This is a genomic window from Pararcticibacter amylolyticus, from assembly GCF_003130405.1.
Taxonomy (GTDB): domain Bacteria; phylum Bacteroidota; class Bacteroidia; order Sphingobacteriales; family Sphingobacteriaceae; genus Arcticibacter; species Arcticibacter amylolyticus.
Genome location: NZ_QEAS01000010.1, coordinates 206484 through 256947 on the forward strand (window position 1 = coordinate 206484; position 50464 = coordinate 256947).

Sequence of the window (50464 nt, forward strand, 5' to 3'; positions counted from 1 at the left end):
TATTTCTCCCTTAAGGGAGAAATACTGTAAAGATGGTATTCCCCTGGAGCGAGCGTTGCGGTATAAGTTCCTCCGCTTACGCTGATGGTCTGATTGCTGAAGTTGTCTCTCCAGGTACCGGAGGCGGGGAATGGAATAGTTGCCTGCTGCTGTACAACATCAAAATTACCCGCCACTACTACATTTTCAGAGGCGCTCTTCAGCACGATGTATTTTACGGCACCGCTTAATTGATATTGAAAATCGGTTGTTGAGAATACCGGATTATAGCGCTTGAACTTAATGATTTTGGAGAACAGGTTATACAAAGCTTTCCGGGCTGTGTTGGTTCTGTATTCCCAATGCAGAGGTTTCTCTCCTGTGCGGCCGCTTTGTTCGATCGAAATATCATAGCCGGTTTCACCGAACTGCCACAGCATTTTAGGGCCGGGGATGGAGAACAGGAAAACCGATGCAAGCTCCTGCCGCTTTAAGGCCGTGGTCAGATCCTTGACATTATAAGTACCGGAGGAGTTGCCATACTGAAGATTTTTGAACATCAGCCGCTCTTCGTCATGACTTTCCATGTAGGTTACCAGGTTGTAAGGAGTTGTAAAATTATGACGGTCATAGAAAGCCCTGGAGAAATCTGAATTGCCGACATAGCCCATCGTCGCTTCGTTGAAATTATAATTGAGGTTGTTCCAAAGCATCATGCCCTCATCCGACAGTTCCTTCTCCTCCCTGTCATCGGCAAAATGTTCGAGGATAACGTAGAAATTGGGATCGAGAGAATGCATGAAGCTGTTATATTCTTTCCATATCGCGATGCGGCCCGCATCGTAGGCACTCCAGGCTCCGACAGCCGACTCGGCCGTGCCGCTGTTCTTTTGTGTAAATCCTTTGGACAGGTCAAACCTGAAGCCGTCTGCCTTATATTCCTTCATCCAGAACTCCAGCACCTTCTTCACGAAATATTTCGTCGCCGGGCTCTCGTGATTGAAGTCGTACCCCACATTGTAGGGATGCGTAGGCGTGGCATTGAACCAGGGGCTGCTGGCCGCTGGTTTCCCTGCCGGCTGATCAAAATAAAGCTGTACCATGGGCGATTGTCCGAATGAATGGTTTAACACCATATCAAAGATGACGGCAATTCCGCGCGCATGGCATTCGTCAATCAGTTGTTTCAGTGCGTTCTTCGTCCCGTAGTACTTGTCGGGGGCAAAATAAAATGAAGGATTATAGCCCCAGCTGGAATTCCCTTCGAACTCGGTTACCGGCATGAGTTCGATCGCATTCACTCCCAGGTTAGAAAGATAGTTTAAGGTATCCTTCAGGGTGGTATAGTTCCGGGCAGCAAGAAAATCGCGCAGGTGCAGCTCATAGATCACCAGGTCCTTTTTCTCCGGCCTCGTGAACTGAGATGTTTTCCATGAATATGCGGGCTGATTGCCCTGCATAATACTGACGATGCCATTGGTCTTTCCGGAAGGATAAGCTTTCAAAGAAGGATACGTACCGGCGGGGATAAAAGAATCGTTCTGAGGGTCCAGTACCTTCTCCGAATATGGATCTGCAATTTTCAGGCTCCCGTCTACCCAAAACTGATAGGCATATTCCTTGTCAGCATCAAGGTTGTCTGCCTGAACCCACCAGCGGTTGCCGTCAGGCGTGCGGTTCATAAAATAAGCGGCTTCCGCCTTCCAGTCATTGAAATCCCCCAGAAGATAGACATACTGTTTTCCCGGTGCGTAGAGGCTGACAATAGCGGAGCGGCCGTTGTTGATGAACGTAACTCCATCTTTTGCCCCCGCAGGGAGTTCAGCTTCGCGAACAGTGCTATTGACAGTAAAGGAGAATGAGGCTTCAGCCGTAGTCCCCCCACCGGAAGCGGTCACTTTTACCTCCTGCGTTCCCGAACCGGAAACAGTGATTTTCCCTGCTATTTTCGCAGCATTGGATACCCGGGCAAAGCTGTTTCCATTGAGACTGAGTGTGAGGTCCGCGCTTTGGGAAGCTGCTGCTGTAACAATGAGCTCCGAACCGGCTAGACGTACCTGTACGGCAGGTGCCGCAGTGTACAGAGGTTCAAATTCAGGGGTGAGAAAACGAACGGCCAGCTTGTTACTCTCCGTAACCGGCAGATAAATATCACTGTTATCTTTATTTCGTGCAACCTTGCTCCCATCCGCATTCTTAAAAAGCATCACAAGCTTCAGGATCTTTTCGCCGGCAGGAACATTGAAAAAGCTCCTCGGACTAATGCCTATTTTATAGAGGTTATCCCCCACGGGGGTCATTTCCGAAGCAGGATCTGCACTGTTAAAAGATGGGCTCTTCACATATTTCCAGTCACCGGGCCCTGTGCTTTTATCCGTTATAACGCCAGCATAGAGGTACACTTTAGCGGAGGTCCCCTTCAATTCTCCATTCCCTTTCGAAGCGTCGAATGTGATCGTCACGGCATCCTCGCCATTCGGAAAATAAGGAGCCCAGGTAAGAAGTCCGGACTCTGCTTCCTCTATGCCTGTATCCGGATCACTTGTATCAACGGCATCTTTCTTCCGGCAGGAAGTAACTAAAAACAAAGGGAGCAGAAAGAAAACAAATATCTTTTTCATAGCGATCGGAATAAGTGAGCAAGCCGCAGCCAATGCCTGCAAGCAAGCTCAGGGGGTTTTGTGAATCAGAAAATTACAGACCTTGTTTATTGCCGCTGCAAGAAATTCAGCCTTCCTTCTTTATATGATCTTTTACATTCAGCACGGAGATGGCGCCCAGGATCATGAGAACACCGGCCATCACAATCGCATAGATCGCCTGACCTGCAAACAGATGCTTGACGATCATTCCACCAAAAAATCCGTTGACGATTTGAGGAAACGTAATAAAGAAATTAAAGATCCCCATATACACCCCCATTTTTCTTGCGGGAATAGAGCCGGATAAAATCGCATACGGCATAGCCAGGATACTTCCCCAGGCCAGCCCAATCCCAATCATCGAAAAGATGAGCAATTGAGGATTGCTGATGAAATAGATGGAAAGCAGGCCCATTCCACCTGCAACTAAAGAAAATGCATGGGCCATTTTACGGCTGGTAAGCCTTGCTATAGACGGAAGCATCAAAGCGTACAGGGCCGACACTCCGTTGTAAATACCAAACAGGATTCCCACCCAGTTTCCGGCGTCTGCGAAGCGGACCGACGAGGTATCACCGGGAGCAACATGATAAATATGCTGTGCAATAGCAGGGGTAGAAAACACCCACATGGAAAACAAGGCAAACCAGGAAAAGAACTGCACCAGTCCCAGTTGCTTCATGGTAAGAGGCATCTTCGAAAAATCCGTAAAGATCGAAAGCAGGCCTTTCGCTTCTTCATCAGGCTGCTCCTCGTCTGCATGAAACTTCGCCCGTTCTTCTGGAGAATATTCTTTCGTGGTGACCACTGTCCACAGCAGGGCAGATGCAAGTACTACAGCTCCCGCATAAAATGAATAGATGACATTATCCGGAACATGTCCGGGCGCCGCCGTTTTGGATACGCCGAAGTACTCAGAAAAGATATAAGGCAGCCAGGAACCCAGTACAGCACCGGCACCGATCAGGAAAGTCTGAACAGAAAAGCCAACGCTTCTCTGGCTTTCAGGAAGATTATCCGCCACAAGGGCCCGGAAGGGTTCCATGGCCACATTAAATGACGCGTCCATAATCATCAGCAGCCCTGCACCCACCATGATGGGGGGAAGCAGACTGGCGAGCACAGCAGAATTCGGCATAAAAATGAGGGCCAGCGCTGCCAGCAATGCGCCGGTAAGAAAGTAGGGTCGTCGTCTTCCGAGGCGGGTCCAGGTACGGTCGCTGTAATGTCCGATGATCGGCTGCACGATCATTCCTGTAATAGGAGCCGCAAGCCAGAAAAGAGACAGATGTTCTACATCTGCACCAAATGTCTGAAGGATGCGGGAAGCATTGCCATTTTGAAGTGCAAAACCAAACTGGATGCCGAAAAAGCCAAAACTCATATTCCATATCTGCCAGAATGAAAGCCTGGGTTTTTCAATAGTACTGTTCATATAATCGGTGTTTACTGGTTATCGTATTAAAATTTGTAAATCGCGGCACCGCTGGCGGAGACCGCGACCGGAATGCCTGTCGTGAAATCCTCTACCGTAAAAGAACTGCCGGACAATACTTCCTTTACCTTCAGCGCTTTACCATCCGACCGCTTTATGCCGGAGAGAATCGTATCCGGAAGAACGATGTGGGTTTTCAATACTTTCGCCCTGTCGAAATTCGCCACGACCAGCACCCGTTCCTTTGCAGTGTAACGAAGATAAACATACATTCTTCTGTTCAGATCTTTCCCTCCTGAAAGTTCAAGAAACTTACCTTTCGCAAGGGCTTCATCTGTGGCACAGAAAGTAAGAAGGGTTGAATAAAATGCTCTCAGCTTTCGCTGATCTGCCGACAGCCGGCCACCATCGAATGCTCCTCCGTTCACCCATTTCTGGTGTTCGGGCACTCCCCAGTAGTCAAATATCGTCGTCCGGTTGTCCTCTCCTCCAAACCCTTCTTTTCCCTTACCCGGTTCGCCCGACTCCTGACCGAAATACACCATGACGGGCCCTCCGGATAAAGTAGCCGAAACGACCATTCCGGGCACTGCATACCATGGATTTCCTGCAAAGCCCGCAGAAGCAATCCTTTCTTCATCATGGTTTTCCAGAAAACGCAGCATTCGGGAAGGAAAGTCCCTGCTCTCCACCTGAGAGACATAGCTGATGTCTTTCACATCCGCTTTCGCCTCATTCCGGATCAGCCTCTTTAAACCATCATAAAGACCCACCTTGTCGTAGAGGTAATCAAACCTGCCTTTTGTCAGATAGGTCTTGTATTCCTTCGGATTATAAGCCTCTGCAATAAAGACCAGTTCCGGCTTTCGCTTCTTTACCTGCGGGATTACCCAGTTCCAAAACTCCACAGGAACCATCTCCGCTACATCGCACCTGAAGCCATCCACATTTTTCGATGCCCAGAACACCAGGATATCCCTCATCTTATTCCATACCGGAGGAACCGGGTTAAAGTGCTTTTTCTCCCCGTGCTGGTAATCTATACCATAGTTCAGCTTAATAGTCTCCGACCAGTCACCCAGCCCGGGCTGATCAGAGAACACATTGTTACCGGTCGCCCTGGCAGGATTTTCATCGAACTTGCCATCCTTCAGCGGACTTTTAAAGTTATCTCCTCCTGCGTTAGTGCCTTTGGGCACGACAAACGGCTTTCCGGGGATATAGTAAAAGTCATTCTTTGGATCAAAAGCCTTCGACTGATCGTCATCTGCTCCAAAATCATGAACACCGGCAGGTTTAGCATCCGAGTGATAGGTACGGGCAACATGGTTGGGAACAAAGTCTATGATCACCTTCAGCCCCTTTTCATGGGTCCTTTTAACCAGTGATTCGAATTCGCCCATCCGGTTCTTTACATCAACTGCCAGATCAGGATCAACATCGTAGTAATCCTTTATGGCGTAAGGAGAGCCCGCCCGGCCTTTTACAATATCCGGATCATCGGGGCGGATACCTGAGGCCGAATAATCGGTCATGGTAGCATGCTCAATCACGCCGGTATACCAGACATGCGAAATCCCCATCTTTTTCAGTTCATCCAGGGCTTTATCCGATATGTCGTTGAACTTACCCACCCCATTCTCTTCCTTCGAACCATAGTATTTGTTCGTTTCGTTCTGGTTGCCGAACAATCGTACCATCATCTGGTAGATGACGATCTTGCCGCTATGTCCCGGAGCTGATGATTTCATATTCTTTCTTCCTGAGCCTGCGCCTCCGCAGGCACTCAAAAATAGTGCAACGACGGCCAAAACGAGCGGATATTTTTTTACTGCCATACCTAATACTTGCTGGTTTATACCTGGTATTTTCCGTATTCAGCGAACACCTCTTTTCCCCCGGCCACTTCAAAGGCATTTCCAAAAACGTATACTGTAACATTTTTTTTGGACTGGTTACTTAAAACAACCGAGTCCCTGTTGATCTTCACATTCAGGATACTTTCCCGGAACAGGATGTTAAAGGAGAACGACGTCCATTGTCCCGGCAGGAAGGGTCTGAAATGAAGAGCATCGTTCTTTACTCTCATCCCTGCGAAACCCTCTACTACGCTCATCCAGGTGCCGGCCATGGATGTAATATGCAGCCCGTCTTCGGTGTCATTGTTATAATCATCCAGGTCGAGCCTTGAGGTGCGAAGGTAAAAGTCATACGCACGCTTCTCGTCCCCAAGCTTTGCCGCTAATATCGAGTGCACGCAGGGGGAGAGAGAGCTTTCATGAACGGTACGAGGTTCATAGAAGTCGAAATTTCTCCGGATAGTTGCCTCGTCGTACCGGTCTTCAAAGAAATAGAGTCCCTGTAATACGTCGGCCTGCTTGATAAAGACCGAACGCAGTATCCTGTCCCAGCTCCACTTCTGGTTCAATGGCCTGTCTGCCTGGTCAAGATCTTTCACCAGCACCTGCTCCTTATCCAGGAATCCATCCTGCTGAAGGAAGACGCCGTACTCCGCACTTTCCGGAAAATACATGTTCGCGGTAATATGCCGCCAGGCCGGGATTTCTTCTGACTCATCGAAAGCCATTTTCGAAATAAGCTCTTCATACCGTTCAGGAGAGGCCCGCTTCACATATTCCAGGGCTTCTACCGCATAATCCATACACCAGCTGGCGATAGTGTTGGTGTACCAGTTGTTGTTTACATTATTTTCATACTCATTGGGGCCGGTAACTCCCAGCATCACATACTTATGCTTCTCTTCGCTCCAGTTTACCCTCTGGCTCCAGAAACGTGCAATTCCCACCAGCACTTCCAATCCGTAAGCCGCCAGATAGTCTTTATCTCCTGTATACCGGATGTAATTCCAGATCGCATAGGCGATTGCCCCGTTACGATGAATCTCTTCAAAAGTGATCTCCCATTCATTATGACACTCCTCCCCATTCATCGTCACCATAGGATACAGGGCCGCTCCGTTCTTAAATCCCAGTTTAGCCGCATTTTCAATCGCTTTTTCCAGGTGCTTATACCGGTATATCAGGAGGTTACGGGTAACCTCAGGCGGAGCTGTTGCCAGGTAAAAGGGCACACAGTAGGCTTCAGTATCCCAGTAGGTAGAACCTCCGTATTTCTCGCCTGTGAATCCCTTCGGACCGATATTCAGCCGGGCATCCTCTCCTGTATACGTCTGGTTCAGCTGGAAAATATTAAAACGGATACCCTGCTGTGCAGCAGCATCCCCCTCTATCACAATATCACTTTCCTGCCATTTCAGTTCCCAGGCTGCAGCCTGTTCCTGCAGCATCTTATCAAAACCTTTGGAATATATCCGGTCCAGTGTTTTCTTACATTCGGATACCAGCACTTCCGAAGGATAATTCTCTGAAGAAAGGTTTGCCGCGTACTTGCAGACCGTTATGGTCTCTCCCTCACTGACGTGGACCGTTACTTCACTTGCTGCATATTTCTCTCCTGTAAGAGGACGGATTTGATATTCCGGTTCGCCCCTATCGGAGCTGATGCTGAATTTCATTCCGGTACAAACTTCGAAGCCCGTTTTCTTTGTACGCATCAGCACAATTCCCAGGTGGTCATCTGCCTCTTTATGAACTTCATCCCAGAATTTCTCATCGTAGTTGGAGTCCTGGTTTTTCACATCTCCGTTAACAGCGGGGGTAATCTTGATGCCGGCACTGAAATTCATTGGAGTTAGCGAATAGGAGATGGCCCCTGTTTCGTCGTCAACAATACTGCAAAAACGCTTTGATAGCACTTTTAGCTGCTTACCTCCGCTCAGTTCAGCCACAAAAGACCGCTCCAGGTAACCTTCCTTCATGTGCAGCACGCGGCGGAACTCCCTCACGGTGCAGCTATTCAGATCAAGTATCTCCTCCCCTATCCGGATCCCTGTCTCAATCCAGTTGGCTGCATTCAGAACCTTTGCAAAATATTCGGGATAGCCGTTTTTCCACCAGCCCACACGGGTTTTATCGGGATAATAAACGCCGGCTACATAGTTACCCTGCAAGGATTCACCTGTATATGTTTCCTCAAAGTTGGCACGCTGCCCCATTCTTCCGTTACCCAGGCTGAAGATGCTTTCAGATATCTTATTCAGGTGAGGATCAAAACCTTCCTCTATTATCTTCCACTCGTCAACTTTTATATAATTCTTCATCAGACGCAAACTTTTGGATACCGAACAGGACGCACGGTTCTCATGGAACCCATCCCCGCTCTTTATCCTGTTATTAATTCTCTAAACGCTTTATAAATGATATAACAGATCTGTACTCAACTCGTAAAGACCCTTCACTACCAGGTCTGCATCATGAAGTATTTCGGGAGACCCAACCCCTACCACTTTCATGCCTCCTGCTTTTGCAGCCTCAATCCCGGCCACTGCATCTTCAAACACCACACATTGATGAGGCGCGGTATTTAACGCTTCAGCTCCCTTTAAGAATACCTGCGGATCAGGCTTAGAGGCAGTGACACTGTTCCCATCCACAATGGCATCGAAAAGAGACAGCAGCCCTGTTCTCTCCAGGATGAGACCTGAGTTTTTACTAGCCGATCCCAGCGCCGTTTTCATACCTGCCGCCCGCACCTCTTCTAAAAACTCTCTCGCTCCCGGCAATACCTCTTCAGGCTGCATACTGCTGATCATGTCTACATACCAGCTGTTCTTACGGGCAGCCAGTTCGGCTCTCTCTTCTTCTGTTTTTGTTATCCCGGCCCATTCGAGGATCAGCTCAAGTGACCTGACCCGGCTTACTCCCTTTAATTTTTCATTTTCCTCTTCCGTGAAGTCGAAGCCTAGTTCATTTGCAAGACGCTTCCATGCACGGTAATGGTAGACGGCGGTATCAACAATTACACCGTCAAGATCAAATAAACATGCTTTTATATCCGACATACTATTTTTTTAACTCGAGTACCCATGTGGTTTTTGCCGGCACCGTCAACTGGGTGAACGAAGGCAGGCTTTCCCCGGAGACGATGTTTACAGCAGCATTAAAGCCAGCCGTACGCTCGTTGAACCTCGCTATTTTCAGCGTTTCTTCTTTATCACCGGTATTCATGATGACCATTACGGTCTTATCTGTATTGTACCTGAAATACACATATACCCCGTTTTCAGGGACGTACTGCATCAGCTTTCCTGTTTGCAGCACTTCATTATTTTTACGGTAATTGGCCAGCGTGCGGACATAGTTGAATGCATCGTTCTCACGTTCGGTCCTGCCGTCCGGCCTGAACTTATTTACCTTATCTCCCGGCCAGCCTCCTTTGAAATCCTCCCGCACAAGTCCATCCGGATTAGAAAAATTTTTCATCAGGATCTCCGTACCATAATACATCTGCGGAATCCCGCGGGTGGTGAGCAGCCAGGCGATCCCGGACTTATATTTATTCAGGTCTTCTCCAACTACCGAATAAAAACGGCTCAGATCATGGTTGTCAAGGAACATCACATTCCTTGTTGCATCCTGGTACACAAAATCACTGGCCGTAGTGGTATACAAACGGGTTACACCTTCGTCCCAGCCGAACTTCCCGTTGAGGGTCTCATTGATCGCCCAGAGACTTTGAAAGTCAGTCACACCCGGCAGCCCGGTATCAAAGCCCCGGTTAACGGTATTCCCCTGGGTGAAGAACACCTGGTTGGGCACTCCATGCACCCAGGTTTCGGCAAAGAATGTGAAGCGGGGATACTCCCTTTTTATTTCCTTTGCCCACTCAGCCATAAATACAGGATCGTTATAAGCGTAGGTATCCAGCCTGAAGCCGTCAAGCCCGGCAAATTCGATCCACCAGATATGACTTTGTGTGAAATATTTCTTTACATAGGGATTCGCCTGGTTCATATCAGGCATATGGACATCAAACCAGCCATCGGTCATCTGTTTCTTCTCTGATTCTGCAGCATAAGGATCAAAAAGAACCTGGTCGCGGAAAGACGACTTGGTATAGGAAGGCCATTGATGGATCCAGTCTTTTGAGGGCAAATCTTTTATCGTCCAGTGCTCACTTCCAAGGTGGTTATGCACCAGGTCCTTTATCATTTTCATTCCCCTGGCATGGCATTCATCTACCAGCTTCCTGTAAAGCTCGTTAGTGCCGAAGCGGGGATCAATCTGATAGTTCTCCGTATTGGCATAGCCATGATAGGAGGTTTTCGGCTGATCGTTTTCAAGCACAGGATTAAGCCAGAGCGCCGTCACCCCCAGGTCTTTCAGGTAATCGAGATGATCGATGATGCCCTGAATGTCTCCTCCGTGACGGTAATACATCGAATCGCGGTTCAGCGCAGTTTCCTTCATCCCCTTTATCACATCGTTCTTCTTGTCGCCATTGGCAAAGCGGTCGGGCATGATGAGATAGATGAAATCTTTGCTGGTTACGCCCTGGATCCTGTTGGGGGAAGTATCGCGGGCTTTGAGGGTATAATTATAAGAAAGTCTTTTCTGCCCTTTTTTGTTAAAACTGATAGAAAATGTTCCGGGAGCTACGTCAGGTGAAAGCTCTAAATCAAGAAACAGATAATTAGGGTTCTCAACTTTATTGACTCCCTTAAGTGTCACTCCCGGATAGCTGATACTCGCTTCCCTGTCAGCAATATTTTTTCCATGGACGATTAGTTGAAGTTCCGGATTTTTCATCCCTGCCCACCAGAATGCAGGCTCCACCCGTTCAAGAGCAGGAATTTGCCCGGATACAGCGGCACTTATAAAAAGATAAAATACTGCCAGTAAAAATTTAGATCGCATAACAGTTTTAAGTTATAAGTTGTACGTTATAAGTACAGAGTGCAGAATGTTCTTTTCATCCTGAAGATTACGTTTCCATACGTTATAGCTATCCGGTTACTGCACGATATCAACCGGGCAGTAACCGGAAGATCTTATTAAACTTTCTTTAATTTATAGAGATAATAACCGGGGTTACTCAGGTCTAAAGTAATCTGGTAAGATCCCGGCTCTGTAATCTTTAAGTTACCCCCTCCGGCCTTTAAGAGTCCTTCCTCTGCTCCTGCTCCATAATTCAGATCCCAGCTACTGTTGGCTCTGAATTTCATTTCTCCGGCAGAAAGGGTTAGTGTGGCCTTCCATACCCTGGCAGCGGCATCATAAGTAAGCGGTTTATCAACGTCCCAACTTCCGGCAGCATCCCCAATAACTCCCCAGGTCACTTTAAGGGCCGACCATTTAAGGGTGCCGGTATTAGCTTTCAGATAATAATACCCGGCTCCGGAAATCTGCAGGTTGCCGCCATCTGTGCTAAGGGTGCCTGTGGTCGCACCTGCTCCATAATTGGTATGGCTCCAGTCCCGGGCACTTGTGAATTTAAATTCGCTTGAAGCATCGGGGAAATTAATATACCCCTCATACTCAGTATTGCTTTGCGGAGAAGACACTTTAAGGGCAGTCGGAGGATCCCATCCCTGGTAGCTACCTGCCACATACAGGGATGGATACTCAGGTACATCCCGGTACGGCGTGGCTGTAATGTTCAGCACATTTGAATAGGCAGGGGTGGTATTTGAAGCTAAAGTCGATTTTAAGCGAAGTTCGATATTAGCAGGTGTCCCCGGAGCGAGCTCAAGCTTTGTCAGCATTGCATTGAATGCTGATACGGTAAATACTTTGCTTGTGCCGTTTACATCGGTAATTACAGGAGACGCAAAGTTCTGTCCTTTTATATCTGCCTCGATGGTATATTTAACGATGTCCGACTTATACTGATCGGCTGACCAGGTAAGAGCATAAGCGTCCCATGAAAATGTAACTGCATTTTCGGTAGCGTCATCCTGACTTAGTACCAGGGTAGAAACAGAAGATTTTAACGCCGGAGGATCTCCCGCACGGACAGTGATCCTTTCTTCATCCTTTTTACAGGAAGCCAGAATCAGCAATACGGCCCCCAGCAGTACTATTTTGTTATACAGAGTTTTCATACGAAATAGTTTTATCAATATTTTATAGCATTTCCGGTTAAGTTTTCATACACACCTGGATGGAGACACCCGGGCATGCATGAAAAATCAGCTTTACGTTACTCAATAGCCCGGGTTCTGGGTAAGATTGGTGTTAGCAATTACATCACTGACCGGTAAAGGATATAGCGTCTTATAAGCCTCAAGACCTTTTCCCGCAGCTATACCTCCTTTAAACGGCCATAAGTAGGTGTCGGACGTATATTTACTATATCTGATGAGATCTGTGCGTCTGAATCCTTCCCAATACAGTTCTCTTCCTCTTTCATTAAGGATATCGTCAACAGTATAAGAACTGAGATTTCCCGAAGCATCACCGTAAGCCCTCTGACGAAGCAGATTAAGGTAGCCCAATGCAGTAGCCGTGCTTCCGGAACCGCCTCTGGCGACTGCTTCGGCATAGACAAGATACATTTCAGCAAGGCGGAACAAAGGAAAATCGGTTGAACAGTAAGTGCCTCCAACTGATGGAGGAGTAGTGCCAGTTGAAGTCAGGTTGGTAAACTTGGTAACTGCCAATCCCTGTTTGAAAATGGAAATATCTGTGATATTGGGGTTATCTCCCCAGAACATAGCCCTCTTATCTTTGGTGTTCTTGTAGTCGCCAAATAAGTTCGGAAGGTTCGGACGGCTGCGGTTGCCACCCCATCCCCCGTTCGGGATACCGAAACCAACCGGGCCCATGTCTCCGTTTACTGCAGCGTTGATGAGATAAGTAGTTCCTCCGTAATTCTGCGTTTTAACACCATCATAATTAATAGAAAGGATCACTTCAGGATTGTTCTTATCGTTATCGCCTTTAAACAGATTTGCGTAAACAGGGTGCAGGGAATAATGTCCTGAGGAAATCACCTTCCCGGCATATTGTGCAGCCTCGTTATATTTATTTGTCCCGGTATAAACTCCTGCGTTCAGATACAGCCTTGCCAACAATGCCCAGTCAGCAGCTTTCGTCACACGGCCATATTCATTCGTCTCCTTCAGCAAAGGCTCGATGGCCAATAATTCAGATTCTACATATTCGAACAGTTTTGCACGGGTGATCTGTTGAGGCGATTCTTTGCCCACTTTGTTTTCCTCTGTTATAAAAGGAGGATTTCCGAAAAAATCCATCAGCACCCAGTATTGAAATGCCCGGATAAAACGGGCTTCCGCTGCAAAATATTTAATCTCCTGCGCATCATTCCCGGTTATCCCTCTTGATGCAACTTTTGCATCGGTACTTTCCCTTAAGAATTCATTTACCACGGAGATCTGATACATACTGCGTGCATACATTCCGAGGATCAATACATTTGATGGCACATAGCTATTGTAATCTAAGCCCTGAATACCACCACCGGCGTCTCCTATCCAGGCACAGGCAGCTTCATCTGTCGGCAACTCCTGTAAGTTCCAGTATCCTCTGAGAAAATCCGCAAATCCCGGATCCTGACCGGAAACATCACTGGTCCCCGTCCCGATGTTACTGGGGGTAGCGTAACTTCCGTATACTTTAGCAACGCCGCTTTGATATCCGCTGAAATCCGCATAGGCCTTATCGGCTGTAATATCGTTTGTAGGCGTAAGATCCAAATCCTTTTTACAGGAACTGAAGGCCAGCGACAACACAGTTGCCATCGCCAATATTTTATAGTTATAATTGTTCATCTTATTTCCTTTCAATATTTAGAAACCAACATTCAATCCCAGCACATAGGTCCTTGGTCTTGGATAAAACTTGTAATCTATGCCGTTATAATTCTCGGGATCAACACCTTTGTAATCTGAAACCACAAACACGTTCTGCACATTCGCTGATATTGTCAGGTTCATCTTGCTGTTTCTGACGATATTTCCTGCGGCATAAGCCAGACCGAGATTATCCATTTTGAGGAATGAGGCGTTCTTTACATAATAATCTGAATAATACTGATTGGCGGAGAAGCCGGTATTAAGAAAATCTTTTACCACATTATTTACTACCCCCGAAGTGGCGTCCAGAATGACTGTTCTGGAAGAAAGATTTGAGCTCACGTTGTCATAGATGTAATTTCCAATGCTTGACCTTAGTACAGTACTAAGCGTCCATTTGTGGATTGACAGAGACGTCGAAAAACCAAGGGTGAACTTTGGAAGCGGCGACTTATAAAAATATTTATCCGCCTCTGTAATTGTTCCGTCGCCGTCCAGATCAGCATAAACCCCACTTAAAGGTTTTCCACTTTCGTCGTACACCTGCTTCCACACATAATAAGAGAAAGGAGGACGGTCAAGCGCATGCGCCTGGATCTTATTGCCGGTAGAACCGGTGATATCTCCTACAGCAACCATATAGTCGGGATCATAAGAAGCCGTAAGATTGGTGACTTTTGTTTTGTTATAAGTAAAGTTAAAGCCTACATCCCATGTAAGATCATTCTTAAGCACTGGCTTGGCATTGATAGCCAGCTCTATACCGTCCGCTTCCATGTTTCCGACATTCGTCAGCAGCTGGTTGCTGAAGTTAGATCCGATAGGAATAGGAATGACACTGAGCAGATCCTTTGTTTTCTTTCTGTAAACATCGATACTACCATTGATACGCCCGTTAAGGAATCCGTAATCAATACCAGCGTTATAGGTGGTTGTAGTTTCCCACTTAATATCCCCGTCATAAGCAACGGGCGCATTCATGTAGTAAAACGTGTCGCCGATCTGATACATCGCCTCATTATTACTTACTGAATAGTTAGGCAGGTAAGAGTAGTTGGCGATACCTTCCTGCTGCCCGGTCACACCGTAACTGAGGCGTAATTTTAAATCGGATAATGTACTGCTGCCTTTCAGGAAGCTTTCTTCATTCATCCTCCAGGTAAATGCCGCCGAAGGAAATATCCCCCAGCGGTTGTCTTTGCTGAACCGTGAAGAACCGTCGGTACGAACAGTTCCTGATAAAATATACCGGTTATTTAAGGTGTATATTAAACGTCCGTAATAGGATAATAACCTGTTTTCAGGAATATCATATGGGAATTTCGGAGTACTCTTAACTGTCGTGGTATCTGCCTCGTAACTCGGGAAATTATAGTTCTTGGTCCGGTTAGCATAATAGCCATATCCCGCTGTTGCGTTAATATTGCTGTTGATGGACGAGATATCTTTCGTATAATTCAGATATGCTTCCACTACATAGTTGGATATAGTCGACTTATACCGGTTATAATTTCCCCTGGTGCTAAAGCTTATAGCGGCATCAGCCGGGATAAACGTAGAACCCTGTCCTTTCGACACATCATAACCTGCGTTCAGGTTGGCATGCAGTTCGGGCAGAAAATGAAACGAATAATCCAGCTGCAGATTGCCGAAGCTTCGCATGGTGTGAGCATTGTCATCTTTCATCCTTATAGCAGAAACAGGATTGCGCGGAGCATTTGGATTTAAGGTTCCGTCGGGCCTGGTCCATTCAAAGTATCCGCCATAAGGGCTTTGGGGATCAGTTACAGCCTGGGTAGGATTAAACTGTATAGCACCGGAAATTGCATCCTGATTAGCAAATTGTGAAATTGCCAGCGAGTTCTTCATGTTGAAATCTACCTTCAGGTGATTATCCAGTAAACGGGGACTCAGGCTGAGAGCAGCAGTTCCTCTTTCTAATTTGTCGGTAATAAGCGTACCATTCTGATTAAGATATCCAAAGGAAACCCGGTATGGCGTGATCTTCGATGTTCCCGATATACTTAAATTATTGTCGGTTGATACTGCGTTGCGAAAGATCTCATCCTGCCAGTTCGTATTTGCGGTACCCAATAGTTTCTTTAAATCTTCAGAACCATTCGCATTTACGTACTCCCTTACCTGATCCGCTGTTAAAACGTCCACTTTCTTAGCCACCGTAGAAACCGAATTCTGACTGCTGAAGTTTATTGCAGGAGCTCCGCTTTTCCCTTTTTTCGTGGTGATCAAAATCACTCCATTCGAAGCACGTGATCCGTAAATAGCGGTCGCATTCGCATCTTTCAGAACGGTGAAAGTCTCAATATCATTCGGATTGAGCAATGCCAGCGGGTTTCCAATACCAGGTAAGGTATTTTTCCCTGACGCATCTTTGAAATTGGAAAAAGGCACCCCATCTACAACGATCAGGGGATCATTGCTGGCATTCAGTGAAGCGCCTCCCCTGATACGGATTGTGCTGGGACTACCTGGCTGACCACCGTTAGTTGTCACCTGCACGCCTGCTACCTTACCTACTATAAGCTGCTCAGGCGTGGCGATATTACCTTTTTGAAAATCCTTTGAACTTACCGTCGAGATAGATCCGGTAAGATCTTTCTTCTGCTGGGTACCATAACCAATCACGACAACCTCTGTCAGGTTTTGCGTGTTGGGGACCAGCTTTACATTCATTTTTCTTTCGCCGTTCACCGTAACAGGTGTTTCTGAAACCTGGTACCCAATGAAACTGACAGAAAGAACATAACTACCATTCGGAACAGCGTTCAGCTTAAACACCCCGCTGGCATCAGTAGAGGTTCCCCTGTTAATACTCTTAATACTAACGGAAGCCCCAGGCAATGGCTCGCCTTTTTCATCCAGTACCTGCCCGCTGATACTTCCGGTCTGCGAAAACCCGCAAACTGAAAAGAGGACGAGGCTGAGCAAAAGAAGCAAGCTCTTCATGTAATCTTTTTTCATTGAATTTTATTTTAAGTTTAACATCCCGGTTAGTACATAATTGGAATGGGATAAAGATAATCGGGAACGTTCCCGAAGCAAAGCAAAACGAGTAAAAGTTTTCCACATTTTATTGTAAGCGAGGGAGCATTATCTAAGTGTACTTGTTACACATCGAACCAAAACCAATATAAAATATTGATTAACAATGATTTAGTAACGATGCTACACCTAGAACAGTATGTCATCTAAAGGGCGTTAATCTCCGGGAACGATACCGATAATGCCTTGTAAAAATGTTGAAAACTAATAAAATAGTAGTTTTAGCAAACTCCGGATTCTTCCCGGAATGGAGGAATTTGCCTAAGCTGTAATATAAGTGAAGATGAATTTTCAGATCACGATCCCAGGGTAGATTGCCTTATAACAAGCTCCGATTCAAGCACCACATGCTCAATGATATCATCATTATTTTCTGAATTCAACCGGCGGAAAAGGATATTCGCAGCCTCCATTCCCATATCGTAAGCAGGTTGCGTGATAGTAGACAGGGCTGGATTCAAAAGGGAAGCTATTTCAAGGCTTGAAAAACAAATAATCCTGATGTCATTCCCTATTTTAAGGTTCATATTGTGGCAAACATAATAGCTGGCAATTGCGAGCCTTTCTACAGAGGCGAAAACTCCATCAGGCCGGATAGCGCTGAAAACCCTCCCGAGAATATCAAGGTTCTTCCCGAGTTCATTGCTGCAGTCGATCACGAGGTTTTCCACAAACGGGAGGCCTGCAGCTTCAAGAGCGTCTTTATACCCTTGCATACGCATCTTTCCGATCGACAGGTTCTTGTTCACCACCAGGTAAACGATCCTGCTGCATCCCCGGTCAATCAGATGTTTTGTAGCTGAAAAACTACTCTCATAATCGTTTGTTGACACCTTGGAAGCTTTTACATCATCATAGGTCCTGTCGAAGAAAACAAGCGGGATGCTCTTTTTTCTCAGTTTATGCATGTAGCTGTGATCATTGGCTTCACCTGTAACGGACATAATGATCCCCTCTACCCTGCCGTTATGCAGCTGCGACATAAAAGAAACTTCACGCTCAAAGTCATCGTTTGTAAGATAAATCTGCAAATGATATCCATTGTCCCGGGCGACGCGCTCCACGCCGTTGATCGCCCTTGAAAAGAAATTGTTGGCGATCTCCGGTACTATTACTGCTATTGTGCGGCTCTTCTTGTCACGGAGATTGCTGGCCATGTGATTAGGCTGGTAATTCAGCTCACGGGCCATTGCCAGGATCTTCTCTTTAGTCTCCTTGTTAATATCACTATGTCCGCGGAAGGCCCTGGATACTGTAGAAGTCGAAAGATTGAGTCTTTCGGCCAGTTGCTTGATATTAATGGAATCCATATAGAGTAATTATCACGATGACACGAAAACAATTCAAATATAGACGCTTTTCTTAAAGTTCTTGTTACGAAACGTAAAACTCTATTGTTTAGAGAAGCCCCTACTTCACTGCTTTAATGACCTCTTTGATATCTTTCTGGCCGCTCATGTACTTGCTCAGTGCTCCTTTATCAGAGTAAATAAACATGGCCGGGAATTTATCGGGATAAAACTTCTGTACAAACTCGGGGCGGTAGTCATGGAGCACTGTCACATTCGGTTTTCCGTAAAGATTTTTGCCATATGTTGACATAAACTTCATTATAGCAGGCTTGGTATCCATAGATACCAGGTAAATAGCGACGTGCTTAAATTCTTCATACTTCTTTCCGATCCCTTCAATTTCGTGCTGACAGTGATTACAGGTGACGTCGAACAGGATAAAAACAACCTTTCGGTTCTTCACAAGGTCTTTCTTTGAGAAGTCGCGGTTGTCGAGTCTCTGAAAAGTAAACTCGGGGATAAAGGGAGCGGGCTTAGTTTGAGCTCTCGCCCCGGATAGTATGGCTACGAACGCAAGTAACAGGGATATCTTTGAAAAAAGCTGTAGTTTCATCTCTTATTAATCATTAGTGAACACAAAATGTTTAGTATGCAATTTTAAGTAATTTTAATCGGAGTGGTGATGCCCTACCCACAAGAAATGATTAGTGGCAGCAGGACAACAGCTTCCGGTACTGGTGCCCCGGCTTTAAGTCAGAAGCAAAGGAAACTTGTGTTAAGGGCAATACCGGCAGCTATGTACGCTCGGCATTTAGGATAGACAATCTTTTTTGCTATTTTTCCATAAGCACTACCCCAATTTCAATTACTTAACAAAAAACCCGACGACAATTTGCTTATGAAGAAGTAATTTTACTATTACTCTATTAAAATCAGCCTTACTATTACCATATTAGCGTAACAGATTATTATTTATGAAAATTTTTAAGCTTATTTTACAGGGTTTCCTCATTATCCTGTTTCCGGCACATGTTCTTCACGCACAAACCAAACTTACATATCAAAAACCGCCTGCTGAAATTCTTGAGCTGCTGAATGCTCCTGCTACTCCCCTGGTCAGCATCAATGGCAAAGGCGATAAAATATTATTGCTTGAGCGTTCTGATTACCCTTCCATTGCACAAGTTGCCCAACCAATTTTAAGGATAGGAGGCTTAAGGATCAACCCGGCTACCAACGGATCTGCTAACAGCAGCGGATATACGAATATAAAAGTAAAAACGCTGAAAGATGGAAAAGAACTCCAGGTGAAGGGCTTGCCTTCAAATGCGCAAATAGGAAATATCACATGGAGTCCTGACGAATCTTGTATCGCATTTACCCAGGAAACAGAAAACTCCATTGAGTTATGGATAATAGAGCTCAACACACTGACCGCGAAAAGACTAAGCAAAGAATCTTTAAATGATGCGTATGGAAATACCTTCAAATGGGCATCAGACAGCAAAAGCATTGTGGCTCAGTTCGTTCCTTCCTCAAGGGGTGGAAAACCTGCAGAGAACACAGTACCTGAAGGTCCAGTAGTCCAGGAGAACTTAGGTAAAACTGCGGCAGCCAGGACCTATCAGGACCTTCTGAAGAATCCTTATGATGAAAAACTTTTTGACTACTATCTCACCGCTCAATTAAAACGAATTGATCTCCAGGGGAATGCTGCTAATATCAGTTCTCCCGCGATCTTCAGGAGGTTCGATTTTTCGCCTGACGGAACGTATATCCTGACACAAACCATCCAAAAGCCCTACTCTTACCTCGTGCCGGCATCAATGTTTCCTTACAGGATCAGCATTCTCGATGCAAACGGAACTCTGGTAAAAGATCTGTATGACGCGCCCCTGGCCGACAACAGGCCGAGGGGATTTGATGCAGTGGACAAAGGCCCGCGCGGACATTTCTGGCGTGCTGATCAAAATGCCACTTTATACTGGACTGAAGCACAGGATGAAGGAGATCCCAATAAGGATGCCCCTGTAAGGGATATTGTTTATACCCTTTCGGCCCCCTTTACGGCTGCACCTTCTGAACTGGCAAAATGCACCTATCGTTTCCAGGGTATAAACTGGGGAGCTGAAAATATTGCCATTATTAACGAGCGCTGGTGGAAAACCAGGAGAGAAAAAAAGACGCTGATCGATCCGGCAAAGCGGAGCGTGATAAAAGTCATCGCGGACCGCTCTTATGAACAATCCTACACGGATCCGGGAGATTTCATTACAACAAAAAACGCTTCGAGGAGAACGGTCCTTCTGCTGGCAAAAGAAGGCAGCAATCCTGTAGCTTTTACCATTAGTACAGGCGCTTCACCACTTGGCGACCGCCCCTTCCTTCTTCGGTGGAACCTGGTGAGCGGCAAAGCCGATACACTGTTCCGCTCAAAAGCTCCTTACTATGAATTGCCGGTATATTTTAACAATACAGGGAATCTGATCATCAGCCGTGAATCTAAGGACGCCGCTCCGAATTATTTCTTAGTCAACCTTAAAAACCGGTCGGCAAAAGCCATAACTGCTTTTCCCGATCCCTATCCTTCCCTGGGAGGAGTACAGAAACAACAACTCAAATATAAACGCGCAGATGGCATCGACCTGTCGGCCACCCTATACCTGCCTAAAGGATACAAGAAAGCGGATGGCCCTCTCCCGGTGCTCATGTGGGCATACCCGCGGGAGTTTAAAACAGTGGATGCAGCGTCGCAGGTAAAAGGTTCCCCCTACCGGTATACCAGAATAAGCTGGGGATCTCCTGTCTATTGGGTAACAAGAGGGTACGCGGTGCTGGATAATGCCGATATGCCGATCGTGGGAGAAGGCAAAAATGAACCCAATGATACATTTGTACAGCAGGTGCAGGCAAACGCAAAAGCGGCAGTAGACTACCTGGTGAGCACAGGAGTAGCAGACAGGAACAGGATCGGGGTCGGCGGCCATTCCTATGGCGCCTTCATGACTGCCAACCTCCTGGCCCACACCAATCTCTTTGCAGCCGGGATCGCCAGGAGCGGCGCATATAACCGTACACTCACGCCTTTCGGATTCCAGCAGGAAGAAAGGACCTACTGGCAGGCACCGGATGTTTACTTCAAAATGTCGCCCTTCAGTTATGCCGATAAGATCAAAACTCCGATCCTGCTGATCCACGGCGAGGCAGACGACAATTCCGGCACGTTCCCGATCCAGTCTGAACGGCTTTACAATGCATTAAAAGGGCATGGCGCAACCACGAGACTTGTGTTTTTACCGAATGAAGCACATCATTATTATGCAAAGGAGTCGGTAATGCATATGCTTTGGGAGATGGATGAGTGGCTGGAGAAGTATGTAAAGGGAAGGAAATGATACGTTCAGGAGACATAATAAAAAGCGCCGGCAGCTGCCGGCGCTTTTTATTATGTCTTATAGATTAACTCCACTTTGAGACTATTCTGCAAGCGATCCAAACGTCCCTGTGAAATATATTCCGGGACGATCCACACTGGTAAATTGACCTAACAGGCCACCGAGTTCAGGAGCCTCGTAATAATCTATTTTGAACCTGTCAAGACTTACAACATCTGTTATGCTCTTTACATAGCCCTTAATTAAATTTGCATTTGCTCCAGACCCCGTCGTTCCGAGAGGCTGTGCTGCAAACTTGAAGACTCCATCGTCTGTTTTAGAAAACTTATATGGAAACCTGGCTGTATATAATGAATTATTGCTCACGAAATAAATGTCAAGATTCATCGTGCCTGCCGGAATGTTCATACTGAAATCTGCAAAATAAAGAATGAGCCGGTATGGACTCCCTATCATAGCGGCATCAGATGTTGCCCATAATCCCGAAAATGCAGTCGACCAGCCGGGTATAGACGCATATCTGGTCGGAGACGGAACAGATATAACAGACGGAAACTCATTACCAAGCAAATAATGAAGCGGTATTATAGGTAACGCAGCATCATTAACCTCTGTTCTGCTCCCCCCCGTGGAAAAGAAGAACGCCTTTTTTTGTTCATCCCAAATGAACTCATCAATAAGGATATTACCTACTTTCAAAGCGTTCCGGAACCTTATTCCGTTTAAGGTGTAGGAGAATTCAGAGCCGACATTCTCAGCCTTCTTTTTTGCATTTACATATGTTGCAACCAAAGTCCTTGTACCTTCATTAACAGACAGCTGAAGAGCAGAAGACGGATCTGGCTGTAATTGAAGGAACCGGCTGCTGCTGAGGAACTCAGAAATACTTTTCATTGATGCTTCAAGGCTCTTCCCTTCATACTGCTGCCGTTCAGCCGCGGATGCTTTAACAAGGGTCAGTTCGTCTCCAAATCTATTGCCCTGTAACCGGATAGTATCGCCATTTGAATACAAAAATGAATATTGACGATCAGAACCTTTCGAGGGGTCTTCAAACTGGATCAGGTCAAGATGAGAGCCTTCTTCCAGGCTTAAGGTCGCGTTAATCCCTTGTGTTATTTCAAATTTATAACCGCTTTCGGAAGGAACAGATGCTGTGGTCTCATTAATATCTGCATATAAAGACAGCTTTCCGCCAGCTGGATTCAATTTTAAAAACAGAGAATAAAACCCTCCATCCTTTAATTTCAAAATCGCCTTCCATCCGTCCGCAGAAGCACCTGTAGCCTCCTGCAACTCCGCCAGTTTTTCCAGGGGATCCTTGAACGACTTTTCTATTGAATACTCCAGATCATCATCTTTGTTACACGATATCAGAATGAACGGCACGATTAATAAAAATAGTAATGCTTTTTTCATCACAATTTGATTGTTAATTTCTAATCATTGTAAATAAAAGGCAGGTAGCTGCAATTGCTACCTGCTTTAAACGATTTATTCTAAATTGCCCGTGAAATAGAAGCCGGCATTGTCTATGCTTGCAATCTTTCCCAAAATGCGCTTATCCGGGTCACTATAATACTCCATCGAAAATCTATCGTTATTGATATAATTCAGCAGAGGTGCCATGGCATTCTTAATCAGATCTGCATTCCCGTTAGCCCCTGTATACCTGAACTTAAACACTCCGTCACTGGTTTTTGTATAGCTATAGCTAAACCGTGCCAGGTAAGCCTGGTTATTTTGATATATGTAGGCGTCCATATCCATTAACCGCTCCTCCGTATTGAATACAAAATCGATATCGGCCAGAGTTAGTGGCGAGCTAAGAAGAGCATAAACATTTGCTGCTGCCTGCTGGCGCCTGGTAATAAATTCAGGAGACATTCCTGATATCGTACCGGCAGGCACCGCAACTGTTGTGAAGTTTGTTCCCAGCAACAAATGCATCGGGAACACCGGAGTTTCAGAAGCCTGGATTTCCAGTCGCTTATTGTCGTGTGTCAGGATGTAAAGCCCTGGCTTGTCATCATCCCAGTAGACATCGGTAAAAGCATTTCCGCCATATCTCATAGTGTCCTGAAGATGAATCCCGGTAAGAGTAAAACTAAAGAAGGAGCTTGTCGCTTTAATACCGCCTTCCTCAGCGTTCAAAATTGAGAAGGTCTTCATTGCAGCATTGACGGAGGTTTGAACTTTTTTGCCGTCTCCGAATTCGGTAAAAAGAAAAGGCTCCCCGGCAACATACGCAACTGTTTCATCAATGGCTTTTTTAAAATCCCCGGCCTTGTAAGAATCAGCCTGCGCTTTTGATGCCTTTACGAGGATCAGTTTGCTGCCCGACAGATTCCCCTTCAGTTCTATACTATCTCCTTTAACAGATGAAAACGCAAATTCAAAATCCGAAAACACGCCCCATCCTCTTGTTCCTCCATATACACTGGGATCGGGATCCGCAAGAATATGGATGTAGGAATAAGTATCGAAATAAAGGGAAGGAACCATTGCGGCTTTAAGCCTGTAAGTACTCCCATACGCGGCACCAGCTGTTGAGCTTGCAATGTCTGCAAACATGCTTACGCGGTCATTTTCCTCAAAATCTATATAGAAATTATATCCACCGCCACCCGCAGGATAAAGAGTCGCCACCCATCCGTTTTCAGAAGATACAAGCTCGCTCTTATACTGTTGCAGCGCTTTCTCAACGCGCACTTCCGGTTTCTCTCCAAATGCCAGATCAACATCATCCTTTTTGCACGCCGTCAGGCCGAAAGCTATTGCCATACAAAACCACAGCAGTCTTTTCATTATCTTGTGTTTTAAGCTTCCCATAATTATTAATTATTAATAGCAGCAAATACTTTTGCCTGCAAACTATAGAAATCCATATTCCATGATTCTTTATAGTAGCGTACAATCACTTGTTCCTTTTGCTTTATTGCCGCTTTGGCAGATGCAGATTGTATACTGTTAACAATTGCATTAAACCCTTCGCGCCCTTCTGTCAGCATTAAGGAAATCATTTCCACAAAATCTTCATCCACCCCGGCCCTTGAATAAGAGGTAATAAACCCTAGTTCACGCGATTGCGCATCAGTATAACTTGTCCAGGTAGCCGTGTAACCGGATGGTGTTATAGACCGGTAGTCGTCTGAATACCGGATCGTCTGATGAAGAATATGTGCAAACTCATGATGAATGGTATGCAGCATTCTTTTAACTTCAGCTTTATCCGTCTTTTCAAAATCATTCAGAACAAACAAAACGATCTTTCTGCCTCCTTCAGCCTGGCCGAGGGTGATGGTTCCATTGCTGTTCCATTCTGCACTTCCCACCAGTACATATTGCTTCGGACAGTAGGTCTTAATAAAAGCCTCTCCCGCCTCTGCGACATAGGGCTCTATCCAGACCTTTTTAACAGTCTCCATTACAGGGATCACTACGTCTTCCCTGGGAGGCGTCATATTCTTTGTCACCTCCAGTTCATAGGGATCCCAGCGGTATTTTACTTCGATATTGTAGGGGACAGTAAAATTATCATTCAACCATTTATCAAGTTCTCCCTTCACCCATGTATCCCCTTCAAGCCCTTCGGGAGCAGCTACTTTTTCCTCCTTCTGGCATGCAAGGGTGCCTGTCAGTAATAGCAGGAGCATTAATGATTTTATATTCGCAAACTTCATAACGTCAATTATTTACCTTGGATTCAATTCTAAACCAGCAGATTGCGCCTCAGCAGGCAATTGCAAAACCCTTCTTGGATCATTCGGTCCGACCACTATTTCCTCTTCCCCGACAGGACGATGTACTACCGTTAGCTTATGTCTGAGAATATCGAACCACCTGAGCCCCTCGAACAGAAATTCTGCTCTCTTAAGATCGAGTACTGTCTTTATAATCCCTTCTTTTGGATCAATGGTATTGTAATAAGAATAAATGGCATCCAGGTCAATATTATCCGAGGGGATATACCCTACTATCCGGACACTTAAAAATGTATTAATATCATCAACTGCAGATCCATAATTACCACTCGCAGCAAAAGCCTCTGCCCTGTTAAGCAACACTTCTTCTGCTGAAAACAAAGGAACCATATTATAGGGGAAGCCGATATTTGAGTTTATTCCATCTCTCACAAAATGTTCCCGAAACTTCGGAATGAAAATGTTCGATGGGTCTCCCCTGGTATATAAATAAGATGTATACGCAAGCTGCTGACCGGATACGTTACTGCTAAGAATACCAGGATATAACTGCTGCGTTAAACCAAAACGGTAGGTCGGATAAGACCGTCCCCAGATGGAAGGCATTTCTGTCAGGAGCAGATTTGAGCTTTCGGTGGCTTTCGTATACCGTGCTTCGAGCTCATTAAAAGAACCAGATAAATTACGGTATTCCTGTGAATTCAGCTGACGCAGCATTCCGGCCGGATTCGTACCTAAAAATACTTCATTTGCATGAGCGATGACCTTAGGATAGTCTCTCTTAAAAAGATAAAACCGGGATGCGAAGGCATGTGCAGCAGAGGTAGTAAAGTGATATTTCTGAACCTTATAAGATGTATTCACAATTAAAGGAAGTCCTTCGGTCAGATCCTTTTCTATTTGCTCGTAGACGAATGCTACAGTTTTACGTTCATATTTAGCTATTACCACATCTTCCGGCTTCGTTACGTAGGGTATCCCGGGATCAACAGCAGCTGTAGCTGGATCGTACACCTTAGAAAACAGGGTAACCAGCATAAAGTGTGCGTACGCTCTTGCTACCAGGGCCTCTCCCTTTGAAGATTTATAATCCTGGGGCTTATCAGCCTTATCGATAGCTTCCAAAGCATGATTTGCCGCAGCAATAGCCGCATAGCAAGCCCTCCAGTAGAACGCTGGTGAATCCCGGTCATTGTACCGTACGTCCCTGAAAAACCAGGGATCGCTGTTTACAGATTCAGATTGGGAAACAATCCCCTTATCAGCAGCATTATCAGACATTGCTTCCGTAAAAGGAATATAATTTGCCTGAGGATAAGCCGTTGCCAGCAATTCTGCAACCTTTTCCGGGCTGTTTAATTCGGTCCTTTGATCCGGCAATTGTTCCAGATACTTTTTACAGCTGCTAAAACCAGTCGCAGCTATAAGAACCGTTAGTATGATCTTTATATTTTTCATTGTTTAGCTATCTTTTTTAAATGCCCACTTTTAATGACAATGTAAACTGGCGGGGGATCGGCAAAGCGACACCTCCGGAACCAAAAAACTCAGGATCCATTCCATTCAGTTTTTTATCTGAGTAAATCAGCCAGACATTGTTGGCAATGCCGCTCAGGGCAACGCTGTTCAATCCAATAGTTTTCAGCACCTTTGAAGGAAAGTTATATGATAATACCACTTGCTTGAGACGAACATACCCTCCATCTGCAACACGTACAGAAGAGTAGTTGTAACTGTTGTACGGATATATGCCATAAAGACCAGCCATCGTCCGTGTATCTATAATGGAAGGAATATTAGTCCCCCCCTCGTCACCCGGAAGAACCCAGCGGTTTATAAATTCTTTGGGCATAGCATCAAGATCTGTAAAACTGGTATTTACATCCTGATAACTATTATTAAACATTGGAGACAATCTGATCTTATTTCCGGCACTATAGGTAAAAAGAGCAGATAAACTTAAATTTTTCCAGGACAGCGAATTATAAAATCCTCCGCTGATAGTAGGATCTACAGAGCCTTCGTATTTAAGATAAGAAGTTTCATCATCCTGCAGATATACATCGCTGCTTTTCTCCCCGTTCTCATTTATAAATTGAGGCAAGCCGTTTTCAGGATTCAGACCCTGAAAATCCAGAGAGAAAAGCCCCCTGTAGGGATGACCTTCCATTGGACCGCCATCGGGTTCAATTAAAGACCATATGTTCTCTGAAACACGAAGATTGGTAATCTTATTCTTATTATAAGCAAAGGTCAGATTTGTTCTCCATTTCAGATCAGTATTTTGTATCACACCGGCACCCAGTGTAAGCTCAATACCATGAGACCTCATATCCGCGTAATTAGCATTCTTCTGATACTCACCTCCGATCGCTGAAGTTCTGATAGGACTAATCAGATCAAATCCATCCCTGCGGTAACCATCTACAGTCAGCGTGAAGCGTTCATTCAGAAACCCAAGGTCAATACCAACATTCAGGTCATACGATTTTTCCCAGGTTAATTCCGAATTTTCAAGATTATCTATGGTGATCCGTGATTCAACTTCACTGAGATATGGGCGTAAGGTACTTCCGCTTCTCAGCACCAGGCTCGAATTAGTGGCATTACCCATACTGGCTGTTAAACCATAACTGGCCCTAAGTGTGGCTCTGTTTATTACGGATTGTTTCTTCATAAAATCTTCCGTGTCTGCATTCCATGCCCCGCTAACATTCCAGGTTGGAAGCCAGCGTGCTGTCCGGGCCCGGCCCAAAAGATTCGATCCGTCGTATCTCACGGTTCCATTGAAGTTATACTTTCCTTTATATGAATATGCCCCGTTTACAGCATATGCGATAAACCGGTCATAATTCCACTCCATTCCGTAATAATTAAAATTCCCCTCTACATCACGTTTAATTACTCTTGGATCTATATAAGGAACTCCACCTTTGTCGAACTGATAACCATAGCCATTATTAAATTTATTCTGCCTGTCAGCGTATCTGATCTCATGAGTAGCTAAAGCATGAAGAATATGATCTTTACGGATGGTCTTATCCCATTCCAGCTGGTGGCGAAAATTATAGCTGATAAGGTAATCGTCGTTCGTGTTATAAAATCCCCCATAGGGAAGAATTACAACCGGCTCCGCATCAGGATTATCAGGGTCCCTGTATAAAAATCTGTTACGTTCTCTAACTGTTGCATCGCCGGCAGCCCGGTAGGCTTCAGACATATTCGCCTTCTCCTTTACCTTATGTTCGCGATTCGTTTTAGCATACCTGAGAGCTCCCAACGCAGTATATTTCAGCGAGGGTATAATTTTGTAAGTCCCCTCACCCTGAAGCTTCAGATCTATCATGGAAAGATCCAGCGTATTATTGTCAAGCTCATTTATAATATTGAAGGGAGCAAAATTTCTTCTGAAATATTCAAGATCACCATTTCCGTCATAAGCAGTCAGCGTACGGCTGGTGTTAAGCGCATAACTAAACGGATTTATATCAAAATCACGGTCGTAACGGCCTTCTACGGGATTACTGTTCCTTCCTACTGTTCCGGGAGCTTGCTGGTCCCGGATCGATCCTTGCGTTATAAAACCGAGGGAAATTTTCTTTGAAAGATCAAAATTGGCCCTCATGTTTCCCGTATATCTTTTTACATTATCCCCAATCGTCCATCCATTATCATGAAGATAACTTGTAGATACATACAACTGCGATTTCTCACTTCCTGAAGACACACTGAAGGAATGTTCCTGCAGCAAAGAATTCCGAAACAAAACATCAAACCAGTCAGTATTGGCCTGGGCATACCTGGTGAGAAAAGTATTCCTCGCCTCCGCAGTTTTAGGCAAGCCAAACTGCCCGTTACTTTGCTCATACTGATTATACAGATCATTCAGCTTGGTAAAGATCCCTCCATCAGCCTTTCTGGATGTTTCAGATGCCAGCAACCACCCTTTGTTCTCCATCTCCATGTACACCGCCATTTGATCTGCCGAGTTCATGATATTAAAATTGTCATACGAAGGCTTGAGGTAAGTAGAGAAGTTACCGGTATACGCAACCACTGGTTTTCCTATCTTTCCTTTCTTTGTAGTTACTACAATGACACCATTCATGGCTCTGGCACCATAGAGAGAGGTAGCTGAGGCATCTTTTAATATCTGGAAGCTCTCTATATCTTCTGCATTCAACCCCGCCACGGAAGATCCGATCAAAGTTGTTGCATCACCAGTAGAAAGCTGCTCATTGGAGACATTCACCACATCCTCCAAAATCACACCGTCCACAACCCACAGAGGTTTGTTATCGCCGGTAATGGAAGTGGCTCCCCGGATTCGAATTTTGGGCGCAGCACCAAAGGTTCCCGATACGTTCTGAACCGACACACCCGCTGCCCGTCCCTGAAGCATTCTGCTGACATCTGTAATACCTTCCTGCTTTACATCACTTCCTTTTAGGGTGACTGCAGATCCGGTAAAAAGTTTCCTGGGTATAGACTGATATCCATTCACCACTACCTCTTCCAAAGCATTCACATCCTCTTCCAATGTCACGTTAATCGCCGTTCTCCCGTTAACAGGCACTTCCTGGCTTTTAAAGCCTATCATCGAAAAAACAAGAGTAGCTCCTTCTTTAACCCGGAGGGAATATTCGCCGTTCATTCCTGTTGCCGTACCATTCTTTGTGCCTTTTTCAAGCACATAAATACCCGGTGTAGCATCGGTTCCGGCTTTGGTCCTGACATGTACAGTACCTTTTACTACTATATCATCTCCCTGCTTTTTCACGGCCGATGAAGCCACGGCCTTCTTCAGGATCACTTTATTATCAATGATCTTATAAGTTATCCCATTAGATAAAAGTTGATTCAGCGCTTTATCCAGTGGCGCCGTATTTTTATCCGCTTCTATTATGCTTTCCTTATTGATCTGCGCCGCGTCATATACAAAACTCACCTGGTATTGCTTTTCCAGGCTTTTTATAAAATCACCCAGCTTCTGTCCCACCGGAGTGCCATGCTGGCTATTCACTTCAGCTCTTAAGCTGAAAACCGAAAAGACCATGGCTGTTGCCAGCAGCAGAAGCAGCAACATCCGCTTTTTCTTTTTGTAAACGTTTTCGTTCATAGTAATCCTGTTTGTTGAATAGAAAATTATAGAGATTGATTAATTGCTTTGTACTACCAGCACGCTATCTTGCTTGCTGATCTGCAGAGGATAGGTTTCCTGGAGAATCTCCAGTATTTCCTCCAGCTTATTGTCTTTGAAGTTTGCATTAAACTTATTGAAAGAAGACAACGAATCCTTGTATCTGAATTTTACTCCATAGCATTTCTCAAGGATTTTAAAAACCTCGGGAAGAGGAGTATCGACGAATTTCAATTCATGAGTAAGCCAGGCATATTCAGTTCCGGCTTTGTCAGTAAACCGGCTGATCCGGCCTGTTTCTGATGAGTAAATAAGTCCGTCGCCCGCAGTAAGAACCGAAGAACTGTTTCCGTCAGGTGCTTCAAATTTGATTTTCCCGCTTCTTACTGCCAGCTCAATTTGCTTATGCTCGTTTTTTACATTAAAAGAGGTTCCCAGTACTGTGACTTTCGATGATTCCACGGCGACAACAAACTCCTGGTTGGCCTTCTTTACAATATCAAAAAAAGCCGCACCCCTTACCAGGAAAACCGATCTCGTGCCTGCCTTCATTTTTTCCGGGTACCGCACCGTAGTGCCTTTAGACAAATAAATTTTCGAGCCATCGGGCAATAAAACGGAATCAATGGCAGTACCGGTCGTCTTTGTGATATAATGAACTTCGGTAAATGTTGAGTACCCCCAGTAACCGGCAATAAAGAGAACTGCGACAGCAGCAGCTGCGTACCATATTTTCCATCTCCCGCTTCCCCTGTTTTTGCTGCTGTACCCCAGCCGGTTTGACAAGCGTTCAAGAGCATCTTCGGTGTTTAATGCATCCAGATGCTTCACCTCGGGTGAAATATTCCATACTCTCTCGATTTCAAGATAGAACTCGTCATTCTCTATTGAGGCAGATCTGAAACGACTAACCTCTTTCTCCAGTTCCTGATCAGACGGATCGTTTAGGTATTGGACAATATTGATTATAAAAGCCGTATTTTCCCTCATCCTTACATACTTTCCCACAGAGACAAATAACAGCGAGCTTTACCCCTAGTTGTTTTCAAAAAAAAATTAAATTCTTTAAAAACACCCAAAAACAACAGGTTATTTCAATAAAACTGATTTAAAAAAGACAAACAATACAAAAAAACAACTTATCAACACATCTCTCCCAAGCCAAAAGCAGTCAAAACAACAAACACTGAAAGCAACTTAAGTCTATATTCACCACTCCTCTCACCTTTCCCTTCTAAAAGACGAAACCTGAGAATCTTCAAAGCATTTGAAACATGATTTTCAACCGTTCTTTCTGAGATATTCAACAGGGCAGCAATCTCCCGGTATTTAAGACCTTCGAATCTGCTCATCTTAAAAACCCGTTTACATTGCTCGGGCAATTTCTCAATTTCCAGAAAAATAATCTTCTTAATTTCCTGTTCCTCGTGTAAATCATCGAAACTCTCATCCGCCATTGTACCGGCAATTTTTAAATGATGCAACTCGATGTTCTTTTGCCGGTTAACATAATTTATAGACATATTGATAACCGAACGATACAGATAAGGCCTCACCACATTAACTCCTTCCAGCAAAGACGGCTGTTCCCAAATCCTCACAAATACATCCTGAACGATTCCCTCTGCGATAAATGTGTCTTTTACATATTTAACAGATGCAAGAGCCAGGTTCTGAAAATAGCTCGAGTACAATAGTGTAAAGATCCCGTAGTCATAACTACGAAGTCCCGACAAAATTTGCTCGTCTGTAAATCCACTTAGTCCCTGTTTGCTCAATGCGGTTTAGAAAATGTTTTCCAACTACTAATATATGAACACTGGCGGTAAATTCCCTTTTTTTTAACAAAAACTTATCCTGCAGGCAACAACATGATTGAGGCAATACAAAATCCCCACGCGGCCCGTCAAAAACACCAAAGCTCCTCAGCCACAAATTATTTACACCCCTTTCTTGCTATAGTAAACAATGTTGCTTAACATTGCTTCAACCATTCAGGTAAAACTAAACTAATAAATAAACCAGGCAATGAAGATAGGCGTTCCAAAAGAGTCCAAACTTCACGAAAAAAGAGTAGCCCTTACTCCGGACATAGCAAAACAACTTATAGCAAAGGGATTCGAAATAACCATTGAAGCAGGAGCCGGCGAAGGATCATTTTTCTCCGACGAATGCTACCGGCAGGCAGGTGCAAAAACTGCATTGACGGAAGAAGTTTTTGACGCGGATATAGTACTAAAAGTCGATGCCCCCACACAGGAAGAGGCGAACCTGATGAAAGAAGGATCCGCCTGCATATCCATGCTATATGCTTATACCAGGCCGGAGCTGATAGAAACTTTTATTAACAGGAAGATCACTTCTTTTGCCATGGATGCCGTTCCGCGTATATCGCGGGCTCAAAAGATGGATGCACTCAGTTCCCAGGCAAATATTGCAGGCTACAAAGCGGTCATCCTCGCTGCCGACCAGCTCGGCAGAATATTCCCCCTCATGATGACGGCCGCAGGAACAGTAACACCGGCAAAAGTGCTTATTTTCGGAGCCGGAGTTGCGGGCTTACAGGCTGTTGCCACAGCTAAACGCCTTGGCGCTGTAGTGGAAGTGTCAGATGTAAGGCCGGAAACGAAAGAACAGGTGGAATCTCTTGGAGGCAAGTTTCTGACTGTAGACGGCGCAGGCGACGTAAAAATACAGGGAGGATATGCCCGGGATGTTTCTCCCGAATTTCTTCAGAAGCAAAAAGAACTGATCGCTAACAAAATCAAAGAAGCCGACATTGTGATCACTACAGCTTTAGTAATGGGTAAAAAGTCACCGGTACTGGTAACCGCAGAAATGGTCAGGTCAATGAAAAACGGATCTGTCATAGTAGATCTTGCGGTTGAATCCGGCGGAAACTGTGAACTCAGTGAATACAATAAAACAGTCAATAAGCATGGCGTGACTATCATAGGCGAAGCTAACCTCCCTGCACTTGTACCGGTAAACTCCAGCCAGCTTTACGCTGTTAATATTTCAACACTTTTACTTCATCTGGCCACAAGCGAAGGCTTTAATCTCGATCCGGAAGAGGAAATAACAAAAGGCACCCTGATCACCAGGGAAGGAGAGCTCGTCCATGAGTTCACAAAATCCATCCTGGACAAACATACAAATCTGGTGTAGACACAAAGCGGGGCAGCATCGTCGTCCGCCCCGCTTTGCACTTATTCTTCGCAACAACCACCTTTATCCTAAATTTCTTAATCTATATCAAGAGTTTTTCAAAAAGCCTTTTCTTGTTTTGTATAAGCAAAAACGAAGACTCATGTTTAATCTAAAGATCATCAACTCTACCACGAGACCCGGAAGAAAAGGTCCGGTAATTGCCGCATGGATTGCGGAGACCGCTAAAAAACATCCTGAATTTAATATCGAGCTCCTGGACCTTGGAGAGATCAACCTGCCCATGATGGATGAACCCTCGCATCCAAGGCTTCAGAAATATGAACACCAGCATACTAAAGACTGGAGTGCTAAGATTAATGAAGCGGATGCTTTTATAATGGTTACGGCCGAATACAACTTTGCTTTCCCCGCTCCGTTAAAAAATGCACTGGACTACCTTGCACATGAGTGGGCCTACAAACCCGTCGGCATTGTCAGCTATGGAGGAGCCTCCGGAGGTACGCGTTCAGCACAAATGCTAAAGCAGGTGCTGACTACCTTAAAGATGGTTCCCCTGGTTGAAACGGTAGCTCTTCCTTTTTATAATCAGTTCCTGACACAGGACGACCAGTTTAATCCAAATGAGATCACGGCAAAAGCTGCCGAAGACATGCTGAATGAACTTGTACGCTGGGCGGAAGCACTAAAGCCTCTCAGAGGGAAATAATAGAATCTCAGGCGATTAGTTGCAGCAGAAGACGATAATTACATATACCTCATTATAAGAAAAGGGAGACTCGCGCCTCCCTCTCTCTTTTTGATTTAATATTTGTTTTAAAGAATGTAGAATACTTTAGCTCCTTCCAGAGATCCGGATGCCTGTTTATTTTCGTGATGATAGGTTTCCTTCAGCATTTGTTTGATATCCCGTTCGATAGTCTGCGATATTGTACTTGTCGGAGTATCGGTGGGTTTGTTCTCAAACGGATCCTGCAGATGAATTGCCATTTTCTGAATCAGGAAGAAAGAGCAGGAAATCGCAATTACCAGCGGAACTTCGACGATACCAAAGAACTCGATCAGCCCGAAGGGAAGCAGCATGATGAACATAATAAGGGAGAAATGAATATATACACTGTAGGTAGCTGGGAAAATCGTGTTCTTAATCCTCTCACAACCACCCATCTCATTCGAGAAACGAGTCAGGGTTTTATCCATTTCCACCTGCTGATACTCATTGATCCAGCCAAGCTTGAAGGCATTTCTTAAATCTTCTCCATGGAGTTCAAGTAAGGCCATCGGCACATTGCTATAGCGGCTAACATAGTCAAGTTCCTTGCCTGAGATATATTTCTCAAGTCCGTGCAGGGGGTCCTGCTTTCTGAGATGCCTGCTCAAGCTGTAACACCACGCAATCTGCCTTTTGGCCATACGCTCACAAAACGCTCTTTCTTCGGCACTCCCCATGTGGGTATCCACAAATGTGAGCAATTGCCTGGTCAGTGTCCTTGAATCGTTCACAATAGCTCCCCAGATCGTCCGGGCCTCCCACCAGCGATCATAAGCCTGGTTCGACTTAAATGCCAGCAGCAGCGAAATAACGGTACCGAGAATAGTAGGAACTGCAATAGGTATTGAGATCCGCGTAAAATGAAAACTATTATATAAAACGGCTATGGCCACTGCATAGATGGTAACAAATAGGATCTCCTTTTTGATCTTACCTGCTATATAACTAATTGGAATATTCTCTTTTAATAACATATACTTCTTTTTCTTAGGTTAAACTTCTGCGAATACGTTTCCGTTAACAACGGACTTTCTTTCCTGCGCCACTCCTCCTTTTGTAGCTCTCCCTGCTACATCTATTACCGGAACGCCGCTTTTTTGAAGCAGCACAGAGGGATCAATACTGTATTTGTGAATCTTCTTCACAGAGCAGCTCAGAGGATTGAGGATGTAGTTTACATCGTTTCTCTCTATAAAATTCCTTAACATACTAAGGGTACTGCCATAAAAGAATTCGATCTTTATTGATTTCACTGAAGGGCAGATCAATTTAATTTCCCTGCATCTTCTGTAAAAATCATCACTTACGAGTTCAAACTCGCTGCTTCTTCTTGATAAAAGAAGCAATTCAGTCTCCGAATCAGAGAGCTTAAACATGTGAGTGAAAACTACGGTCAGATCTTTACCTTCAAAACGGGCACAAAGTGACGGAATACAATCTAAAGCTGAGACACTAAAATCTGTCGGGATTAATACTGTTTGCATAGTTAAAAATTTAAAAATCCAACTCAATTATCTATATCACAATATTACCGCCGACTTATTAAAAGAATTTAAGACACCTATTAGAATATTATTAGAAGTTATTAAAGAAATTTAAAGAAAAACTCACCAAAAGAACACACAACACCCGATACTTATTAAAAAACAAGCACACTAAAACAAATTACATTAGAAAGTTATTAGAAACAACAAAAAAGCTTCAGAAATTACACGCTACATGGAAGCAAAATCTGCATTTCAGTACCCATCTTTTCTTCCGACCGGATCCCTATAGATCCCTTATGCAGCCTGATAATATTGAGCGTTAGAGGCAGGCCAATTCCATACCCCTCAAACTCGCTGGTATTGGAAGCCCTGAAGAAAGGTTCAAAGACATGCTGCTGCTCTTGTTTAGGAATACCGATACCCTGATCTGTAACAGAGATGATCACCATGTTGCTATCGGCTATAATTTTAATCCTGACAGGCTGATTATTAGAATATTTACAGCCATTCATCACGATATTGCTCACAGCCAGATGAAGCAGGTTCACATTCCCGTCAATACACAGTCGGGATTCATCTTCCGGTAATGCCGAATAATCTATATCAATAATACTGTCGGGCTCTATCTTCTTCACCGAATCAACCACCTGCCAAATCAATTCATCTACCCTGATCTTTTGCCAGTTCTGTTTTTTCCCGTCAAAGCCCGACTGGGCCAGGCCGAGGAGGCTGGTCAGGATATGTTCAAGCTTTCCGGCTTCCGCCAGTACGGCCTGAGCAGATTTTTCAGCTTCCTTTGATAATCCGGGCCGGCTGAGGAGGTATTCTGTCTCACTTGTGATAATAGCCAGGGGCGTTCGCAGTTCGTGAGAGGCATTGCTGACAAAATTATTCTGTGTTTCGAAGGCCGTTTCAAGGCGGGTTAGCATGTTGTTAAAGGTATGTGCCAGTTCTGCTATTTCATCCTTTCCTTTTACCTCATCCAGCCTCGAATGCAGGTTGTTGGCTGTAATAGACTTTACACTGCTGATAATGGCCCCCACAGGCTTAATGGTATAGTGAGAGAAAACCTTTCCGGCAATAAAAGCCAGGATAATAGAAACAAAAAAGCTAATAGCCAGCACCTTCTTCAAATCGGCAAGTTCTTTAAATCCATAAGGATCAGACGCCGCAACAATCACGATGTACTGGCCATAGGCCGTGTTGAAAAGCGCCCCCGCATAAAACCGGTTCCGGTCACTGAACCGGTCCTTTCCCCTGCTCAGGATATTGGAATAAAACTTCTCCGGCAGATCCAGGGGCCTCCTGAACCCTTCCTTCTCAGAAGGATCAAGCTTTATGATGTAATCTTTTTCATCCTCCAGTTTCTCCAGGTAGCGCGTCCGGATCTCATGGTAGGTTTCCGGGCTCGAATTAGGATAAATATTGATCCGGGCAGCGAGATTAACACGCGATTCAAGCCTCTCAAAAAAGTCTTCGAAATTAAACTCCGATACAAAATAAAATATAGAAGCATTCAGAAGGATAAGGCCAATAGTTGAAATGGAGAAAAACAGGAGAGTGATCTTAGTTTGAATTTTCATTCACAGGCTCAGCTTTAAATATATATCCCATCCCGAAAACAGTATGAATTAATTTTACAGGGTAACCGTTATCAATCTTCTTCCTCAGATAGTTCACATAAACGTCTACCACATTGGTCCCCATATTAAAATCAATATCCCAAACGTTTTCCAGGATCTGTATCCGCGACAATACCTTGTCCCGGTTTTGCAGAAAATACTCAAGCAGCCTGTATTCTGTAGCAGTGAGGCTCACCGGCTTATCGTCTCTTTTAACAGTCTTCGAATTCCTGTCGAGCTTAAGATCGGCAATTGAAATAATATGATCAGCAGCAGTAGTGCTGCTCTTGCTCCTCCGAACCAGCGACCGGATCCTCGCTTCGAGCTCTGCAAACTTAAATGGCTTGATCAGGTAGTCATCCGCCCCGCTATCCAGGCCCGTAACAATATTCTCTGTACTGCTGAGCGCCGTCAGCATTAAAACCGGCGTGCTGCCGTCCTTCTTTCTTATCTCCTTGCACACCTGAATACCGTTCATGCCCGGAAGCATAATATCCAGGATCACAAGATCGAAATTATGTTTCACGGCCATTTCCAACCCCGTATCCCCATCCCCGGCGACACTTATTTCCATCCCCGCTTCAGTCAGGCCCCTGACTACTACCGACACCAGTCCCGGTTCATCCTCTATTAACAATATCTTCATACGACTTCTCCGAAAATAAAAGCACAGTCCCTATAACCAAAAAAGTTTATGTTAGTTTACCTTTAAATGACTGAAATCACTCTTTTACCCCTTTCCCCCTCACAATAAAGGACATAGTTGTATTTTATTACATTCTTCCGACACAAAATGAACGATTAAACTTTTTTCAACTAAAATAAAAGATATTTTTGTCTTCTATTAAACATATAAGCGATGAGTACAAGTATATTAGACGTGACGATCCTGGAACCCCGCCTGAAGCACCCGACGATTTTTGAAAAATTTGACTCTCTTAACCCGGGGGAAGATTTTATTATTCATAATGACCATGACCCCAAACCTCTTTACTACCAGCTGCTCGCTGAAAGAGGACAAACATTTGTATGGGAATACGTTGAAAACGGACCGGAATGGTGGAAGGTGAGAATAGGAAAACTGGCCGAAGGAGAGAAAGAAACCACAATCGGCGAACTGGTAGCAAAAGACTACAGAAAAGCGCAGGTATTTAAGAAATTCGGAATTGATTTCTGCTGCGGAGGAAAAAAAACACTCTCCGAAGTATGCAATAAGAAAGGAATCGACATCCACCGGGTGGAAGATGAGCTTAAAAATGTAGATCAGCAAAGCCAGAGGACAGGAGATAACTATCAAAACTGGGAGCTTGACTTCATGTGCGACTATATCATAAACACTCATCACAATTATGTGAGAGAAAGCATTCCTTTCCTTAGTGAGATTTCTCAGAAAGTAGCGAGAGTGCACGGCGAACATCATCCTGAATTGGTGAAAGTAGCAGAGGTCTTTGCAGGAATAGCGGCCGACCTGAGCATGCACCTGATGAAAGAAGAAAATATTCTCTTCCCCTATATAAAGGAAATGGTGCTGGCGAAAAAGACCGGCATGCCTCTTCCCCAGGCACAATTCGGACAGGTAGCCAACCCTATCACTGTGATGGAACAGGAACATGAGGGAGCCGGAGAAGATCTCAGCGAGATCCGTGAACTGACCAATAACTACGATGTACCTGCGGATGCCTGTACCTCTTACCGGATACTATTCAAAAAACTGGAAGAATTCGAAGATGACCTGCACCAGCACGTACACATGGAAAATAACATTCTCTTTCCGAAAGCGATAGAACTGGAAAAACAATTTAAATAATCTCCCGGGGGCCTGAGTGATATGAAGCCTGAGAATTTGATTATCGGCAGAGACACCACTATCAAACAACTTCTTGAAGTAAATCAGGAAGCGGTGATCGAAGCACTCGTGAAACTGAACAAGAACTTCAGTAAACTCAGGAACCCCTTTCTCCGGAAACTGCTTGCCAGGCGGGTGTCGGTTGCCGATGCCTGCAGGATAGCAAACTGCAGTATTTCCGACTTTTTTAAAGCTATGAATGCAATAGGTTTTCAACTTCTGGATAATGACCGGGACAACGGAAAACAGGATGCCGGGGCATTCGTACTTCCGGCGCCCGGGCTGATAGTGGATCTTGATGTCAGGCCAATTCTGGATGGCGGCAAAGACCCGCTAAAACTGATCATGCTGAAGATAAATGAACTTGCAGAGGGTGAAGTATTGAGGATCATAAATACATTTGAGCCTTTACCACTGATCAACCTCCTCGGCAATAAAGGATTCGGGGCTCATACTGAAAAGCCAGACCCTGGTGAGGTTCACACATATTTCTTTAAAAATGAGAATCCCCAGCCCGATCACACTCCAAAGACCACGCCTTCTGTTGAGCCGCCTGACACCTCTCTTCCCTCCTTCAATGATCTGCTCCGGCAATACGAAGGGAGGCTGAAGGTAATCGATGTAACCATGTACGAAATGCCCAAGCCGATGATGACGATCCTGGAAAGCCTGGAAACGCTGGAGAACGGACAAGCCTTATTTGTCCATCATAAAAAGGTGCCTGTTTATCTGTTGCCACATCTGCACGACAAAGGTTTTAATTATCTGATACAGCAGGAGGAGGAAACAAAGGTCTCCCTTCTGATATACAGGAAATAAGATATGAGCCGGTCTACCGAAAAATCATATGGCTTGGTAGTCAGCCACTATCTCCTTTCAGCAGTTTTTTTCCTTGCTATGGCAGTTATGCTGCTTTTTTCTGTGAGGGATCTGCAAGGGCATTATTTCCACCCAAAACTACTGGCAATAACCCATATGGCAGCTTTGGGATGGGGAACTCTCATCATATTCGGAGCAGCCTATCAGCTGATTCCCGTTGTCTTCGAAACAGAACTCAGTACTTACCGGCTTCCGTGGGTCAGCCTCATCCTCTTCATCAGCGGCCTGCCCCTCCTGGTATTTTCCTTCTGGAATTTTAATCCCGGGAGCCTGATGCAGACTGGAGGTGTCCTGCTGTTACTATCAGTTATCCTGTTTTGCATAACAGTATTTCGCACAGCAAAAGACAACCCGAAGAAAGCAGGCATACAACAGAAGTTCATTATAACATCCTGCGTGTGGCTGATACTGACAGTGCTCCTGGGCGTTCTGCTGGTTTTCAACTTCAGACACCCTTTCCTGTCAAAAGATCATCTTCATTTTCTCAGGCTGCATGCCCACATGGGCATAGGTGGCTGGTTCCTTCTTTTAATTATAGGGGTCAGTTCACGCCTGATCCCCATGTTTATAGTCTCCCGCGTTCAAAACACTAAGCCGCTTAGCCGAAGCTACTACCTGATCAACCTGTCGCTTGTCCTTTTTGTTATCGATACTTACTTTTTTGGGATAAACCATAAAACATGCCTGATCTTTTTAATCATGCTCGCGGGCATTATCCTGTTCTTCATATATGTAGTTTCCTGCTTCCGGTCCAGGATCAAAAAGCAGATCGAACTGCCCCTTAGCAATACCATACTGTCTTTCGTCCTGATGGCATCGGCGGTGGCACTTCTTCCTCTGATCATTCACCGTCATTTAAAGGGAGATCCGTCTTCGGTTCATTTTACCACCTTGTATGGCTCCCTTTTGTTCATGGGATGGATAAGCGCACTCGTTCTTGGTCAGGCATTTAAAACATTTCCGTTTATAGTATGGACCAGAAAATATGAACAGCTTGCGGGCAAACAAAAGACACCGCTGCCCGCTGATCTGTATAAAAAGAACCTGTTGAAATGCCAGACGGCAGCGTTTATCCTCTTTTGCATTTCGTTCTTTACCGGCTTCGCCGTCAAATCGGAAACGCTGTTATTCGCCGGTTCCGGTTTCCTGATCATAACAGCAGCGGTGTATATCATCAATCTGATCATCGTCTTTTTCCACCGGTCACAAACAATAACAACATGAACAGCTTCAACATCACCGACAGCAGCACATTCACCAGGATGAATGTCATGGAAACTCTCCGGACAATTCCTGATCCGGAATTAAACGTCAATATTATTGACCTGGGGCTTGTATACAATGTAGAGGTGAAAGAACCCGAAAAGGAAATCATTATAACGATGACACTTTCTTCAAAGCATTGTCCCATGGGCGAAGCCATCCTGCAGTCAGTAAAGAACGGAGTGAAACATAATTTCGAAGATTTTTCTGTAGAAGTAAATCTCACATGGGAACCACAGTGGGGCTATGACAACATTACGGAAGAGGGATTAAAACAGCTTAGAGGGCAATAGTGGTGAATGAAAAAAGGGCATATAGTATCTGGGCTGCAGGTGGATTTTTACTGGTATCTTTCTTTGGAGTAATCCTGAGGTTGATGTTTGTCTGGCCGGTGCCGGGTGTCAACTATAGTTTCTTCCTGCACGCCCATTCCCATTTTGCATTTTCCGGCTGGATCTTTCTGGCTCTTAGTGTGCTGATCAGCTGCCAGATTCACGGCTCCATGCTCAGCGCGGGATTCAAAAAGATGTTTATGCTGACACTTATCAGCGCCTTCGGAATGCTGATAAGTTTCTCTGTTCAGGGGTATAAACTGATCTCTATCTCCTTCTCCACCCTCTTCATCTTTACCAATTTCTATTTTACATGGCTCGTTCTGCGGGACAAACAGTTTCATGCAGGGTTCACCCGTGACAGCTTAAAATTACTTAAAGCCTCCCTGTTCTTTTTATGTTTTTCCTGCCTCGGCCCCTTCGCACTTGCTCCGCTCATGAAAATGGGGTTGAAAGGATCAGTCCTTTATCAGGATGCCATCTATTTTTATCTCCACATGCAGATGAACGGATGGATGCTGCTCGCGGCATTAGCTCTGATTGTCAACCGGTACAAGATAGAAGCGGGCAACAGGTCAGCCAGGCGCTGGTTGCAGATCTTTATCTGGAGCACTTTACCGCTATACCTCATTTTTACATTATGGGGTTCACAATCCGTCGTCATAAGAGGCATCGCCCTGGCAGCCACCCTATTGAATGTTTTTGGATGGTTTAGAATATTGATCTCCATAAGAAACAAAAAGCCTCAGCTGCCTGCATTCATTAAGATAGCCCTGATCGCAGTCTCCATAAAATGTGTCTTCCAGGTTGTGATATGCTTCCCTGCTATAGGCAATTGGGCATTTTCGCAAAGGAACCTGATCATCGGCTATATTCACCTGTTGATGCTGGGAGCTATCACCTCTGTGATACTGGACTCATTCACTTTCTCCGGCCTGTTTTCCGGGCCGGATATCCCTAGACTGAATCGTTCATTTGCTTCAGTCGTGATACTGTATGTTACGCTGCTGTTTCTACAGCCAGCCCTGTCTCTTATTTCGATAACGATCCCCTCCTATCAGGTTGTCCTTCTGGTAATTTCAGTTTTGTTCCTGCTTCTCAGTTGTCTTTATTTCAGAAATGCTTTAAGATCCAAAACAATACCAGGAATGAATAAAACCTTCAATGCTATTTAAAATAAAAAATACTACGTTTGCAATTGAATACGATGATACTTTCAAAATCATGTGAATACGCGATACGTGCTGCCGTATACATCGGGCATAAAAGCCATGAAGGTGAAAGGGCAGGAATTCCTGAAATTGCGGAGGCAATAGGTTCCCCGATGCATTTTACCGGCAAGATCCTCCAGACCTTGTCGCGAAAAAAAGTGATCTCCTCTGCAAAAGGTCCGAACGGAGGTTTTTTTATTTTGGATCCGGCAACCTTGTACCTTATCGATATTGTAAGGGCAATTGACGGGAATGAATTATTCAGTTCCTGCGTAATGGGGTTAAAAAATTGCTCTGATACGAAGCCTTGTCCGATGCATGAACAAATCAAACCTATCCGCACGCAATTATTGATCGAATTCAGTAAAAAGTCTATCCAGGAACTTATACAGGACTACGAACAAAAAAAATACTTCCTGAAATAAGCGCTGACTCCGTCCCCAACCAGGATCTTCGGCAGAAAAATTATACTTTTCTCATTTTCTTCTTGGAAAATAAAAAATTCTTCGTAATTTAACGTTAAATAATTACCGCTCTCACTTTTTTATTTCCTGTCTGCAAAATTCAGCATCCTATAACTGGGTTTTGAGAATATTTCTGTCTGCTAATCTCTTGTCATAAGGATCCTTTTATTTAGTGATTCCTGTCATGAAGCACATATTCCTGTTTCAATTTCCAAAAAAATAAGTTTTCTTTGACCCATACGTGCAAGCAGCACTGTTGTTTCACGTCAGTAGCACACACACAATTCAGATAAATAATGAGAAGTTTGATCCAAGCATCATCCCCCCCCCTGGCATTCCATGACATTAAGCAGGGAATAATACTAGCCTTTATCGCCTTTTTTTGTTTTCCTTTAATCTCCCCGGCATCAGTCACCGACTCGCTCCTTAAAAAAGAACAGGTAGGAGCCAGCAATCTTCCCGAAACCATTGCTCCGGTTAAGGCACCGTTTAAAATGCCTGTTTTTAAAAAGCCGGTATTTGCTTCCCTTTCTATATCGATAAGAGAAAAGGGCGCGCAGGAAGGAATGATGAATACCAAAGCGATTCAGGAAACGATCGATGAAGTCAGCAGCCGGGGAGGTGGAACAGTAGTTGTGCCACCGGGAGCCTGGAAAACAGGAAGGATCAGCCTGAAAAGCAATGTTAATTTCCATATAGCTGAAGGCGCTGAACTCCATTTCAGCGGAGAAGTAGAAGACTATCGCCCAGCGGTATTTACAAGAAATGAAGGAGTCGAGGTGATGTCGTTGGGGGCGCTGATCTATGCCAACGGACAGGAAAATATTGCCATTACAGGTAAAGGCAAACTGATAGGGCCGCCGGATGGATCTGTACGAAAGCAGGTGATGAAGTCTGACGTAGTAGAAAATGTCATTAATGCCAACACGCCTGTATCCCAGCGGGTGTATGAGGGCTACAATGGAGGTCCCGTTTTTCTTCCAATGTTCATCTCTCCCATCAATTGTAAAAATGTCTATATAGAAGGAGTATCCCTCGAAAGAACTGCATTCTGGAATATTGTACCTGTATATTGCGATGGAGTAATTATCCGGGGAGTAACTGTTCATTCCGTTGGGATTCCGCGGGGGGATGGCATTGACATCGAATCTTCACGGAATGTCCTGATCGAATATTGTACATTAAGTTCCGGCGATGATTGCTTCACCATTAAGGCAGGCCGCGGAGAAGACGGAATCAGAGTCAATAAACCAACTGAAAACGTGGTAGTCCGCTATTGTCTTGCGCAGGAAGGACATGGCGGCATCACCTGCGGAAGCGAGACGGCCGGGATGATCCGTAATTTGTATGTTCACGACTGCGTCTTTGATGATACCGGAGTAGGCATCCGCTTTAAAACACGCCGGGGCAGAGCTGGCGGCGGAGAAAACATTCATTATGAGAGGATCCGCATGAAATTGAAAGCAACCGCATTTAATTGGGATATGCTGGGCAGCCAGATGTATGTAGGAGAACTTGCCAGCCGCCTGCCTGCAAGAGAAATCAACAACCTCACTCCGGCTTACAGGAACATCACCATCCGCGATATCATCGTTGAAAAAACGCCCCAGTTCCTGAAGATCAATGGAATTCCGGAATCGCCGCTCACCAACGTCCTCATAGAGAATATCGACATCAACTGCGATAACCTGGTCATCGCACGCGATTCAAAAGATATTACAATAAAAAATGCAACTATCCGTAGTGCTGCCGGCACGATGGAAATACTGGACAGCAGAAACATCCTTTTTGAAAAAGTAAATTTTATCGTACCCTCAAAGTTAACTACCCGGATAGAAGGAGATCTTTCCGATAATATCAGGTTTAAAGATTGTAGTCCGGCACGTCCGGCCGGTTGGAAAAGTAACACATGGAGAAAGAAAAATAAATAATACATAATGGCATTCCTGCTGCTATGAGCCAGAGGAATGCCATTAATAAAAAAACTACGAATCCGCTCCTTAATCTTCCATAGCCCTTTATACTCAACACGCCATGTAATTAAGTCCATCCTGCCTGAAAAAAGCCACCAATACTTAATACCTATAACCTACGACTTAAAACTTATTTGGCTTTTTGAATAAAGAACCCTTTCTTTGAGCTAATTTTTATTAAATCTAAATAGCAGCGAACATTACGGTGAAATGTAATGGAAGGTTTTAAAATATGACAAAGAAAAGGAAGAGCGCAGTTAAGTATTGGATAGGAAAGATTCACTTGTGGATGGGCTTAATATCAGGTCTTTTCGTTTTCTTCCTCGGTATTACAGGCTGTATCCTGGCATTTGAAAAAGAAATAGGAGATCTTACACAGCGCTACCGGTTTGTAAAAATAGAAAACAAACCCCGCCTGCTCCCCTCTCAGCTAAAAAACATTGCTGATTTAAAATTGCCGGGTAAGCACGGCCACAGTGTCAGCTATGAGCCAGGTAAAGCAGCTAAGGTGCTCTACTACAATGCTGATCCTGAATACTATTACATTGTCTACATGGATCCTTATAGCGGACAGGTATTGAAAGTAAAGGATATGAACCGCGATTTCTTCAGGATCATCACAATTGGCCATTATTACCTGTGGCTCCCTCCTGCTATAGGACAGCCTGTCCTGGCCACAGCCACCCTTCTTTTTGTACTCCTTCTTATCTCCGGACTGGTGCTCTGGTGGCCTAAAAACAGAGCCAGCTCAAACAAAAGATTCACCATTAAATGGAATGCCCGCTGGCGGAGGGTGAACTATGACCTCCATAATGTACTTGGCTTTTACATTACCTGGATCGTGATTTTCATAGGCTTAACAGGCCTGGTGATGGGCTTTCAATGGTTCTCGAAATCCGTTTACTGGGTATCGTCAGGAGGTAAAAAGCTTAATCTTTTCGAAGAGTCATTTTCCGACACCACGCGCACCTTGCCGGTTGCCGCTGGCGCTCCAATTGACCGTCTATGGCTGAAAGCCCTTAATGAAAACCCGGATCATAAAGGCAGCATCGAAGTTCATATACCCGATAGTCCAAAAGCGGCACTTGAACTCGCCTTAAATCCCGACACTGAAACTTACTGGAAAGCAGATTATCGCTATTACGATCAGTACACCCTCAAAGAAATCGACGTCAAACATGTTTTCGGACGGTATAGCAAGGCAAGTGTAGCAGACAAGATCATCCGCATGAACTACGATATTCACATAGGCGCTATTGGTGGCCTTCCAACAAAGATCCTTGCATTTATCGGCAGTCTCATTGCTGCCAGCCTCCCTCTTACAGGCTTCATCATCTGGTGGGGACGGAGAAATAAAACGAAAGGGAAAAAGATGAAGCAGCGGAAATCTGGAAGAAGTGGCAATCTTGCAGAACAAGCGGAGACTGTCGGAGCTCGCGTACACAATACAGAAAGGAAGCCGGGCAGCGATGCCCCTGTATCAGGAACTACTAGTATCAAGCGGCAGGAATAACATTATCAGACGCCCGATATTACAGGTGCAGGTTAGGGAATAACGGACCACAATAAAATGAAGAGATAGCTCCCTTACGCAACTCCATTTAAGAATACCGGACGATGCCTGCGCAACCAAATAACTGGCTTATATCTCCTGCAGGATAGGCTTTGTGAAAACAACACATAAAACTGCTAGTACACGAAAGCGAAATGAGCAGGAATATCACCTGTAGTCACTGAATATTTTCTTTTGCCGGTACTGTCAAAACAATAAAGTTCTCCGGGAGAGACATAATCCTTCGCATCCGTAACGAAAATATCCTTGGTATGAGGATTAACGGCAATACCGTAAGGACGCATGATCTTTGCTTCCGTTCCGTCTGTGATAAATTGCTTGCCATTAAGTTGCTCATCCCTGACATCAAGCATACCGTAAGTAACCGTGTATTTTCCTGTATGATAGCTGAACTCCGTACTGTAGAAATAAGCAGTATCATCGTCTATCGCAAGATTACTGACGGCAATATCAAAGGACTTTTTAATGCTTTCAGTCCGGGTATCAATTACAAAAAGCTTTGAGGGAATATCATAGTAATCTCCTCTCGATGTCACATACAAATCCCCGTATTTGTCTGCCTTAATGCGGTGGAGATTGATGGCGACGTCGATATTCTTAAGCACTTTGAAACTGGCAATATCGATCACAGATACCGTTCGTTCATAGTTGGACGGGTTGTACCCTCCTGAGTTAGCCACATAGATCTTTTCGCCGGCAACAGCCATTTCCTCCGGCTGCCTTCCCACTTCAACACGCCTTTCTTCTCTCAGCGTCGCCGTGTCGATTTGAGCGACAATGCCGTTCGCAGCATTTGGATTACCAACTTCTCCGAGGTAGGCACTCACGTAAACTTTGCCATTATGAAACGTAATATACCGGCAGTTGAGAATATTGATCTGTGCAATCTTTTTACTGGTATTGACGTCCATCACTTCTACCTTGTCCGACCCATTGACGACCACGTAGAGCTTCGAACCGTACACAGCAATATCATTCGCAACATCTCCCAGCCCCTTCACCACAGTCGGATTAGCCTCATTATAAATATTTCTTCTGTACAATCCCTTCCTGAAATCAAGGTAATCAACAGAGGCCTTATTCATATTCGAAACCCCTTCATTCACCAGGTAGAAACCCTTCGCGACACTGGAAGGGTCGGCTGTCAGCTCCTCGCTTTCTTCCTTCAATGGTTTAGGATCTTTACGGCATGCCCCCACAAAGGACATCAGAGCGCAAAGAATGATTAACAGACGGTATTTGTACTTCATAATTAGTAAGTATAGCTTAAAGTGAAACGATATGACCTGCCCGGCATCGGAAAATTAGCCACCACATCGAAATCCTGATTAAAGAGATTAAGGATCTCGCCTGTGATACGATATCGCTGATACCTTTTACTACGTTCATACCGCAGCGCGATATCGTGTGTATACCAGGGCTGCACATGATTTGCAGGAATATTAGCCGATTGATTATACCGCTCCCCGGTATAGATATAACTGTAATTTAATCCCAAATGCCTCCATTCACATCCGGCGGTAAGTGTGCCGCTGTGGATTGGCACGTAGGGTATTTGATTCTTGTAATTCAGCTCCGGATTGGTCACATCCTCAGCCCTCTGGTAAGTATAGGTGATTCCGGCATTTCCCGAAATCTGATCAGAGAATTTCCAGCCTGTCTGGGTGTTCAGGTCAAATCCGGAAATATGCACCCTGCCCAAATTTCTCATTTCCCATCTGAACAAGCTCGCAGACGGAGTAGCAACGATCTTGTCACGAACAACGTTATAATAACCATCAGCCTGCACACTGATCTGGCTTAAAAGAGCCCCTTCATCCAACAGCGCAATATAAGTAAACCCTAAATCATACTGAGTTGCATATTCCGGCTTCAAAAATGTACTGCCTATATTAGTGTAATAAAGATCGTTGAAAGTGGGCATCCTGAAAATATTCTTATAAAAGGCGCGCAGACGAAAATCACTATCGTGAAACGGCTTCCAGGAAGCCATCACTGTTGGCGTCAGTTCGCTTTTTTTTCCGGCGGAGAAATATTGCTCAACATGATCATCAACCAAAGTAGCAAGCAAATTTCCCTGGATCTCTATATCACTGTATTTAATCTCCGTTGCCAGTGCTGCAAGCAGCGAATGACGAGTGGGATAGGGAAACCGTTCCAAATTAGCATCAAGGGAATTCCGCTGATAATCAGCCGAAAACGCTACGCCCCAGTTAGATGTAAGGCTATAACGGTTGGCTACCGAAATATAGAATTCCTGCTGCTTAAAAACATTATTAAGCAGCAGTCCCTCATCCTTCACATATTCAGGATCAAGAAACCGGGTGTAATCGTTAGTATATTTAGCAGAAGCTATCAGCCGGTATCTTCCCCGTTCTTTCCGGAATGAAGTTTGAAGAAAGAGATTCCTGTCCCATTGCCGCTGGCTAAAATCATACACATTACTGACAATAGATCCCGGGACGCCCTGTTGATCCTTATAAAAATAAAACCTTGAAGTAACCTGGCTCGAATCAGCAAGAAGAGCCGACACACTCGCCTCAAACCTGCCTGATTCTATGTCGGCATTGCGCCTCACAATTGTCGTATCATACTCACCGTTCCTGTCCCGGAACTTATATCTGCCATTCGCCCGCTTATATTCAGTACTTAATGTGAAATAGAAATTTTCCCCGCCTTTCTTCTGTAGCAATAAAGAAGGATTGATAAGACCGAACGAGCCGCCTTTTAAAGAAGTCTTCATCCGGAAAGTCCTGCCCTCTTCAAATTTAGGAAGAGCAGTATTCAGATAAAGGGAACTGCCAGAAGCAAAACCTCTCGCAGGCTGCAGTATCGTGCTTTTCTGCCCGTTATACAATTCAATCTCCTCCATATTATCCAGGGAAAGCTTACCCAGATCAACCTGTCCGTTCTGTGCATTGCTCAACTGTACGCCGTCGTAGAACACAGCGGTATGATTTGTACCCATGCTCCTCACATTAATGGTCTTGAGCCCACCCACACCTCCATAATCTTTTAGTTGAACTCCTGAAAAAAAACGCACAGCATCCGCAACAGAAAGACTATTCAAACGCTGCAACGCTTCCCCGGAAAGGATCTGTAAAGGCGTCTGGGATGTTTGTTCCTTATTAATCTTAACTTGTCTGATCTTTACTTCATTAAGCCAGTTATCTCGTCCCGCAGTATCAGCCGTGAAGTGTTCCTGAGCACATAAGGGCAAGCTTAAAAAAAGCAATGCAATGCCGGAAAATATTCCTAAACTCAATTTCACTCCGTTCATCAGCTAAGTATAAGTGTCATTCTTCAACCCCAATCCACGAAGGTCGAGAAATGAGTTGCTAAGGCAGGTCTTCTGACTCACTCCCGGTATTCAGCCTTCCCGTTTGCTATCCTTTGGTAAGATAAAACAGTGGCAATGATTAGAATACCGTTGCAGAGCACACAGCTGCGGGACAGTAACGGACTTTCACCGTTTTCCCTTTTATTCCTTAATAAACTATTAAAGAAACCATTAGCGGGGCAAATATAAGGAATTCCGGGTAAAGAGA

General features: G+C 44.8%; 35 protein-coding genes and 1 riboswitch. Of the genes, 11 read left to right on the forward strand and 24 right to left on the reverse strand.

The features are described 5' to 3' along the window. The 11 genes from DDR33_RS13615 to DDR33_RS13665 form a co-directional block, all read right to left on the reverse strand. A partial coding sequence (locus DDR33_RS13615; RefSeq protein ID WP_109416391.1) for a DUF4961 domain-containing protein occupies positions 1-2600 on the reverse strand: 2600 nt, incomplete at its 3' end. A gap of 106 nt (positions 2601-2706) precedes the next feature. Further along, on the reverse strand, positions 2707-4056 hold the full coding sequence (locus tag DDR33_RS13620; RefSeq protein WP_109416345.1) for an MFS transporter: 1350 nt from the start codon (positions 4054-4056) through the stop codon (positions 2707-2709). 26 nt (positions 4057-4082) lie between these two features. Then, positions 4083-5894: an alpha-amylase family glycosyl hydrolase gene (locus DDR33_RS13625; protein ID WP_238387798.1), complete on the reverse strand. Its 1812-nt coding sequence runs from the start codon at positions 5892-5894 to the stop codon at positions 4083-4085. A gap of 17 nt (positions 5895-5911) precedes the next feature. Continuing rightward, the gene (locus DDR33_RS13630; protein ID WP_109416346.1) at positions 5912-8236 is read right to left on the reverse strand and encodes a glycoside hydrolase family 65 protein; all 2325 of its coding nucleotides are present in this window, start codon (positions 8234-8236) and stop codon (positions 5912-5914) included. A 90-nt stretch (positions 8237-8326) separates the two neighbouring features. Then, complete coding sequence (pgmB, locus tag DDR33_RS13635) at positions 8327-8977, reverse strand: beta-phosphoglucomutase (protein WP_109416347.1); 651 nt, start codon at positions 8975-8977, stop codon at positions 8327-8329. A gap of 1 nt (position 8978) precedes the next feature. Continuing rightward, positions 8979-10832 carry a glycoside hydrolase family 13 protein gene (locus DDR33_RS13640; protein WP_109416348.1) on the reverse strand — a complete coding sequence of 618 codons (1854 nt, stop codon included), beginning with the start codon at positions 10830-10832 and terminating at the stop codon, positions 8979-8981. 137 nt (positions 10833-10969) lie between these two features. After that, positions 10970-12019, reverse strand: coding sequence for a SusE domain-containing protein (locus tag DDR33_RS13645; RefSeq protein WP_109416349.1), 1050 nt, complete (start codon positions 12017-12019; stop codon positions 10970-10972). A gap of 102 nt (positions 12020-12121) precedes the next feature. Then, a complete protein-coding gene (locus DDR33_RS13650; protein ID WP_109416350.1) occupies positions 12122-13708 on the reverse strand; it encodes a RagB/SusD family nutrient uptake outer membrane protein in 1587 nt (528 codons plus the stop codon). Positions 13709-13726: 18 nt separating this feature from the next. Beyond that, a complete protein-coding gene (locus tag DDR33_RS13655) occupies positions 13727-16714 on the reverse strand; it encodes a SusC/RagA family TonB-linked outer membrane protein (RefSeq protein ID WP_109416351.1) in 2988 nt (995 codons plus the stop codon). A 377-nt stretch (positions 16715-17091) separates the two neighbouring features. After that, positions 17092-18105, reverse strand: coding sequence for a LacI family DNA-binding transcriptional regulator (locus DDR33_RS13660; protein ID WP_109416352.1), 1014 nt, complete (start codon positions 18103-18105; stop codon positions 17092-17094). Positions 18106-18205: 100 nt separating this feature from the next. Beyond that, the gene (locus DDR33_RS13665; protein ID WP_109416353.1) at positions 18206-18700 is read right to left on the reverse strand and encodes a peroxiredoxin family protein; all 495 of its coding nucleotides are present in this window, start codon (positions 18698-18700) and stop codon (positions 18206-18208) included. Between the two features lie 361 nt (positions 18701-19061). Here DDR33_RS13665 and DDR33_RS13670 point away from each other — a divergent pair, with 361 nt between their 5' ends. Next, a complete protein-coding gene (locus tag DDR33_RS13670) occupies positions 19062-21482 on the forward strand; it encodes a S9 family peptidase (protein ID WP_109416354.1) in 2421 nt (806 codons plus the stop codon). A gap of 81 nt (positions 21483-21563) precedes the next feature. Here DDR33_RS13670 and DDR33_RS13675 read toward each other — a convergent pair whose 3' ends face one another. The 7 genes from DDR33_RS13675 to DDR33_RS13705 all read right to left on the reverse strand — a co-directional run bounded on the left by DDR33_RS13675 (position 21564) and on the right by DDR33_RS13705 (position 32104). After that, the gene (locus tag DDR33_RS13675; protein WP_109416355.1) at positions 21564-22901 is read right to left on the reverse strand and encodes a DUF4302 domain-containing protein; all 1338 of its coding nucleotides are present in this window, start codon (positions 22899-22901) and stop codon (positions 21564-21566) included. A 75-nt stretch (positions 22902-22976) separates the two neighbouring features. Then, the gene (locus DDR33_RS13680) at positions 22977-24290 is read right to left on the reverse strand and encodes a DUF4302 domain-containing protein (RefSeq protein WP_158280747.1); all 1314 of its coding nucleotides are present in this window, start codon (positions 24288-24290) and stop codon (positions 22977-22979) included. Positions 24291-24319: 29 nt separating this feature from the next. Continuing rightward, positions 24320-25165, reverse strand: coding sequence for a zinc-binding metallopeptidase (locus tag DDR33_RS13685; RefSeq protein ID WP_109416357.1), 846 nt, complete (start codon positions 25163-25165; stop codon positions 24320-24322). Between the two features lie 12 nt (positions 25166-25177). Continuing rightward, positions 25178-26644 (reverse strand): RagB/SusD family nutrient uptake outer membrane protein, encoded by a 1467-nt coding sequence (locus tag DDR33_RS13690; protein WP_109416358.1) that lies wholly within the window; start codon positions 26642-26644, stop codon positions 25178-25180. Positions 26645-26660: 16 nt separating this feature from the next. Continuing rightward, positions 26661-30305: a SusC/RagA family TonB-linked outer membrane protein gene (locus tag DDR33_RS13695; RefSeq protein ID WP_109416359.1), complete on the reverse strand. Its 3645-nt coding sequence runs from the start codon at positions 30303-30305 to the stop codon at positions 26661-26663. A 39-nt stretch (positions 30306-30344) separates the two neighbouring features. Then, entirely contained in the window at positions 30345-31316 is a 972-nt protein-coding gene (locus DDR33_RS13700) for a FecR family protein (protein ID WP_109416360.1), read from the reverse strand. A gap of 152 nt (positions 31317-31468) precedes the next feature. Next, positions 31469-32104: an RNA polymerase sigma-70 factor gene (locus DDR33_RS13705; RefSeq protein WP_109416361.1), complete on the reverse strand. Its 636-nt coding sequence runs from the start codon at positions 32102-32104 to the stop codon at positions 31469-31471. Between the two features lie 250 nt (positions 32105-32354). On the opposite strand from DDR33_RS13705, the gene DDR33_RS13710 reads away from it, so the two are divergent. Next, positions 32355-33494 (forward strand): Re/Si-specific NAD(P)(+) transhydrogenase subunit alpha, encoded by a 1140-nt coding sequence (locus DDR33_RS13710; protein WP_109416362.1) that lies wholly within the window; start codon positions 32355-32357, stop codon positions 33492-33494. A gap of 142 nt (positions 33495-33636) precedes the next feature. Beyond that, a complete protein-coding gene (locus tag DDR33_RS13715; protein WP_109416363.1) occupies positions 33637-34203 on the forward strand; it encodes an NADPH-dependent FMN reductase in 567 nt (188 codons plus the stop codon). Positions 34204-34310: 107 nt separating this feature from the next. Here the strand turns inward: DDR33_RS13715 and DDR33_RS13720 are convergent, their stop codons facing one another. The 4 genes from DDR33_RS13720 to DDR33_RS13735 form a co-directional block, all read right to left on the reverse strand. Next, positions 34311-35240, reverse strand: coding sequence for a bestrophin family protein (locus DDR33_RS13720; protein ID WP_109416364.1), 930 nt, complete (start codon positions 35238-35240; stop codon positions 34311-34313). A gap of 18 nt (positions 35241-35258) precedes the next feature. Further along, the gene (locus DDR33_RS13725; protein ID WP_146198769.1) at positions 35259-35750 is read right to left on the reverse strand and encodes a hypothetical protein; all 492 of its coding nucleotides are present in this window, start codon (positions 35748-35750) and stop codon (positions 35259-35261) included. A gap of 224 nt (positions 35751-35974) precedes the next feature. Next, positions 35975-37336, reverse strand: a complete 1362-nt coding sequence (locus tag DDR33_RS13730; RefSeq protein WP_109416366.1) for a HAMP domain-containing sensor histidine kinase — start codon at positions 37334-37336, stop codon at positions 35975-35977. Beyond that, a complete protein-coding gene (locus DDR33_RS13735; RefSeq protein ID WP_109416367.1) occupies positions 37320-38021 on the reverse strand; it encodes a response regulator transcription factor in 702 nt (233 codons plus the stop codon). Before DDR33_RS13735 ends, DDR33_RS13730 begins: the two co-directional genes overlap by 17 nt. Before the next feature lie 213 nt (positions 38022-38234). On the opposite strand from DDR33_RS13735, the gene ric reads away from it, so the two are divergent. The 8 genes from ric (at position 38235) to DDR33_RS13770 (ending at position 46856) form a co-directional block, all read left to right on the forward strand. Continuing rightward, positions 38235-39182, forward strand: a complete 948-nt coding sequence (gene ric, locus DDR33_RS13740; protein WP_109416368.1) for an iron-sulfur cluster repair di-iron protein — start codon at positions 38235-38237, stop codon at positions 39180-39182. 21 nt (positions 39183-39203) lie between these two features. Next, positions 39204-40040, forward strand: a complete 837-nt coding sequence (locus DDR33_RS13745) for a DUF2249 domain-containing protein (protein ID WP_109416369.1) — start codon at positions 39204-39206, stop codon at positions 40038-40040. Positions 40041-40043: 3 nt separating this feature from the next. Next, positions 40044-41324 carry a hypothetical protein gene (locus DDR33_RS25875; protein WP_158280748.1) on the forward strand — a complete coding sequence of 427 codons (1281 nt, stop codon included), beginning with the start codon at positions 40044-40046 and terminating at the stop codon, positions 41322-41324. Next, the gene (locus DDR33_RS13750; RefSeq protein ID WP_158280749.1) at positions 41321-41656 is read left to right on the forward strand and encodes a metal-sulfur cluster assembly factor; all 336 of its coding nucleotides are present in this window, start codon (positions 41321-41323) and stop codon (positions 41654-41656) included. The genes DDR33_RS25875 and DDR33_RS13750 overlap by 4 nt, the downstream gene beginning before the upstream one ends. Before the next feature lie 2 nt (positions 41657-41658). After that, positions 41659-42870: a hypothetical protein gene (locus tag DDR33_RS13755; protein ID WP_146198770.1), complete on the forward strand. Its 1212-nt coding sequence runs from the start codon at positions 41659-41661 to the stop codon at positions 42868-42870. Between the two features lie 32 nt (positions 42871-42902). Then, positions 42903-43331 carry an RrF2 family transcriptional regulator gene (locus DDR33_RS13760; RefSeq protein ID WP_109416372.1) on the forward strand — a complete coding sequence of 143 codons (429 nt, stop codon included), beginning with the start codon at positions 42903-42905 and terminating at the stop codon, positions 43329-43331. A gap of 335 nt (positions 43332-43666) precedes the next feature. Next, a complete protein-coding gene (locus DDR33_RS13765) occupies positions 43667-45301 on the forward strand; it encodes a glycoside hydrolase family 28 protein (RefSeq protein WP_109416373.1) in 1635 nt (544 codons plus the stop codon). Between the two features lie 274 nt (positions 45302-45575). Further along, positions 45576-46856: a PepSY-associated TM helix domain-containing protein gene (locus DDR33_RS13770; protein ID WP_109416374.1), complete on the forward strand. Its 1281-nt coding sequence runs from the start codon at positions 45576-45578 to the stop codon at positions 46854-46856. A gap of 176 nt (positions 46857-47032) precedes the next feature. Here the strand turns inward: DDR33_RS13770 and DDR33_RS13775 are convergent, their stop codons facing one another. After that, a complete protein-coding gene (locus DDR33_RS13775) occupies positions 47033-48166 on the reverse strand; it encodes a YncE family protein (RefSeq protein WP_109416375.1) in 1134 nt (377 codons plus the stop codon). Positions 48167-48168: 2 nt separating this feature from the next. Continuing rightward, on the reverse strand, positions 48169-50196 hold the full coding sequence (locus tag DDR33_RS13780; RefSeq protein WP_109416376.1) for a TonB-dependent receptor plug domain-containing protein: 2028 nt from the start codon (positions 50194-50196) through the stop codon (positions 48169-48171). 45 nt (positions 50197-50241) lie between these two features. Next, a riboswitch (cobalamin riboswitch) is annotated at positions 50242-50445 on the reverse strand. Positions 50446-50464 lie beyond the last annotated feature (19 nt).

What these genes read in the sequence shown, in the direction of transcription:
- DDR33_RS13620 (WP_109416345.1), bottom strand. Translation starts at nt 4,056, where the DNA reads ATGAACAGTACTATTGAAAAACCCAGGCTTTCATTCTGGCAGATATGG.
- DDR33_RS13625 (WP_238387798.1), bottom strand. Translation starts at nt 5,894, where the DNA reads ATGGCAGTAAAAAAATATCCGCTCGTTTTGGCCGTCGTTGCACTATTT.
- DDR33_RS13630 (WP_109416346.1), bottom strand. Translation starts at nt 8,236, where the DNA reads ATGAAGAATTATATAAAAGTTGACGAGTGGAAGATAATAGAGGAAGGT.
- pgmB (WP_109416347.1), bottom strand. Translation starts at nt 8,977, where the DNA reads ATGTCGGATATAAAAGCATGTTTATTTGATCTTGACGGTGTAATTGTT.
- DDR33_RS13640 (WP_109416348.1), bottom strand. Translation starts at nt 10,832, where the DNA reads ATGCGATCTAAATTTTTACTGGCAGTATTTTATCTTTTTATAAGTGCC.
- DDR33_RS13645 (WP_109416349.1), bottom strand. Translation starts at nt 12,019, where the DNA reads ATGAAAACTCTGTATAACAAAATAGTACTGCTGGGGGCCGTATTGCTG.
- DDR33_RS13650 (WP_109416350.1), bottom strand. Translation starts at nt 13,708, where the DNA reads ATGAACAATTATAACTATAAAATATTGGCGATGGCAACTGTGTTGTCG.
- DDR33_RS13655 (WP_109416351.1), bottom strand. Translation starts at nt 16,714, where the DNA reads ATGAAAAAAGATTACATGAAGAGCTTGCTTCTTTTGCTCAGCCTCGTC.
- DDR33_RS13660 (WP_109416352.1), bottom strand. Translation starts at nt 18,105, where the DNA reads ATGGATTCCATTAATATCAAGCAACTGGCCGAAAGACTCAATCTTTCG.
- DDR33_RS13665 (WP_109416353.1), bottom strand. Translation starts at nt 18,700, where the DNA reads ATGAAACTACAGCTTTTTTCAAAGATATCCCTGTTACTTGCGTTCGTA.
- DDR33_RS13670 (WP_109416354.1), top strand. Translation starts at nt 19,062, where the DNA reads ATGAAAATTTTTAAGCTTATTTTACAGGGTTTCCTCATTATCCTGTTT.
- DDR33_RS13675 (WP_109416355.1), bottom strand. Translation starts at nt 22,901, where the DNA reads ATGAAAAAAGCATTACTATTTTTATTAATCGTGCCGTTCATTCTGATA.
- DDR33_RS13680 (WP_158280747.1), bottom strand. Translation starts at nt 24,290, where the DNA reads ATGAAAAGACTGCTGTGGTTTTGTATGGCAATAGCTTTCGGCCTGACG.
- DDR33_RS13685 (WP_109416357.1), bottom strand. Translation starts at nt 25,165, where the DNA reads ATGAAGTTTGCGAATATAAAATCATTAATGCTCCTGCTATTACTGACA.
- DDR33_RS13690 (WP_109416358.1), bottom strand. Translation starts at nt 26,644, where the DNA reads ATGAAAAATATAAAGATCATACTAACGGTTCTTATAGCTGCGACTGGT.
- DDR33_RS13695 (WP_109416359.1), bottom strand. Translation starts at nt 30,305, where the DNA reads ATGAACGAAAACGTTTACAAAAAGAAAAAGCGGATGTTGCTGCTTCTG.
- DDR33_RS13700 (WP_109416360.1), bottom strand. Translation starts at nt 31,316, where the DNA reads ATGAGGGAAAATACGGCTTTTATAATCAATATTGTCCAATACCTAAAC.
- DDR33_RS13710 (WP_109416362.1), top strand. Translation starts at nt 32,355, where the DNA reads ATGAAGATAGGCGTTCCAAAAGAGTCCAAACTTCACGAAAAAAGAGTA.
- DDR33_RS13715 (WP_109416363.1), top strand. Translation starts at nt 33,637, where the DNA reads ATGTTTAATCTAAAGATCATCAACTCTACCACGAGACCCGGAAGAAAA.
- DDR33_RS13720 (WP_109416364.1), bottom strand. Translation starts at nt 35,240, where the DNA reads ATGTTATTAAAAGAGAATATTCCAATTAGTTATATAGCAGGTAAGATC.
- DDR33_RS13725 (WP_146198769.1), bottom strand. Translation starts at nt 35,750, where the DNA reads ATGCAAACAGTATTAATCCCGACAGATTTTAGTGTCTCAGCTTTAGAT.
- DDR33_RS13730 (WP_109416366.1), bottom strand. Translation starts at nt 37,336, where the DNA reads ATGAAAATTCAAACTAAGATCACTCTCCTGTTTTTCTCCATTTCAACT.
- DDR33_RS13735 (WP_109416367.1), bottom strand. Translation starts at nt 38,021, where the DNA reads ATGAAGATATTGTTAATAGAGGATGAACCGGGACTGGTGTCGGTAGTA.
- ric (WP_109416368.1), top strand. Translation starts at nt 38,235, where the DNA reads ATGAGTACAAGTATATTAGACGTGACGATCCTGGAACCCCGCCTGAAG.
- DDR33_RS13745 (WP_109416369.1), top strand. Translation starts at nt 39,204, where the DNA reads ATGAAGCCTGAGAATTTGATTATCGGCAGAGACACCACTATCAAACAA.
- DDR33_RS25875 (WP_158280748.1), top strand. Translation starts at nt 40,044, where the DNA reads ATGAGCCGGTCTACCGAAAAATCATATGGCTTGGTAGTCAGCCACTAT.
- DDR33_RS13750 (WP_158280749.1), top strand. Translation starts at nt 41,321, where the DNA reads ATGAACAGCTTCAACATCACCGACAGCAGCACATTCACCAGGATGAAT.
- DDR33_RS13760 (WP_109416372.1), top strand. Translation starts at nt 42,903, where the DNA reads ATGATACTTTCAAAATCATGTGAATACGCGATACGTGCTGCCGTATAC.
- DDR33_RS13765 (WP_109416373.1), top strand. Translation starts at nt 43,667, where the DNA reads ATGAGAAGTTTGATCCAAGCATCATCCCCCCCCCTGGCATTCCATGAC.
- DDR33_RS13770 (WP_109416374.1), top strand. Translation starts at nt 45,576, where the DNA reads ATGACAAAGAAAAGGAAGAGCGCAGTTAAGTATTGGATAGGAAAGATT.
- DDR33_RS13775 (WP_109416375.1), bottom strand. Translation starts at nt 48,166, where the DNA reads ATGAAGTACAAATACCGTCTGTTAATCATTCTTTGCGCTCTGATGTCC.
- DDR33_RS13780 (WP_109416376.1), bottom strand. Translation starts at nt 50,196, where the DNA reads ATGAACGGAGTGAAATTGAGTTTAGGAATATTTTCCGGCATTGCATTG.